Consider the following 57,671-nt stretch of genomic DNA (forward strand, 5'->3'; position numbering starts at 1 on the left):
GAAGTCGACGCCAAGACCGGCCAGAAACGTCTGTTCGCCAGCGGCCTGCGCAATCCCAATGGCCTGATCTGGAAACCGGGCAGCACCGAACTGTGGACCGTGGTCAACGAACGTGACGAAATCGGCAGCGATCTGGTGCCCGATTACCTGACCTCGGTGAAAGATGGCGCCTTCTATGGCTGGCCGTGGAGCTATTACGGCAACCACGTCGACACCCGTGTGCAGCCGCCGCGCCCCGACATGGTGGCCAAGGCCATTGCCCCAGACTATGCGCTGGGCACCCACGTCGCGCCCTTGGGCCTGACCTATTCCGACGCTCGCGGTATGCCGGAGAGCTTCGCCGACGGCGTGTTCGTCGGTGAGCACGGTTCATGGAACCGCAAACCGCAGGCTGGCTACAAAGTGGTGTTCATCGCCTTCCATAACGGTCAACCGTCTGGCATGCCGATCGATTTCCTCACCGGGTTCCTGAATGCCGATGGTGAGGCGCAAGGGCGTCCGGTTGGCGTGATCCTCGATCAGCAGGGTTCATTGCTGGTAGCTGATGATGTGGGCAACAAGGTCTGGCGGGTCAGCCGCAGCAAATAGCCGATAACGTGTAGCAGCACGGCTTGCCGGCGGTGGCGCCGTTCAAATCGCTACCACCGGCAAGCTGGGCTGCTACAAGGGGTGTGGGCAGGCGCGATCTGCATGTTGGCTGCCCAGCCGTCCTGTGGTGTACTCCGCCGGTTGCTTTTCATAGTCAAGCTCCACGCACTAATCCCAGGCGGCCCAATGAATGCTTCTTCCCGTTCCCACAGCCACGTTATCGGCATGTGGTTGATGGTTGGTGTGACGTTTATTTTTGCCAGCCACGATGCGATCTCCAAAACCCTGATTTTCGCGCTTCCAGTGATATTCGTGGCGTGGGCGCGTTATTTGATCCACACCGTGCTTGTGACGAGTGTCATCTTGCGGGAAAAACGCAAAGACGCTTTCCATAGCAGACGTCCCTGGCTGCACTTGCTCAGGGCAGTATTCCTGCTGGGCGACAGCCTGACCTTTCTGTTCGGCCTGACCCACGTGCCGCTGGCGGAATCCACCGCGCTGGTGTTTCTGGCGCCGGCCTTCGTTACGATCCTTTCGCCCTTGTTGTTCGGCATCAAGGCAGACCGTTTGCAGTGGCTGTCGGTGATCGTCGGTTTTATCGGCGTACTGGTGGTGATCAACCCGGGCGGTGATGGATTTTCGCTTTGGATGCTGTTTCCGCTGGCGTGTGCCTTCTGCTTTGCGGTCTATCAGATGCTCACGCAGCTCGCTGGCCAGTCGGACAGCCCGTCAGTGTGCAGTTTTTATGTGGGAGTTTTCAGCACCGCGTTGCTGAGCCTCGCGGTTCCGTTCTTCTGGGCTGCGCCAAATCCTTCGCAGTGGCTTCTGCTGCTGGTGCTTGGCAGCCTGGGGCTGTCGGCGCATTTTCTGATCGCGAAGTCGTATCGCTACGCCTCGTCGTCGGTGCTCGCGCCGTTGGGCTATCTGCAGATCGTCTTCGCCACCGGTTACGGCGTGGTGTTTTTCGACAGCTATCCGGCACTGTCTTCAGCATTGGGCATGGTGTTGATCTGTCTGAGCGGACTGCTGGTTTATGCAAAGCGTACCTCGGCCGTGGCGACCAACTGAACCGAGGCGCAGCCTTGGGTCTCGATCAGCGGGAGAACTTGCGCGCTCCCGCGACGCAGAGAATGACTGCAACCGTCACTGCGATCATGCCGAAGCTGACCTGCTCGTGCAGCAGGGTCGCCGCCAGCGCCAGGCCGCAAAATGGCTGCAGCAGTTGCAGCTGACCCACCGCCGCAATCCCGCCCTGAACCAAGCCGCGATACCAGAAGACGAAGCCGATCAGCATACTGAACAACGAGACGTAGCCGAGGCTGATCCACGCCGGCACGCTGATGTGCGCGATCGAAGACGGCGCGCTCAGCCAGCTCAGCGTCAACATGACCGGCAGCGACAGCACCAGCGCCCAGCAGATCACTTGCCAACCGCCCAGAGTCCTGGACAGCGTGGCGCCTTCGGCATAACCCAGGCCGCACACCAGAATCGCCAACAGCATCAGCAGATCGCCCACCGGCGAGGCAGTAAGGCCCTGGGATACGGCAAAACCGACCACCAGCGAGCTGCCCAACATCGAGAACAGCCAGAACACCGGCCTTGGCCGTTCGCCGCCACGCATGACCGCGAATGCAGCGGTCGCCAGCGGCAACAGGCCAACGAACACAATGGAGTGCGCGGACGTCACATACTGCAATGCCAACGCTGTAAGCATCGGAAACCCGACGACCACCCCCAGCGCGACGATGCACAACGGCAACAGTTGATGCCGTGCCGGGCGCGTTTGCTTGAGCAGCACCAGCATGCACAACGCAACGGCACCGGCAATCGAAGCACGGGCGACGGTCAGGAATACAGGGGCAAATTCCTGAACAGCGATGCGCGTCGCGGGCAGTGAACCGCTGAAGATCACCACGCCAATCAGGCCGTTGATCCAGCCACTGGATATCTGGTCTTTGCTGCGGGGTTGCAGGTTCGATGCGTGTTCCATGACGGCAGGCTCGCTTGAAGCGTGGTTGGGCAGAGTCCGGTCTGTCTGGCGCAGAACCCGGTCGGTTGCAGTCCGCAAATCCTAGGGCGCATAATCAGCACAATCAAAAAATTGTCATGGATACACCGCCAATGCCGCGCGCGCGTTACAAGACCATCGTCGATGCCTTCGCAAGCGACATCGCCTCGGGCGTATTGCCCCCTGGCACTCGCTTGCCCACACATCGAAAGTTGGCCGAAGAGCAGGGGCTGGCACTGGTAACCGCCTCCAGGGTCTATGCCGAGCTTCAGGCGATGGGGTTGATTAGCGGAGAGACGGGCCGGGGCACGTTCGTGCGGGAAATCGCTTTGCCGCTCAGTCATGGCGTCGATCAACAGGCTGCGGCAGCGGGTGTGCTGGACCTTAACTTCAACTATCCGGCATTGCCCGGTCAGGCCGAGTTGCTGCGAAACGGCCTGCGGCAGCTGGCGCTTTCAGGGGATCTGGAAGCGCTGTTGCGTTATCAGCCCCATGCCGGGCGAGGACATGAGCGGGCTTGTATCGCTCGTCATCTGGCAGATCGCGGACTTGAAGCAGAGGCTGACCAAGTGCTGATCGTCAGTGGCGCTCAGCATGGGCTGGCCGCAACGGTCATGGCACTGCTCAAGCCGGGGGATGTGATCGCGGTCGATGCGCTCACATACTCTGGATTCAAGGTCATTGCCGATGCTCACAGGCTGGAGCTGGTGCCTATTGTGCTGAGCGAAACCGGTCCTGACCTCGACGCTCTGGAAAAACTGTGCCGCAAGCGGCGCATCAAGGCCGTCTATGCAATGCCGACCCTGCACAACCCCATGGGCTGGGTCATGGACCTGCCATGGCGTGAGCGATTGGTACGCATTGCGCGAGATTACGGGTTGCTGCTCATCGAAGATGCGGCCTACGCCTTTCTCGCCGACACGCCACCTGTGCCACTGCGAACGCTGGCACCGGAGCTGACGGTCTATGTGTCCGGTTTCTCGAAGAACGTCGCCACCGGCCTGCGCGTCGGTTACGTGGTCGCGCCCGTGCACTGGGTGCCTTCTATCGAGCGAACGATCAGGGCTACCACCTGGAACACGCCCGGCGTCATGACGGCGCTGGTCTGCGGTTGGCTTGATGACGGCACCGTGGCACGCCTTGAAGCTGAGAAACGTCAGGACGCGATGAGACGGCAGAAATTGGCGAGGACGGTGCTGGCTGGATTGACTGTCGTCGGTCATCCGGCCTCGTATTTTCTGTGGTTACCGCTGCCGGAAGACGCGCGGGCGGATCAGATCGCTACAGCGCTGCTGTCGATGAACGTCGCTGTTTCAACCGCTGACGCCTTTGCGATTTGCAGCCCTGTGCCTCACGCGATTCGCCTTGCGCTGGGGTCGCTTGAAATAAAGGCATTACACCAGGCGTTGAACAAAGTTCAGCAAGTCATCGGCAACTTTGTCTTCTGAGTTAGTCTCGATATGCATATTAAAAAGTTGTGTTATTCACGAAACACAAAGAACTTCAACCGCTGCATACCATTCGTGAAATCGATAGCTAACATCACGGAATACGAGTTCTTTTTTTTCATTAAAGGAGCAGGATAGAGCCACACCGAATTGGCTTTAGAAGGACATCCGCGATGAGAATTTCAACCCTGCTGACTCTTGTCGCTGCATTGTCCGGTGGTATTGCCTTTTCTGCTCCTGGCTTTGCCGCTACTTCGGCCGTTACTGCCTCCACACCGTCGGCTGCCGAGGAGCAGTCTTGCCACTTGATGCCAGTCGCGGACAGCGGCGTTGCCCTCAGACATTCGCAGTCTGTGGGCGTGCTTTATAGCGAAAACACGGTCAACACCCTGCAATATCTCGAGCAATACCACTCGGTAGCGTTGAAGGGCGTGAAGAATGGCGCGCTGGATTCCAGGATTCGCGATGCGTTCGTCAACAGTTCCGATCCGAAACTGGCGATCGAATGGCTCAAGGCTTCGATTTCCAAGGAATTCGCTTCGGTGACCGTATACGACAATCTGGATGCATTGATGCAGGCGCGCCCCGACGTGGTAGTAATGCTCGATACTTACAACCAGCTCGTCACTCAGCGCAACAGCAAGGTCGAGGCACGCTTCATCGCCAAGTTCTACGACTCGAACCTGCAATACATCGGCAAGGCCGAAGGCCTGGGTGCGAAAGAACTGACCTCGGTCTGGGTGCACGATAAAGCCGCTCCTGAAATCGCCGCGCAGATCGATCAACAGCGTCAGTTGCAGATCAACGCGCTGAAGCAATTCGATGCTTCGCTTAAGGCATTGGTCACCTCGGGTGAAGTGGCGCAGGTTGCGGGGAATTGATGGGGTCGCATTGAGCGCTTTTGATTCTGGCCGCAAGCGGTAGGAACACCAGGATTGAGATGTACCGTTTTCTCAGCATTTACTGCCGGTGCCCTGCAGATCGTCAGCAAGCTGGGCGCCTACGCCTTTGGCAGGAGCCTGCCAATTACGCACCCTACCGCCGGCAAGCCGCGCTGCTTGAACTATCCTCCTCGCCACGCACCAAAACCCCAAAGGCTGCAAGCCGCAGCGGCAAACAGGTGCCTGCCCATGTCTGAACCGGAAATCCTTAACCTTTATCGCGCTTACATTGACTGTCTGAACCGTCAGGACTGGCCCGCGCTCGGTCGATTCGTCGATCAGGACGTGTATTACAACGGCCAGCGCGTCGGGCTGTCCGGCTACCGGGAAATGCTGGAGAACGATTTTCGCGCGATTCCCGATCTGCAGTTCGTCATCGATCTGCTGTTGGCCGATCCGCCGCATGTTGCCGCCCGACTGTGTTTCGACTGCACTCCCACGGGGCAACTGTTCGGACTGCCGGTCAATGGCCAACGGGTCAGTTTCACCGAGAACGTCTTCTATGAGTTCAGCGACGGGCGCATACGCAACGTGCATTCGGTGATCGACAAGGCAGCCGTCGAGGCGCAGGTGACCCATGCTTCACAGAATGACCGCTAGCCCCTGTATAAACGGACGGTTAGGATAGCCATTCGCAATCATCGGTCGGCGCGTCAGGGTTTTGCTGCCCGCCGTTCCAGGCGAGTCGCTGCCGCTATCGTTGATGCATTCAGGTGTCTGCATGTTCAAACCGTCACTTGCCAGCTGGGCCGCTACCCGTCGCAGCCGCCAGCTGATCCTGCGCCTGGTCCCGGCTCTTTGCGCATTGGCGTTATTGATCGGTTTGAGCGGAGAGCTGTTGGTACAGAACGCCCTGAATCAGGACCGCGACGTGCAGCAACGTTCGCGCACGTTCATCTCGCGCACCCTGGATCAAGTGCGCAACGAGATAGCGCGCAACATCATCAACTACGCCAAATGGGGCGAAGCCTACCGACACCTGCACATGACCGTCGACAAGGCCTGGGCGGACGATCAACGCAACGTCGGCGCGGTGCCTTACGAACTCTATGGCTATAACGGCGTGCTGGTCGTCGATGCGCAGGATCGGACGAGTTACGCGGTGATCGATGGCAAAGCGTCGATGACGCAGGCCAGCGACTGGCTCGAAGGTGATCTGGACGCATTGATCGCCGACGCACGACTGTCTACTCAGGAAAACGACGGGTTGGTGCGCGCGTTCAAAGTGGCTGGCGTGCCCGCGCTGGTGGCCGCCGCGACCATTAGCCCGGCGTCGGACCCGCTGATCGAACCGATTCCCGGCCCACTATCGGTGATGATGTTCGTCACCATTCTTGACCCCAGCAAACTCGCGCATTTGAGTGACACCTACGGCTTGCCGACGATCTCGATCTCTCAGGAGCCGAGGCCTGGCTACGATCAGATGCCGCTGCTCGGCTCTGACATTCAGCTGGCCTGGATGCCGCCAAAACCGGGCATGGATCTGTTGCGGGAGACGTTGCCGCTGTTCATCTCAGGGGTCCTGGCGCTGGCTGTGGTGCTGGCCATCCTGATGCGCTACGCCTGGACATCAGCCCGGCAGATCGATGCTCAGTTCGAGGCGCTGCATAGCAGCCAACTGGAATTGAGCGGCAGCGAGCAGCGTTTTCGCCAGCTCTCGCTGCATGACTCGTTGACTGGACTGCCGAACCGTTTGCGCTTGTATCAGTTTCTCGCCGAGCATCTGGATCAGCCGGTGACATCGCCATTGACTTTGCTGAGTCTGGATTTGGACCGTTTCAAACCGATCAACGATGCCTTGGGCCATGCCATCGGGGACCGCGTGCTGCAGGAAGTCGCCCGTCGCCTGCGCGCCCATGCACAGTCGGGCGGAATGGTCGCGCGTCTGGGCGGCGATGAATTCATTGTGGTGTTGACAGGAAAGATCGAGGAGGGCGACCTCGTCCGATTGTGCGCGCTGGTGGTGGAAGACCTGTGTCGACCGTTCGAAGTGGATGGCCAGACCGTCTTCATCGGCACCAGCATCGGTATCGCCCGGGCGCCGACCCATGCGCAGACGGCTGCCGACCTGCTGCGCATGGGCGACATCGCGCTGTATCAGGCCAAGGCGGCCGGGCGTAATACCTGGTGTTTCTATGCCGACAGCATGAAGACCCAATTGCTGGCCCGTCGGCAACTGGAGCAGGAGCTGCGTGAAGCTTTGCTCAGCGATCAGTTGCGCCTGCACTATCAACCGCGCTATGCCACCGTCGACGGCTCGCTGCGCAGTTTCGAGGCGCTGGTGCGCTGGCAGCATCCGGAGCGCGGGCTGCTGCCGCCGGACACCTTCATCACCCTGGCCGAAGACACCGGGCTCATCCAGCCACTGGGTCGGTGGGTGCTGGATACCGCTTGCCGGGAAGCCGTGACCTGGCCGGACGACATCGGTTTGTCGGTCAATCTGTCTCCCGGCCAGCTAGCCGAAAACGAAGACATCGTCGCCGTGGTGGCCGCGGCCCTGCACGATAGCGGCCTTGCGGCAAGCCGCCTGGAACTGGAAATCACCGAGCGCGTCCTGCTCGACCATGCGCACGCTGCCTTCGCGACACTCACCGCCTTGAGGGCATTGGGTGTGCGGCTGAGCCTGGATGATTTCGGCACCGGTTTCTCGTCCTTGGCGTATCTTCGCAAGTACCCGCTGGATGGCATCAAGATCGATCGCAGTTTCATTTCCCATATGACCGAGCGCGGCAACGATCAAGCCATCGTCGGCGCAATGATCGATCTGGGGCGTTCACTGGGCATGACCGTTACCGCCGAGGGCGTGGAAACCCGGGAGCAACTGGAGTGCCTGCAGCGCCATCCCTGCGATGAAGTCCAGGGGTTTCACTTCAGCAAAGCGGTTCCCGCGGACCAGTTGGGTCTGCTGTTTGCCAAGGCTTCATCACGTTCGACTGAGTGACGGTGCCCGGGTATCCGATACGCGTCGGCCGATTGAAATGTTCTTGAGGCGCCCCACGGTAACCGCATACCCTTAACCGCTCTCCATCACGCCCGGTCCGGTCATGGTCCGCAGCCTGATCTTGCGGCCATCCATGGATCACCGTCAGTGACTCACTCCAGAGGTTGTTTCATGACTAAAGCAGCGTACGTTCCTCCCAAGGTCTGGAAAGACGAAGCTGGCTCCGGCGGCCAGTTTTCCAAAATCAATCGCCCCATCGCAGGCTCGACCCATGACAAAGTCCTGCCGGTCGGCAAGCACCCGCTGCAGCTTTATTCGCTGGCGACGCCCAACGGCGTAAAAGTCACGATCATGCTCGAAGAGTTGCTGGCGCTGGGCAAGACCGACGCCGAATACGATGCCTGGCTGATTCGCATTGGGGAGGGCGATCAGTTCTCCAGCGGTTTTGTCGAGGTCAACCCTAACTCCAAGATTCCCGCGTTGCTCGATCGCAGTGTCGAGCCGCCTGTTCGCGTGTTCGAGTCCGGCTCGATCCTGCTGTATCTGGCGGAAAAATTCGGCGCCTTGCTGCCGACCGATCCTGCGGGTCGCACCGAAACCCTGAACTGGCTGTTCTGGCAGATGGGCGCGGCGCCGTATCTGGGCGGCGGCTTCGGGCATTTCTATGTTTACGCGCCGGAAAAGATCGAATACGCCATCAACCGCTTCACCATGGAAGCCAAGCGTCAGCTGGACGTGCTGGATCTTCGCCTGGCCGAAAGCCCTTATTTGGGGGGCAAGGAGTACAGCATCGCCGACATCGCCGTGTGGTCGTGGTACGGCCAACTGGTGCGCGGCACGGTGTATTCGGCTGCCGAATTCCTCGCCGCTCACGAATACGAGCACGTGCAACGCTGGGCCGAGGACATTGCCAACCGTCCTGCGGTCGTGCGTGGGTTGCGGGTCAACCGGACATGGGGCGAAGAGAGTGAACAGGTGCCGGAACGGCATTCGGCGGCGGATCTGGACTGACGCGTGCGAGCCAGCCATGACCCCTGGCAGTCCAGCTTGCCGGCGGTGAAGGCATTGAAGTCGCCACCATCGGCAAGCGGACTGCTACAGATTCAACAGCCCGCAGGGTCGCCTTTGTCGACAAGTCGGGCTGCCAGCGGTTTCAGTACGTCCAGGTCAGCGACGCAGTCAGGTTGCGTGGCGCGCCGTAGTTGGCAGTGGTCGCGCTGTTGTACAGCGACATCAGGTATTTGCGATCAGTGACGTTGTTCAGGTTGAGCGATGTGCTCCAGTGCTGGTCGATGTCGTAGCTGGTCATCAAATCCACCAGCGCATAAGCGTTTTGCCGAATGGCGCTGTCGGCGTCGTTTTCAACCGGCCCCTGCCAGGTCACACGCGCACCCACCTTGGCCTTCGGCATGCCCGGCAGGCGATACGTTGCCATGCCGCGGAAGCTGTGGGTCGGCACATATTTGCGGGCCCGATCGCCGTTGTCATCATCGATGCGCACATAGGTGTAGCCCGCCAACACGTCGAGACCGGGCATGGCCTCACCGGAGGCCTGCAGTTCTATGCCGTGGCTCTTGTAGTCTAGAGCGTTGTAGACGCTTTGGCTGCCGACCATGCCGACGTACTCGGAGACGTTTTCCTGCTTGGTCTTGAACACGGCGGCGGTCAGATTGAGGCCGTTGTCCAGGCTGCCCTTGAGACCGATTTCCTCGCTGGTGCCCTCCAGCGGGTCCAACATTCTGCCGTCCAGGCCCACTTTGTATTGCGGGCTGTAGATCTGAGTCCAGCTGCCGTACACGCTCCACTGGTCGTTGAGGTCGTACACCAGGCCGGTGTAAGGAGTGACCTTGCCGTGCTCGCGGGTGTGGTGATCGACGCCGTAATCCAAACCCTTGCCATCGGCACTGAGCATCCGCGCACCGACGATCCAGTGCAGGTCGTCCATCAGGCTGAAACGGGCCCCGGCGTACAGGCTTTTCTGCGTGTCGCTGAAATTCTGGTTATTGGTGTCGAAGGTGTAATCCAGTGACGGACGCACGATGGAGCCGGCCAATGCACCGGAGAAGCTGACGTCGTAGTAACCGTTGGCGTCAATGTCGTGCTCGTTCGCCTTTAAATGCGTGCGCCCATAGTTGGCACCCACGGTCAGTTCATGATCGCGGCCAAACAGGGTGAAGGGGCCGGACAACTGTGCCTCGCCGATCATCTGGTCAGTCTTGCTGGTGATGTGGGTGGCAAATGCCGAAGCGTCGTCGCCGGTCACGCTGGCGAGATAGAACATGTCCGTGTCCTGGTACTGGCGAATGCCGGTCAGCGACAGCTTGCTGTTCCAGCCATTGCCGAAGTCATGCTTGAGCTCGGCAAAGGTGCGCTGGGTATGCACGTTCCAGTAAGTCCACGGCTGGCCAATGTTGGCGCTGCGGCCACTGTAATGGATAGGGTTGCCATCCGAATCCGCCAGCGGCAGGTTGCCCCAACTGCTGCCATTGGAATCGCTGTCGTGCTGGGAGAATCCAACGGTCAGGGTATCGGCGTCGGAGAGGTCGAAGTCCAGCAGCCCCGCGGCCACGTTGATTTCGTGGCTGTAGCGGTCCAGGTAGGAATTGCCCTTGTCATGGGCATAGATGAATCGCCCGCGCACGTTGCCGCTGTCGGTGAGCGGACCCGCGACGTCGACGTCGACCCGGCGGTTGTCCCAGGAACCGACGCTGGTGCCGATCTTCGCCTGGAACTCCCTGGTCGGACGCTTGCGCACGAAGTTGACCGTCGCCGAGGGGTTGCCAGTGCCACTCATCAGGCCGTTGGCACCGTGCAGGACGTCGACCTGCTCGTATTCAGCCAGATCCTGGTCGCCCACCAGCAAGTCGCCAGTAAAGGGCATGCCCATGCCGTCGTATTCGAAGGTGGTGATGTCAAAACCGCGCGAAGTGAACTGGGTGCGATCGGTCTCGATCTGCTCGACCGTGACCGACGGCGCGGCACGCAGGGCCTGCTTGATGCTGTTCATCCTGAAGTCGTCGATCTGGTCGCGGGTCACGGTGGTGACCGCCTGCGGCGTTTCCTTGTCCGACAGCCCCAGCCGGGTGGTGCTGGTAGCGGTTTTGCCCTGGTAACCCTGGCTTAGTTCATCGCCTTGTACTCCGTTGCTCTGGATCTGAGTGGAGGGCAGGGTGATTTCATCAGCCGCGTGGGCGAGAGGCATGGCGCTGCAGGCGCCGGCAAGAAAGAGGCTGGCAGGGAGGCGGGCTTTCAATGTTCGTTTTCCTGGTCGGTAGCAGAAAGGTAATTGTTAATCAGAATGTAAATGAGAAATATACACAAATGGTAACGAGTATTTGACAATTTTTTCACACTTCATAACAGCTGCTTAGGCGTCTGTGGCATGCCCCCCAGTCGACCGCACAAGACTTCCGCCCGAAAAACCGGATAATGGCCGCCAATTCGTTTTTCGCTTTCGGTAATCCCATGGAAATCAAGGTCAACTTTCTCGACAATCTTCGACTTGAAGCCAGGTTCGACGACTTCACGGTGATCGCCGATCAACCTATCCGTTACAAAGGCGATGGCTCGGCGCCGGGGCCGTTCGATTACTTCCTGGCTTCGTCGGCCCTGTGTGCGGCCTACTTCGTGAAGCTGTACTGCCAGACCCGCAACATCCCCACCGAGAACATTCGCCTCTCGCAAAACAACATCGTCGACCCGGAAAATCGCTACAACCAGATCTTCAAGATCCAGGTCGAGTTGCCTGCCGATATCTCCGAAAAGGACCGCTTGGGCATCCTGCGCTCCATCGATCGCTGCACGGTGAAGAAGGTGGTGCAGGCCGGGCCAGAGTTCGTGATCGAAGAGGTCGAGAATCTGGACGCCGACGCTCAGGCGCTGCTGATGCCTGCTTCCGGTAACGAGGGTGCGAGCACTTATATCGCCGGCAAGGATCTGCCGCTGGAGCAGACCATCGCCAATATGTCGGGGATTCTGGCGCGGCTGGGCATGAAGATCGAAATCGCGTCGTGGCGCAATATCGTGCCAAACGTGTGGTCGCTGCATATCCGCGACGCCCATTCGCCGATGTGCTTCACCAACGGCAAGGGTGCGACCAAAGAGAGCGCGCTGGCCTCGGCCCTGGGCGAATTCATCGAGCGCTTGAACTGCAACTTCTTTTACAACGATCAGTTCTGGGGCGAAGACATCACCACCGCCGAGTTCGTGCATTACCCCAACGAACGCTGGTTCCAGCCCGGCGCCAACGACGCGCTGCCCAGCGAGATTCTCGACGAGTACTGCCTGAAGATTTACAACCGCGACGGCGAACTGCGCGGCTCGCATCTGTACGACACCAATTCGGGCAACACGCAGCGGGGCATCGTCTCCCTGCCGTTCGTGCGTCAGTCGGACGGCGAGACCGTGTACTTCCCGTCCAACCTGATAGAAAACCTGTACCTGAGCAACGGCATGAGCGCCGGTAACACCCTGGCCGAAGCACAGGTGCAGTGCCTGTCGGAGATTTTCGAGCGCGCGGTCAAGCGCGAAATTCTCGAGGGCGAAATGGCCCTGCCTGATGTGCCGCATGAAGTGATCGCCAAGTACCCCGGCATTCTCGCCGGGATTCAGGGGCTGGAAGAGCAGGGCTTTCCGGTGTTGGTGAAGGATGCGTCGCTGGGCGGCGAATTCCCGGTGATGTGCGTCACCCTGATGAACCCGCGCACCGGCGGCGTCTTCGCCTCGTTCGGCGCGCACCCAAGCTTTGAAGTGGCGCTTGAGCGCAGCCTTACCGAACTGCTGCAGGGCCGCAGTTTCGAAGGCCTGAACGACTTGCCGCAGCCGACTTTCGAGGGGCACGCGGTCACCGAGCCGAATAACTTCGTCGAGCATTTCATCGACTCAAGCGGCGTGGTGTCATGGCGTTTCTTCAGCGCCAAGTCTGACTACGAGTTCGTCGAATGGGACTTCTCAAGCGCAGGCGACTTCAGTGGAAAAGAAGGGGCCAACGCCGAAGAAGCCGCGACGCTGTTCGGCATTCTCGAAGACATGGGCAAGGAAGCGTACATGGCGGTCTACGAAGACCTCGGCGCGACTGCTTGCCGCATTCTGGTCCCGGACTATTCGGAGATTTATCCGATCGAGGATCTGATCTGGGATAACACCAACAAGGCGCTGCTGTTCCGCGCCGATATCCTGAATCTGCACAACCTCAGCAAAGTCGGCCTGAGGACACTGGCCCAGCGTCTGGAAGACAGCGAGCTGGATGACTATACCGACATCACCACGTTGATCGGCATCGAGTTCGATGACAACACCGCCTGGGGTCAGCTGACGATTCTGGAATTGAAGCTGCTGATCTACCTTGCCTTGCAGAAGTTCGAAAAAGCCAAGGACCTGGTGGAAGCCTTCCTGCAATACAACGACAACACCGTCGAGCGCGGCCTGTTCTACCAGGCGGTGAATGCAGTGCTGGAAATGCAGCTGGACGAAGATCTGGAGCTGGCGGACTACGAAGTCAATTTCCGCCGAATGTTTGGCAACGAGCGCATGGACGCCGCGATTGGCTCGGTGGACGGTAGCGTGCGCTTCCATGGCCTGACGCCGACCAGCATGAAGCTGGAAGGGCTGGACCGACACCTGCGCCTGATCGAAAGTTACAAGAAGCTGCATACCGCGCGGGCCAATGCAGCAGGCTTGGCGCGTTAACCGCTGATTGCGCTGCTCTCTCAAGCGTTCGGCAGACACTGAACCTGTAGCAGCCGAGATTGCGGGCGGTGGCGTCCTTGAAACCGCTACCGCCGGCAAGCCGGACTGCTACAGGGATTTCGGCGCGATTCGACGCTATCTCGAACCCGGAAAGCGCCCAGTTCAGAGCGAGCGAACGAATCGACGTGCGCTGCCGGTCGGGTTTTCGTTCTCGGCGGCCAGGGTGAACCCACAGCGGTCGAGCACTTTTGCCGATCCGACATTCTCTTGGTACACATAGGCGATCAACTGCGTCAGCCCCCAGCGCTCACGCGCCTGCTCGATAAGATGCTCGAGCGCCCGTGTCGCCAATCCCTGTCCTCCAGCATCTCGCGCGATTCGGTAGCCGACTTCTGCCGCGTTCGGCGGTGTGTGGATGTGCTTCAGGTTGGCTCTACCCACGATCCTTGCGTTGGCATCTTCGATGACGAATGGATGCCATGTGCCTGTCGAGAAACGCGAGAGATAGTCCTGGATATGATCGCTGACACCTTGCGGGGAATAGAATCCGGGTTCCCGGGCCTCGATGTGGGATTCGAACCACTCTCGATTTTCGATTTCGAAGGCCAGCAAAGTCTCGGCGTCAGCGTCTGTCAGTTCGCGAATGCGCAAGCGTTGTTCGGGATGATGCATCGGCGTAGGCATGAGCACGGTCCTTGTGATGGACCGCCGATGATGCCGTTTGCAGGCCTGCAGAGCAATCTATGCGCTGCAGCGCTCATTCGCTTCTGCATGTTGTTTGGAGTCGGTCAGATGCACCGCGGCAGTGGCAGTCCTCTAAGGTCAACTGCCACACAGCCATGACGCCTTTCAGCTTCTCAGATCGGTTTTCTTATCGCCGCAAGCGACTTTTTCTTTTTCGACGGGACGGAATTCGCCCTTCACGTTGATATCTTGGAAACGTTGGCCCAGCGCTTGTTCTATATCGCCGACAGCAGAGGTGTCATTCAGGTCTTTGACCACCAACCACAGGCGCGGAAGGTTATGAAAGTAGGCTTCGTCGATCTCTACGTCCTGGGTAAGCTGCCGGTCCGCACGCCAGAGGCATTCGCGTTGCGTTCTCTCAGGATCCTGTGGCCAGGTTTCGGAACTGGTCAGCCAGATTTCATAGAAATCCTTCAGCTCATCTCTGTCCATTTCTTCCAGTTTTTCCAGCGGAACGAATGTATTCACGGCGTCACCTGTCAAGCGAGTGGATTTCAAAGGCACGGTACATTGCCCGTGCCTGGCCTCTGTTTTTCAGCACTGCTGCAGAGGCTTACACCTATAGGGCCAGGCTTTGGCGAGGGAGTTCCGTCAACTGGGTTCGGACATCTGCACCGGCAGCGCAATGCAGACCTCAAGCCCACCGCTACGCCGATTGCGAAGGGTCAGGCTGCCACCATGTTCCAGCACGATCGCCCGCGTGGCAGGCAAGCCCAGGCCCACGCCGCCGGTGTTCTTGTTGCGTGAACCTTCAATGCGAAAGAAGGGCGCGAAGACTTTCTCCTGATATTCAACGGCGATGCCTGGGCCGCGATCGGTGACGCGCAGTTCCACGCGGCTGGCATGGGCTTTCAGACTCACTGCCGGTTCCGTTCCGTATTTGAGCGCGTTATCGATGAGGTTCACCACTGCGCGTTTGATGCCAACAGGACGTCCCACATACACGAATCGCTGAGGGCCGTTGAGCGCGACGTCGGCTCCCGCATCTTTGAAATCATCGACGATGGTATGCAGCAGTTCGGCCAGGTCGAAAGCGGTTGCCCGCTCCAGGCGCGCATCGTCGCGGAAGAAGTCCAAGGCCGAATTGACCATCGCCTGCATCTCGTCGACATCCCTGAACAGCCTGGACTGCTGCTCGGCATCTTCGATGAATTCACCGCGCAGACGCATGCGTGTCAGCGGGGCGCGCAGGTCGTGGGAAATGGCGGCGAGCATCTGCGTTCGGTCGTGGAGAAAGTGCTGGATCTGCGCCTGCATGGCGTTGAACGCCAGGATCGCCTGCCGAATTTCCTGCGGGCCGACCACCGGGATCGGGGGTGCCTTGAAGTCCACGCCAAAACGCCTGGCTCCCTGCGCAAAGCGTTCCAGCGGAGTGGCCAGATGCCGGGTCGCTACCAGGGCCACGAGCATCGTCGAGGACAGGATCAGGGCGATGATGATCAGGTTGCGCGGCAGTTCCGCCAGACCCCAACTGCGCGTAGGCACCGAAAACATCACCCACGATCGATCGCTCAGCTCGATCAACAGCGCGTAGCGACTGTCGGCCTGTTGTGGCGACCAGTCGGCGGGTTCGTAGGCCTCGATACGGGCGTCGGGCCGGTCCAGCAAGGTGCGCAACAGGGCCGAGCCGGAGCGGAAATTCGGCTCATCGATCGCTGGCACACGGGCATCCTGGTATCGCGGCAACCATTGCGTGCTGAACCCCTGGTCACTGCCGGCGATAGCGATACCGGGGCGCTGCTCGGGCGCCACCGAATCGATGATCCGGGTGATGGCGGCGGCTTTTTCCATCAGCCCTGTTTCCATCAGCGGCGGTTTGGCCCAGACCCCGCCGAGCAGGCTGAATACCCCGTTCAAGGCCAACGAGGTCAGCATCGCCGCCATAGTGGTCAGGGCGATCCAGCGAGCAACCGTGTCGCGGGGGCGCCTTGCCCGCAGCGCCCGCAACAGGTTCATCGATTGGCCACGCTGGGGGTAAAGAGGTATCCGACGTTGCGAATGGTACGGATCATCGGCGCGGCGGTGGGTTCGGATTCCAGTTTGCGTCGCAGCCGGCTGACTTGAACATCGATGCTGCGATCGAACGCGTCATGCCTCTCGCCCCGAGCCAGGTCCAGCAACTGCTGGCGAGTCAGCACCCGACGCGGATGTTCAGCGAACACCAGCAACAGTTCGAACTCGCCAGCCGACAGCGGAATCATGACTTTCTCGGGAGACCGCAGTTCGCGGCGGGTGACGTCCAGCTGCCATTCGGCGAACTCCAGAATGGGGCGCGGGGCGTCGCTGGCTGTGCTTCGGGCCTCGCCGGTACGCCTGAGCACGGCGCGCACCCGGGCCAGCAATTCTCGGGCATCGAAGGGTTTGGTCAGGTAGTCGTCGGCACCCAGTTCCAGACCGACCACGCGATCACTCGGCTCGCCCAATGCGGTAAGCATGATCACCGCGACACTGTGCTCGGCGCGCAATCGCTGGCACAGCACCAGCCCGCTGTCTCCGGGCAGCATGACGTCAAGGATGATCAGGTCCGGCGCGCGCTTTTCCAGCGCCTGCCAGAGTGAGGGGCCATCGGTCGCGATTTCGACGCTGTAACCGTGTTGCTGGAGGAACTTCTGCAGGAGGGCGAGGACTTCAAGGTCATCGTCGACCAGAATCAAATGACTCACGATGGGCTGACTCACAAAGACAGGCTGCCGGGCTGGACACAGGCGCCTATCTAAAATCATTCGGCGCTCGCCGTCATATATTTCGATCCGGCAACAAAGCGACCGGCTTGCAATGAACTGGCAATCATCGAGCAAAAAAACGCAGGCAGCATCGCCAGCAATTCTTGTCGAGATGCCCTGCATGCCCACTCTCAAACCCGCTTTGCCCTGTGTTCGACTCGCTGCTGTCGGTGCTCTGGCGTTGCTTGCCAGCGGCTGCGCGGTGCCGGTCTCTACGGCGCCAACCTCTTGCAACGCTGTCGAGTACAGCGTCCATGACCCGGCGCTGTCGATCAACCGCGCAATATTCGCCTTCAACCGCACGGTCGACGATTACGCTCTGGCTCCTGTCGCCCGAGGCTATCTGCACCTGCCTGGATTCTTTCAAACAGGCGTTCACAACTTCGTCGCCAACTTCGGCGAGCCCAAGGTCTTCATCAACGACCTGCTGCAGGGCAACGGCCGACGCTCGGTCAACACCCTGGGACGTTTCGTCATCAACACCACCGTCGGTGTCGTCGGCCTGATCGATGTCTCCGGCAAATTCGGCATCGAGCGCCACAAGGCCGATTTTGGCCAAACATTCGGGGTCTGGAATATTGCCGATGGACCTATCGTCGAGCTGCCGTTGCTCGGCACCGCCAACCTGCGCGATGCCACGGGCAAGGTATTGAGTTTTGCTGTCGACCCCTTCGGCGACAACAGCGATACCGTCGAGACCCTGAGCACCATCAATACGGTCGGCGGTATTGTCGACGGTCGCGCGCGGCTGTTGCCGCTGACCGACAAGCTGCGTCAACAACCGGATTACTACACCGCGCTGCGGGATGTGGTGGCTGCGAAGCGCGCGAGGTTTGTCGACGAGGGTAGATCAGGGGCGCTGATGGGTGAAGCGCCGGATTGTTCAGGCATTAAGTCACCGCGATCGCAAGATAACGACCTGTAGCGGTCAGTCCGGCTTGCCGGAGGTGGCCGCTGAAGATCGCTACCGCCGGCGAGCCAGATTGCTACAAAAAGGCGTTATCTCCGGATCTACGGTTTTGCTGCATCAAAGAGGTCGAGAAAATCCTGCACTGTGCTCTCAAGGTATTTGCCCGCCCGGTAGTCCGGCTTCACCGCGTCCCCGCCCGCTACGACGTCTTGCGGGCGTTCGACAAACTGGCCGACCGCTTGAAACCGGTCATCGAGCACCAGCACGAACGGGATCGAAATGCGCTCCAGCCCCAGCCGTGCCTTCAGTTCGTTCTCGGCCCGACCTTTGCTGATGATCGCTACATCGATGTTCGGCTGCCTGCGTTGCAGGTCATCCAGAACCGTGACGTTGATCTGGCAATCCGGGCACCACATCTCGGCCGCGACCAGCAAATGAAAGCGCCCCTCGACGGCGTGTACGCGTTGTAGCGTCATTGGGCTGATGGCCTCGGCGTCGGACAGTTTGTGCTGGACGCTCCGAACGACGCTGATTTCCGCAGGCAGGCCGCGGCTGACAAAGGATTCGAAATCCTCGCCGATGGTGAAGAGTTCCTGATAGGAAGTCATGGTGGTTTCTCACGTTCAAATCCGATGCTGCATTTGGGCAGCAATGACGGGAGAGGGCAAGCATCATCGGCGAGACTGTTTATGCTGCGCTGGGTGCGCTCGATCATAGGTGACCCGGGGCGGATCTGCATGATCTTCAAGCCAACCTGACTGAAATGCCGATGCCGAAGGCCATTACCTTGGTCGAACTGTTAACTTACCGCGAGGCGAGCCGTGATGAATCGCCAGAATCAGGAAGGAGCGAATAGTCGTGAAGTTTGATATTGCTGCGGTTCGTAAGGAACTGGCCCCGTCCGGGATGTTGCGGGTCGCAATCAATCTGGGCAATCCGGTTCTCGCGCAGCGCGATGAGAGCACCGGCACGCTTGGAGGAGTGTCGGTCGCATTGGCGAATGCATTGGCAAGTGAGCTTGGAGTCACTGTCGGTCTCACGCCGTACGATGCGGCGGGGAAAGTGTTCGCCGCGCTGGAAGAAGAGCTGTGGGATCTGGCGTTTCTGGCCATCGAACCGGTGCGTGCGGAAAAGATCGCTTTCTCGAATCCTTACGTATGCATTGACGGAACCTATCTGGTCAAAAATGAAAGCCCATACCAGCGTGCGGCTGAGCTTGACGACAAAGGCATTCGCATTGCGGTCGGACAGGGCGCCGCCTACGACCTGTATCTGTCGCGCACATTGAAAAGCGCCGAGCTTGTCAGAGCGGCGACGTCGGCACGTGCCGTGGACACCTTCCTGGAACTGGGTCTGGACGCCGCGGCCGGCGTTCGACAACCCCTGGAGCGGTTCGCGAAGGCGACTTCAGGCGTGCGGGTACTAAGCGACAACTTCACGGAGATACGCCAGGCGATGGCTGTCCCGAAGAGCAAAGTGGCGGCAGCGCAATACGTTGAGGATTTCATCGATCGCCAACTGCGAAACGGTTTCGTGCGCAACGCCCTGAACGACAGCGGCGTATCCGATGCGCGAGTGGCTTCGCCGGCAGCATCGTAATTCCGAAAGATCCGGATGGGTCCATCGTTCGAGACTGGAAAGATCCGCGCTGCAAATCGGTTTATGACCGCAACATCACAGAGGAGGGTCGCCCAACAGGCGTTGGGCGACCCTTGCCTCAATCTTTGTGATGGCTCGCGGCAAGGCCATACACGGGGGTGTCCAGGCCTTCGAAACGCGCCTTCAATTGCAAGGCCAGGTACAGCGAGTAGTGCCGGGACTGATGCAGGTTGCCGCCGTGAAACCACAGGTTGTCCTGTTGTGTCGGCTTCCACATATTGCGCAGCTCGCCCTCATAAGGGCCTGGATCCTTGGTGGTGCCGGACCCCAGGCCCCAGCAGCGGCCGACCTTGTCGGCGACCTCCTGGGAGATCAGCTTCGCGGCCCAACCGTTCATTGAACCGTAGCCCGTGGCGTGGACGATCAGATCTGCCGGCAGGCGGCTGCCGTCGTTGAGCACCACGGCGTCGGCCTCGATGCGCTCGACGCCCAGACCTGGCGCGCTCTTGAGCTTGATCGTGCCGTTGGCGATCAGCTCCGAGGCGCCGACATCGATGTAATACCCGGAGCCGCGACGTACATACTTCATGAACAGACCAGACTCGTCATCCCCGAAGTCGAGCATGAAGCCGGCTTCGCTCAAGCGTTCGTAAAAATCCTTGTCACGTTCTTTGATCGCTGCAAAAACCGGTTGGTGGAAGCTCGGCATGACCTTGTACGGGATCGAGGCGAATAGCATATCGGCCTTGTCCGTGGTCAATCCGGTCTCCAGCGCGTCTTCCGAGTAGAGCCCGCCGAACACCAGATCCATCAGGCTGTCGGAACGCACGATATGGGTGCTGGAGCGCTGCACCATGGTCACTTCGGCGCCGTTTTCCACCAGGTCGGCGCAGATATCGTGAGCCGAATTGTTCGCACCGATGACCACCGCGCGCTTGCCGCGCCAGGCATCGCCGCCGGGATGGCGGCTGGAATGATGCTGCTGCCCGCTGAAGGTCTCGGCCCCTGGATAACTCGGCACATTGGCTACGCCGGACATGCCGGTGGCAAGAATCAACTGGGTTGGCTGCAGTGTCATGCGCTCGCCATCACGCTGTACCTCGACCGTCCACTTCCCGGCCTGTTCGTCGAAGCTTGCGCTCACGCATTCGGTGCGCGGCCAGTAATTGAGCTCCATGACTTTGGTGTACATCTCAAGCCAGTCGCCGATCTGGTCTTTGGGCGTGAACACCGGCCAGTGATCGGGAAAGGGCAGGTAAGGCATGTGGTCATACCAGACCGGGTCGTGCAGGCACAGCGACTTGTAGCGACCGCGCCACTGATCGCCAGGGCGGTCGGCCTTGTCCACGATCAGGGTTGGCACCCCCAGTCGTTTGAGCCGCGCGGCGAGCCCCAGCCCGCCCTGGCCACCGCCGACGATCAGGCAGTAGGGTTGGGTAGTGATGCCCAGCGAAGCTTCTTCATCGCGACGACGCTCCAGCCAGTTGCGTTTGTCGGCATGACCGTGACCATGGTTGGCGCCTAGCGGGCGACGGCGGCCGCTGGGTTCTTCGTGGCCTTTGAGTTCGCGCATGGTGGTCAGCAGCGTCCAGCACAGCCCGTCCTTGAGGCGGACGTAGCCTTTGCCTCGCGCGATGTCCGTTTCCAGGCTGATCCAGCCTTCGAGTACGCCGTCGGTCAGCGTCGCTTCACCTTCCAGTTTCCACTGCTCGGGACGGGTCATATCGAGCCGTTTTTCGAGCATGTCGCGAATGGCCGGCTTGCCTTCCAGGGTCACCAGGTTCCAGCTGAAAAGCAGCAAGTCACGCCAGTAACATTCTTCGGCAAACAGTTCGAGGACACCGTCCAGATCACGTCGGACGAGGCGCTCGTTGAGGTTTTCGACCCATCCCGTCAACTGAGAAGTGGGCGTCTGGGCAGGCGTTTCGATAGCGATGTTCATGAGGGTTTCTCCCGATCTTGTTGTTTTTGTACCGCGTAGGTCAGAGCAAGGGCTGGGCCACCTTGTGGAAAGCCCCGTTGCAGAGCCTCTGCCGCGGGCAGGAACCTGTATCGCATAAGCGGATTAGTGTCACGGTTGTGGTATTGAGCCAGTGACACAGTGTCACTCGGCGCAAAAAGCCCCGGTGTCTGTCTCCTGGTCTAAGCTGCGCACGGAACAGTCTCCTAAACGTCGCGGAGAACAATAACAATGGCGCCCACTCTGATCAGCGCTCACGCGCAACAAGTATTGCAAGCCGTGCAGGGCACGCATGTCAGCCCTGGGCCGACTACCGACCTGGCCATCAGGCGCTCCTGGCAGCGTTGTCTTGATGAGCATCGGCTCGACCCCGCCAGCCGTCGTGCGCCGAATGTGGTCGAGCACCCGCGCTTGCAGGACCACCGTGCGCCGCTTGCGCACGTCATCGCCGTGGCGCACTGGCAGATGAACAGTCTGCATCAGCAGATCGGCCGTGATGGTCACGTCGTGCTGCTCACCGACGCTCGCGGGGTGGCGATCGACAGTGTCTTCAACGACGCCGAGCGGGCGGAGTTTCAGCGTGCCGGGCTGTGGCTCGGGTCGGTATGGAGCGAGGAAACCGAGGGCACCAATGGCGTCGGTACCTGCCTGGTCGAGCAGCGCCAGGTGACCATTCGTCGCGATGAACATTTTCGTGGCAAGCACGTCGGGCTGACCTGCTCGGCCAGCCCGATATTCGATTCAAGAGGGCAGTTGCTTGCCGTGCTCAACCTGTCCTCGGTGCGAGAGGAGCACAGCCTTCAGCAGCACTTTCAGGCCATGGCACTGACCAACCTGTCCGCCAGGCTGATCGAAAGCTGTTTTTTCCTGGGCGATGACACACACCGCTTCCTGTTGCGCTTCCACCCGCAGGCAGGCTTCGTGGGATTGTTGGGTGAAGGTCTGCTCAGCTTCGACGAGAATGCCCGCATTTGTTCGGTCAACCAGGCGGCGCTGGATTTACTCGGCGTCGGCCGTGAGCAACTGGTCGGGCAATCGCTGACGGAGCTGCTGGAAACACCGCTTGAACAGGTGATAAGTCAGGCCAGCCCACAGCCGAGCGTCTGTTGGCCGGTGCGGTTACTGGATGGACGCCTGTTCTACGGACAGCTGCGAGAACCATTACGTAAAGCGCCTTCGATAACGCCCACGCCTCCGAAGATCAGCGACGTGCGTGTGTGCCTGGAAGATCCCCGCCTGCAGCGTGGTTTTACTCGCGCGCTACGGGTGCTGGAAGCCGATGTTCCGGTGTTTCTGCAAGGCGAGACGGGCACTGGCAAGGAAGCTTTCGCAGCGGCGCTGCACCGCGCCAGCTCACGAGCGAATCAGCCATTCATAGCGATCAATTGCGCGGCCATTCCTGAATCACTGATCGAAAGCGAGCTGTTCGGCTACCGCGGCGGCAGCTTCACCGGCGCGCGCAAGGACGGCATGGTTGGCAAGCTGGAGCAGGCCCACGGCGGCATTCTGTTTCTCGATGAGATCGCCGATATGCCGCTGGGGTTGCAGACTCGCTTGCTGCGCGTACTGGAGGAACGTCAGGTGGTGCCATTGGGCAGCGCATCGGCACGCCCGCTGGATGTGCGCGTGATCAGTGCCAGTCACCAGGATCTACAGGCCTGCGTGGCCGAAGGTCGCTTGCGCGAGGATCTGTTTTATCGCGTCGGTGGATTCGCGGTTCGGCTTCCGCCATTGCGCGAGCGCTCTGACAAAGCCAGTCTGCTCGATCTGCTGCTGCGCAACGAAGCAAAGGGCAAAAGGATTCGGTTCGAGACCGGCGTCAGGGAGCGCCTGCTGGCGCATGCCTGGCCGGGTAATGTCCGACAGTTGCGTACCTGCCTGCGTACGCTGGTTGCGTTGGCGTGGGAGGGGCAGATCACTCTGCAAGATCTGGCGGAATTGCTGCCGCTGGAGCCTGCGGCAGCGACCGAAAGTCCACTCGGAGTGTCCGAGAAGCACACGCTGCTCAACTTGATTGAGTCCGAGCACTGGCATGTCGCCCGCGTCGCCACCCGACTTGGCATCAGCCGCAACACGCTGTACCGCAAATTGCGCCATCACGGCATTTCACGACCCGGTTGAACGCAGCGTGACGTCGTCGGGGAGTCTGCTCATTGTCGAGTCGGTTCATATTTCGGAGGCAAAGTCGCTTTTGATTCTGCCCGGAGGGCGTTGGAGCTGGAGCCGCGTTTATGAGTGCGCTTGGTGCTGCAGGCGCGGGCACCACGCTGTATCACGCGTTCTCGTTGCCTGGTCGGGTAAACGAGTAGCGATCGATGTCCTGACGCAGCTGCCAACCCTGGTTTTTCCAGTAGTGGGCAGCGGCGTCGTTGGTCTTGATCACGTCGAGATGACACTTGCCGATACCCAGCGCTTCAAGGGCGCAAAGACAGCGTTGCACCAGCGTATTGGCGATGCCCTGGCGCCGATAGTCGGGCAATACCAGCAGATGCTGCAGGTAGCCGCGGCGACCGTCGTGCCCACACATTACGCAGCCGCACAGGCCCGAGTCGGTTTCCGCGACGAAGCTCATGCCGGGATTGCGCTCAAGGTATCTGGCGGTCGATTCGCGAGAGTCGGCGTCGCGCAGGGAGATGCCGGGGGTGTTGCTCATCAATGCGAGGACCGCATCGTAATCGTCCATCGTCATGACACGGAAATTGATCATGGGCAGGCCTGTGGTAAGTCGGATGCCGCAGATTAGCAGAGCGGATCGCAATGGGTGTGACAGAGGCGTTTGCGCGTCAAGCCGGAACGGGTCACTGCGTCACCGGGAGGCTTGGGCCTGCGGGCAAACCCGGCCCGTTCATGCCGGGAGCGCGCATCCAACACCGGTCTGCTGCTACCGAAGATGCAGGAGTCCTGGGGGTGTCGCTCCAGCTTGATTATTCCCTCGTGGAACGTGGGAACGAGCAAAACTTCTGCTCGTGTACTGTCTCCTTGACGAAGTGCCGTCGCGCCTGCAATGGTCCTTATTCAGGCATTCATTGGCGATCTGATCCGTATTTTTCTCCAATACCTGGCCCTGTATTGAAACAGTCATCCATTCCACAATGGTCGCCAATCCCAGCTTCCGATGCGCCTGATCGGATGTCCATGGGAGGTATCTCGTCTGTATCGCGAACATTGAGAGGAGGCCCTTATGGCCCGGATGACGATTTTCCTGCTGGGATTTCTGGCGCTGACCATCACCATCGGCATGTTGGCAACCATCCCACCAAGCTGATAACCCGCACCAGACGTTCGAGTTTTTCCTCTTCCTGCCTTTGCCGCCACAAGCACTGCGCTTCTGGTGGCATTCGGCGTGGGCGTCTCTCAGCGATTGACTGAATAGAAAATTGAGAGCCGATGTTAAAAAAATAACATTGGATGCCGTATTAACTATTTCTAACTACCCGGTTCGCTGAGCACCCTCGGGCATAGGCCCGCCTTCCTTGTAAAAATCCTCACATTTCGTCTTGACCAAAAAACGGTCGAGGACTAGTCTCGTTTTTCAAATGTGACGCCGACTCACATTTGCTGGCAGGTCACGAGAGGGCCGCCAGGAATTCCAGACAACAATAAAAACAGGACTTCATCATGTTCCAGCTAGCCCGAAAACCCGTTCGTGCTCTATCACTGGCCCTTGCCGTTTCTGCCGCCATCCTCAGTGGCGCACCTGCCCAGGCCAAAGACCTGAAAATCGGTTTCAGTCAGGTCACCCTCCAGTCTCCTTTCTATGTCCAGTTGCGTGACGGCGCCATTGCCGCTGCGAAGAAAGGTGGCGACACGCTGATCTTTCTCGACGCCAACGGCGACATCAGCAAACAGAACAATGACATTCAGGATCTGCTGACAAAAAAGGTCGACGTATTGATCATCGACCCCGTTAACCCTGATTCCGTAGGCGCTTCCCTGGATGCCGCCAAGGCCCGCAAGGTGCCAGTCATCGCCGTGGACCGTTCCATCAATGGCGATGTTGCCACCACCATCGGTCGCGACAACGTGAAGATGGGCAAACTTTCCGGTGATGCGCTGCTGGCCGCTCTGAAAAGCCACAACGTCAATGACGGCAAGATCATCGAGATTCAAGGCGACGCTGGCGGTACCGTGATGACCCAGCGGCGCAAGGGCTTTCACAGCGCCTTCGAGGGCAGCCAGTTCAAGATTGTCGATGGCCCCTACAGCGAATACATGCGCGCCAACGCGGTGACCGCGATGCAGGATCTGCTGCAGGCTCACCCCGATGTCAAAGCAGTGTTCGCGCACAATGACGACATGGCCATGGGCGCCTTGCAGGTGCTCAAGGAGCGCGGTCGCAAGGACGTGCTGGTGGCCGGTGTCGACGGTCTGTCCGAAGCCATCGATGCAATCCAGAACGGCGATCAGTACGTCGCCACCGCCCTCAACGATCCGGGTTATCTGGGCGAGGTGGCGATCGATACCGCGCGCAAACTGGCGGCCGGACAATCGGCACCGGCGTTCGTCGATGCCGGTACCCAATTGGTGACCAAGGCCAATGCAGCCCAGGTGAACCACAGCGCGACGTTTGGCGAGTACCGACCTGCCGGGAACTGATCCCTACCTGCTCGATTCCTGATTTGCCGGGGCCGTGCGAACCGTTCCGCGTGGCTCTCATTCAACGTGCTCATCATCCAACCAAGAGGGTTTCACTGTGAAAGCTGCCGTCATGTACAAACCAGGCGATATCCGCGTCGAGGAAGTCTCCAAACCTGAAGTCAAGGCAGGGCATGCGCTGGTCCGGGTCGCTGCCTGCGGAGTCTGTGGTTCGGATATCCCGCGCATGCTGAGCAAAGGCGCACACCGCATGCCGCTGATCTGCGGTCACGAATTCGCCGGTTTCATTGAAGAGATCGGCAGCGGCGTCGAGGGCTACAGCATCGGCGAGCTGGTCACCGTGCCGCCGATGATTCCCGATATCTCCAGCGATCAGTATCAACGCGGTTTTCCGTCGCGTTCCGAAAACTATGATTATTTCGGCAGCCGCCGCGACGGCGCCTACGCTGAATACGTCAACGTGCCACTGAGCAATCTGATCAAGGTGCCGCAGGGCATGGACCCGATTGCGGCATCGCTGGTCGACCCTGCCGCCATCGCCCTGCACGCCATCTGGAAGGCCGACTTCAAGGCCGGGCAGAACGGTGCAGTGGTGGGCTGTGGGCCGATCGGATTGTTCGTCATTCAGTGGCTGCGTTTGATGGGGGCCAAGGAAATCGTCGCCATCGACATCGCCGAAGAAAAGCTGGCTATGGCCCGGGAGGCAGGCGCGACCCAAACCCTGCTCAGCGGCACATCGGATGCCGAACTGCCACGTTGCCAACTGGTGGTCGAGGCGGCGGGGCATCCAAGTTCGATCAACCAGGCGGTGCAGTTGGCCAAGGCGGGCGGGCACGTGGTGTTCATCGGCATTCCGGTGTCGGACGTGCCGATCAGTACCGCGACGTTTTCCTGGTTCCTGCGTCAGGAGATTTCCCTGCATGGCGCCTGGAACTCGTTCTCCGCGCCGTTCCCCGGCGACGAGTGGACGGCATCGATCGACAAACTGGCTTCTGGTGAACTGCAATGGAAGTTCATGATTACCCACGACTTGCCCCTGGCCGAGCTGCCGGACATGTTCCGCCGTTATGCCGAACGCAAGGAAGTGGCGGCCAAGGTGATTTTCCGCCCGTAAGCCACACTCGCTGAAAACAACAAAAAGCGTCAGCCAGACGCAGGAGGAAATCGATGACCCTATTGCTGGGGCTGGACTTCGGTACCGGTGGCGTACGGGCAGGGCTGTATGACCTGCACAGCCACAGGCTGATTCAGGTCGCCGAGGCCGCGTATGCCACGCAATACCCCGAGCTGGGATGGGCCGAGCAATTGCCCGAGCACTGGTGGTCGGCGCTGGGCGAAGCCTGTCGGCGCTTGATGGCGCAAGCGGGTCATCCGCAGGTAGCCGGGGTGTGCGTGGCTACGACAGCCTCGACCGTTGTCGCCTGCAGAGCCGATGGCGAACCCCTGCGACCGGCGCTGCTGTGGATGGATTGCCGGGCCGGTCTTGAGTCCGTGCGCACCGCCCAGGTCAATCACCCGATGATGAATGCCGGTGGTGATGCCGTGGAATGGCTGGTGCCCAAAGCGATGTGGATGGCGCACAACGAGCCTGGCCTCTATGCCGCGGCGGACCGCATCTGCGAGGCGGTGGACTGGATCAACTTCAAGCTCACCGGCCGATGGGTCGCCTCGCGGCTGAATGCCAGTTGCAAATGGAACTACGACACCCGTCGCGAGCGGTTTCCGGTCGAGCTGTATGAGCAATTGGGGGTGGCCGAACTGGCCGACAAGTTGCCGCGGGAAGTGATCGCGGTGGGCGGCAAGATTGGCCCGCTCAGCGGCGAAGCGGCCAGCCACCTTGGCCTGAGTCGCGACTCCCTGGTGGCCCAGGGCGGAATCGACGCGCACATGGCGATGCTCAGCGCCGGCACCACCGGGGCCGGGGAGCTGCTGTTCATCGGCGGCACGTCGGTGGTTCAGCTCATGCACACCCCTGAACGCATGGATGTGCCGGGGATCTGGGGGCCTTACCCTGACGCGCTGCTCGACGGGCAGTGGCTGATGGAAGGCGGCCAGGTTTCCGCCGGATCGATCCTCAACTGGTTGGCACAGAAGATGTTCGGCCTGGACGCAGCAGGCCATCAGCAACTGATCAAGCAGGCTCAACAGCTCAAACCGGGTTCCACCGGGTTGCTGGTGCTCGACTACTGGATGGGCAATCGCACGCCTTACCGCTCGCCGGACATGCGCGGCGCGATCATGGGGCTTTCACTCAATCATGACCGGCATGATCTGTATCGGGCCTCGGTGGAAGCGATTGCGCTGGGTTCGGCCAATATCTTCCATACCTGGCGCTCCCAGGGCACCGAGATCACCCGCGTCGTCGCGGCGGGCGGCTTCCAGAACAATCCGCTGTGGCTGCAGGCTACGGTGGACGCTACCGGCGTACCGTTCGAAATGGTGGCCCACGATAACCTAACCCTGATTGGCACCGCAGCCGCGGCAGCCTGTGCCTTGGGCGCGTTTGACAATCTGCAGCAGGCGGCGACCGATTTCACCACCCGCGGCAGCATCATCGAGCCGGATGCTCAGGCTCACGACTGTTATGTCGAGCTGCTCGGACGTTATCGCGAGGCTACTGAAAGCGTCGCGCCGATCAGTTGCAAGTCGGGGCTCTCCCGCAACGCCAATGCCTCCAGGGCCACCCTCGCGAGGCCGACAGCATGAGTGAATCGGGCAAGCACGAATACCAACCGGGAGAAGCCCCCGGCGCGCAGGAATCACTGGCACCGCGTCTGCCTAACGAGACCCAGCGCGAGGACCTGATGGTGCAGGTCGCCAAACTGTTCTACGACCTCGAAAAAAACCAGAGTGATATTTCCCGCGAAACCGGCCTGACTCGCTGGCAGGTCAGTCGCCTATTGCGTGAAGCTCGGGAAACCGGCGTGGTGCGCATCGAGATCGTCGCGCGCTCGACGCGTCTGCCGCATCTGGAGGCTGAACTGCAACGCCGCTATGGCCTGCGCGAGGCGCTGGTGGTGGCTGACGACAACGACGCCAGCGCGTTGAACACCGTGACCCAGGCCGCCGCTCGCTATCTGTGCAACTTGCAACCGGCGCCGGATCTGATTGGCGTGTCCTGGGGGCGGACCCTGACCAAGATGTCGCAGTGGCTGACGCCGCGCTGGAACGAAGCGCTCAATGTGGTACTGCTCAACGGCGCCATCAACACCCATTCGGTGGGCGAGCCGAGCCATAACGTCGCCGAGCGTTTCGCCCAGGCGGCCAGAGGGCGCGCCACTCTGTTGCCGGTCCCGGCGATTCTCGGCAACGCCCGCACCCGCGAGGCCCTGGAGCAGGATCCGATCATCGCCAGTGTGCTGCGCCTCGGCGAGCAGGCGTCGGTGGCCTGTTTCAGTCTGGGTGAACTGTCCAACCGCTCGGTTCTGCTGGAGTCGGGCTACGTCGACGAACCCCTGATCGAAGAACTGGCGCGTCGCGGCGCGGTGGGGGACATCATGGGTCGCTTCATTGGTGCGGACGGCAAAGTGGTCATGCCCGAACTGGACGACCGCACCTTGGGCCTGCGTCCCGAAGCATTGCACGACAAGGCCTGGTCGATAGCGGTTTGCGTCGGTCAGGCCAAGCACGCTGTGGTGCTGGCCTGTCTGCGCGCCGGCTACGCCAATGTGCTGGCCACCGACGAAGCCACCGCGAATTTCTTGCTGGAGCAGGACCATGAATGACCTGGCACTGGATATCCGTCATCTGTCCAAGCGTTTTCCGCCGAATGTCACCGCACTCACCGATGCCAGCCTGACTGTCAGGCGCGGCGAGGTGCACTGCTTGCTCGGAGCCAACGGCGCGGGCAAGAGCACGCTGCTGAAAATCGTCGCCGGCGCTCATCGCCCGGACGACGGCGAGATGTTGATTGGCGGGCGCAACGTCGAATTGAAAAATCCGCAGCAGGCCCGTGAAGCCGGCATCGCGATGATCTATCAGGAGTTGGACCTGGTCGGGCAAATGACCGTCGAAGAGAACCTGATGCTCGGTTACACCCCACACCGTTTCGGCATCGTTTCCAGAGCCCGACGCAGTGCGCGGGTGAAGGAAGCATTGGCGCGTGTGGGTGCCGGATTCAGTGCCTCGGCGCGGGTGGAAACCCTGTCGATCGCCAACCAGCAATTGGCGGCCATCGCACGCGCCCTGACCTGTGATGCGCGCGTGGTGGTGATGGACGAGCCTTCGGCGGCGCTCAATGAAACCGAGCTGAAACGGGTGTTTCAGGTGATTCGCGAAATCACTGCTGCGGGCGTCGCGGTGTTGTACGTCAGCCATCGTTTGAACGAAATCCGCGAGATTGGCGACCGCGTCACGGTGCTGCGTGCAGGGCGGACGCTGGAGACGCAAGCGTTGTCCGAGGTCGACGATCGCGCGTTGATCGCGGCAGTGGTAGGCGAGCATCGCGAACTGCTCGAACGCGCCGAGCGCAAGCCGCCACGGGATGCGCTGGCGTTGCAGGTCACCCGATTGCAAGGCGCGCAGGGTCTGGATGTGCGCGATCTGGAAGTTCGTCAGGGCGAGATCGTCGGTCTGGCCGGGCTCAATGGCGCCGGACGCAGCAGCCTGCTCAAGGGGCTGTTCGGTGCCAGCAAGGTCGATGCGCAGGTGCGTCTGTTCGGCGAACCCTATTCAGTGCGTACGGCGCGTCAGGCGATTCGTTGCGGCGTCGGCCTGGTTCCGGAAAGTCGCAAGAGTCAGGGCCTGCTACTGGACGCGGCGATCTACCGAAATGCCACGCTGGTCCACACCCGGCGCCTGACCTGGTTCTCTCATGCCCAGGCCAAGCAGCGCAGCGAGCCGGTGCTCAAGCGCCTGCAAACCAAGTTCGACAATCTGGAACAACCTGTTCGGCAGCTCTCCGGCGGCAATCAGCAGAAAGTGGTCATGGCCAAGTGGGTGATCGACGGCACGCGGCTGCTGTTGCTTGACGAGCCGAGTCGCGGGCTGGATGTCGGCGCCAAGGCTGACCTTTATGCGCTGGCGCGCTCGTTGGCCGAGGAGGGCGCGGCGGTGCTGGTGGCCAGCAGCGAACTGGACGAACTATACGTCAACTGTGACCGCATCTGGGTCATGCACGAAGGCCGGAATGTCGCGTGTTTCGACCCGCTGCACGCCAGCCGCGACCAGATTGAACAAACCATCCTGATGGGTACAAAGGCCTGAATCATGACAACTACAAGCAAAAGCCTGTCGTCTCTGGAGCGCCCTGCAATGCTCCCCGAATTTCGCCGCAATGCCGTGCTGGATTGGGTAATGCGCTACAACTTCGTGTTCATCTTTCTGTTCGCGGTGGTCGTCGCGACGTTTCTATCTGATGACTTTCTGACGTTCGGCAACGTCGCCAATCTGTTCCAGCAGGGCGCCATCGTCGGCATCGTCGCCATCGGCATGACCTTCGTGATCCTCACGGCCAACATCGATCTGTCAGTGGGCAGTTTGTGTGCCTTTGGCGGCATCCTGGTGTCGGTGATGTTGCAGCAGCAGGTCGGTGGCTGGCTGGCCGTGCCGGCAACGTTGCTGGCCGGGCTGTTGATCGGCACGTTCATGGGCAGCATCACGGTATTCGGCAAGGTGCCCAGCTTCATCGTGACCCTGGCCGGGCTGGTATCGCTACGCGGCATGACTTTCCTGGCGTCCGACGGTGCGCCCATCAACGGTCTGCCACAGAGCTTCACTCGCATAGGTTCGGCGATGATCGACATCCTGCCCAGCCAAGGCATCGCGTTTCCGGTGTTGGGCCTGATCTTTCTGTTGATTACCGCCGTTGCCTGGCTGGTGCTGCGATACACCGTGTTCGGTGAGTACGTGCTGGCGACCGGGGGTAATGTCGAGGCTGCGCGGTTGTCTGGTGTGCCGGTGCGAGCCGTGACCATTGCCGTTTTTGCGATCTGCGGCGTGCTGGCGGCATTCGGCGGCATTCTCATGACCTCACGGTTGCATGTCGGGCAGCCGACGGCGGCGCAGGGGATGGAGCTGGACGCCATCGCCGCCGTGGTGCTGGGTGGCACCAGCCTGTTCGGCGGGCGGGGCAGTGTGGTGGGCACGGCGGTGGCAGTGATGTTGCTCCAGGTGCTGCGCAACATCTTCAACCTGCTCGGGCTGGGCTCCTTCTATCAGATGGCGATCACCGGCGTGATCATCGTCCTGGCGATCCTGCTCAACCGGCTGATTGATCACTATGCCGGGCGCACTTGAGCCAATTAATGAGGGCATAGGCAAACGGCCTGGCTGACACGTGTAGAAGTCTGGCTTGCCAGCGGTAGCGATCTTGATGACGCCACGCCGGCAAGCCGGACTGCTACAGGGAGGATCTTTAGCGCAGGATTGGATCAACGCGTCGGTGCGTCCTCATCTGCACGTTGCGCCCTTTAATAAGAACCATTACTATTCGCGCCTCCCGCCCCCTACCTCCCCATTCCCATGACGCTCAAGCCGCCACGAAGCAAAGGCTTTCTTGATCATTACGAAGAGCTCGTGGGCACTTGGACCCGCCGTCTAAAGAGCCGTCATCAGGCCGAAGATCTGACCCATGACGCGTTCGTGCGGGTGCTTGAATCCTCCGGCGGGGGCAGCGTCGAGCAGCCTCGCGCCTATTTGCACCAGACCGCGCGCAATATCGCGGTCGACACCTGGCGGCGCGAAGACCGCCGCTCGGAGCTCGAATCCGAATCCATCGACCCTGCGGCCAGTCACGGGGATGATCCGGAGGCATTCATGCATGCCATTGAGCTGGCGGATTCCATCGAACGGGCCTTGGCCGAGCTGCCGCTGAACTGCCGCAAGGTGTTCATCTGGCAGAAACTCGAAGGCCTGACCCAGCAGGAAATCGCCGAACGTTTGGGCTTGAGCAAGAACATGGTGGAAAAGTATATGATTCGCACGCTTCGCCATTTGCGCGACCGGCTGGATGCCCCGCGGCAATGAAGCATCGTCAGCGGGAACAGGCCCGCCTTTCATCTGCTCAGGAAATGCCATGACGACGGACCGTAAATGTCCATGCGGCGACGAGGCGGTGCGCGACCAGGCGGCGTGGTGGTTCGCCCGCTCCCGCGACGGCGATTTGTCCGCGCACGAACGCGCCAGTTTCCAGAACTGGCTCGACGCCCACGATCAGCACGCCTATGAGTACCGCCTGTTGCAGAGCCTGTGGGGCGCCGCCGACCTGCTGCCCAAAGCACGGCTCGAAGCCCTTTGTCAGGCCGATGCGCCAACCTCTTTGCCGGTGCCGCGACCCATCGCTCGCCGAACCTTCGTGCGCTATGCCGTGGCCGCGAGCCTGGTGGCGATGGTGGTGGGGTCGGGCCTGTATTTCGGCCTGAGTCGACAACCCGATTACAGCGCCGAATTCGCCACCGTGCTGGGCGAGCGGCGTCAGGTCGCATTGCCGGATGGCTCAGTGGTGGACCTCAATGGCCGCACCCGGATCAACGTGCATTTCTTCAGCGCCAGTCGGCAGGTCGAACTGACCGAGGGCGAAGCCATGTTCAGCGTCGAGCACGACAGCTCCCGGCCCTTCGTGGTGCAGACCGGCAATGGTTCGGTAACGGTCACGGGCACCCGTTTCGATGTGCGTCGCGATCCGAGCAGAACCCTGGTGGCGGTCGAGTCCGGCACGGTCAAGGTCAAGGGGCACTCCGGTTCAGGTAGCGCGTCTTCTGGCAGTAGTTCGGACGACGATGGCAATCGGGTGACGCTCACCGCCGGGCTTGGGTCGAGCATCGACGCCAACGGCAAGGTGCTGCCTGCCTCCGCCATCAACACCGCTGCGCTCACCGCCTGGCGCGGTGGCAAGCTGGTATTTAACGACACCTCCCTGCGCGATGTGGTACTGGAAGTGTCGCGCTACCGTGAAAAACCGCTGCGGGTCGCGGAAGGCAAGGTCGCCAATCTGCGGCTGACCAGCGTGTTCAAATCCGATGACACCGACGCGCTGCTGCGGGCCTTGCCGAGCATCCTGCCGGTCGCCGTGCGCACCCTGCCGGACGGCAGTCAGGAAATATTTTCAAAATAGATTCAGGTTTTTCGCGACCCCTTCGTCTTCTTGTCCAACTGCGATTGCTTAGCATTTCGAACAATGCAGATCTGCTTGCGCATTCTGGAACCCTCAGGACAAGACCCGACGTGAAAAACAATAGACTCAACACGCTGCAACTGACCGTCAGCCGCACACTGCCTGCGTCGCAAACACCCCGCTGGCTGCCGTGGGTGCTGGCCCTGGCGGTCGCTGCCAGCGTCAGCGACAGCTACGCCGAAGATGCGCCGACTGCCATCCATATCCGGGCTCAACCCCTGAGCGCTGCGTTGAGCCAGTTGGGTCAGCAGACTTCTCTGCAATTGTTCTTCAGCCCGGACCTGGTCGCCGGCAAACTGGCGCCGGCGGTAGACGGCACGCTGTCGCCAGAGCAGGCGCTGCGCTCGCTGTTGCAGGGCAGTGGCCTGGACTACGAAATGTCCGCCGACACGGTGGTGCTCAAGCCGGCCGGGCAGAGTGCTTCGGCAACGCCCGGCAGTATGGAAATCGCGCCGATGGAAGTGAAGGTGGTCGGCGACTGGTTGGGCGATGCCGACCAGGCCGTGGTGCAGAATCACCCTGGCGCGCGCACTGTCGTGCGCCGCCAAGCCATGGTCGAGCAGGGCGCCCAGAACGTCGGCGATGTGTTACGGCGCATTCCCGGGGTGCAGGTGCAAGAGTCCAACGGCACCGGCGGCAGCGACATTTCCCTTAACGTCGGCGTGCGCGGCCTGACGTCGCGGCTGTCGCCTCGCTCCACGGTGCTGATCGACGGCGTGCCAGCTGCGTTTGCGCCTTATGGCCAGCCGCAGTTGTCCATGGCGCCGATTTCGTCGGGCAACCTGGACAGCATCGATGTGGTCCGCGGTGCCGGCTCGGTGCGTTACGGGCCGCAGAACGTTGGCGGCGTGATCAACTTCGTGACCCGCGCCATTCCGGAAAAACTCAGCGGCGATCTCAGCAGCACCATCGAAACCAGCCGTCATGGCGGTTACAAAAACCTCGACACCTTGTTTCTTGGTGGCACGGCGGACAACGGTCTGGGGGCGGCGTTGCTGTATTCCACGGTCAATGGCTCGGGCTACCGGTCCAGCAATAACGACAATGACATCGATGATGTCTTGTTCAAGACCCATTGGGCACTGACCGACGCAGACGACCTGTCGGTGAACTTCCATTATTACGACGCCAAGGCCGACATGCCGGGCGGGTTGACTCAGAGGCAGTTCGACGCCAACCCCTATCAGTCCGACCGCGACTACGACAACTTCAGCGGCCGGCGCAAGGACGTGTCGATCAAGTACAAACGGCAGATCGACGAGTCGACCCAGGCCGAAGTGCTGACCTACTACACCGACAGTTTCCGTGGCAGCAACATCGCCGCCCGGGACCAGAAAACCCTCGGCTCGTTTCCCCGCAGCTACCACACCTTTGGCATCGAGCCGCGGGTCTCCCACGTGCTGGATCTGGGACCGACCACGCAGGAAGTCAGCGTCGGCGCGCGTTACCTGAAGGAAGCGATGCACGAGCAGGCGTCGCGCCTGGGGCTGGTGAACAACACGCCGGTGGCAATTCCGGGCTCGGACGGTCACGTGTATCAGGACCGCACCGGCGGCACCGAAGCCACGGCGTTCTATATCGACGACAAGATCGACATCGGCAAGTGGACCGTTACCCCCGGCATTCGCTTCGAGCACATCAGCACCGACTGGCACGAACGCCCGGTGCTGGGCACCAATGGGGTGCGGGTGCAGGAGAAGGACCGCAGCGTCAACAATAACGAGCCGCTCCCGGCGCTGAGCGTGATGTATCACCTCTCGGATGAGTGGAAACTGTTTGCCAACTACGAGACCTCGTTCGGCAGCCTGCAATACTTCCAGGTTGCCCAGGGCGGCATCGGCAACGACACCGCCAACGGCCTGCAACCGGAGAAAGCCAAGACCTACGAGCTGGGCACCCGTTACGATAACGGCAATTGGGGCGGCGAGCTGACAGCGTTCTACATCGACTTCGACGACGAACTGCAATACATCAGCAATGACGTGGGCTGGACCAACCTCGGCGCCACCAAACACCAGGGCATCGAAGCCTCGGCGCACTACGACCTCAGCGCCCTGGACCCACGCCTGCAAGGGCTGACCGCCAACGCCGGCTTCACCTACACCCGCGCAACCTATGAAGGCGAAATCCCCGGCTTCAAGGGACGTGACCTGCCGTTCTACTCGCGCCAAGTGGCCACCCTGGGCCTGCGCTATGACGTCAACCGCTGGACCTACAACCTCGACGGCTTCGCTCAATCCAAACAGCGAGCGCCAGGCACCGGCACCAACGCCGACGGCAGCTTCAACGGCAACTACATCACCGAGCCCTCGGCGGACGGCCAATACGGCAACATTCCCGGCTACGTCACCTGGAACCTGCGCGGCGCCTACGACTTCGGTAAGCAATTGTCCAACCTCAAGCTCGGTGCCGGCGTGAAAAACCTCTTCGACCACCAATACTTCACCCGCTCCAGCGACAACAACTCGGGGATCTACCTGGGGCAGCCGCGGACGTTTTTCGTGCAGGCGAGTGTGGGTTTTTGATTCGTTGGGCGCAGACGTGATCTGACAGGAGATGGCAACCCTGTGGGAGCGAATCCACTGGTGATGGTATTCCAGACGCAGGAGATGCGACGGCCGCGGCATCGCATCGCGAATGAATTCGCTCACACAGTTGTTTGGCGTCGACCCTCAATCCACCTCAATATCCAGCCGCTTCAACCGCGAGGCCAGTGTCGTGGGCTTGATCCCCAGCAGTTGGGCCGCGCCGCCTTTGCCAAACAACTTGCCGTGGGCGGCTTTCAGGGCGGCGTGCATGTTGTTGCGTTCCAGGTCGCGCATCTGGCTTTCTGTGAGGAAGCCTTGTTCGGGCAGGGTGCTGGTGGCTGAGCTGCCGGCGGGTTTGGTTTCTTCTGGCAGGTCCAGGTTCAGATCAGCGCCAGTGGAGGTGATCAGGCCGCGTTCGATGACGTTCTGCAGCTCGCGAATGTTGCCCGGCCAGGAGTAGTTCTGCAGCCGTTCGATGTCGCTGTTGCGCAGGCGGCGGCCGGGCATGTTCAGGCGTTTGCTCACTTGCTTGAGAAAGTGCGCGGCCAGCGGTGCAATGTCCATCGGGCGGTCGCGCAGGGCAGGAGACTGGATCGGAAAGACGTTCAGGCGAAAGTACAGATCCTCGCGAAAATGCCTGGCGCCGACCTCTTGCCGCAGATCGCGATTGGTCGCGGCGATGATCCGCACATCCACTTTGCGCGTGCGCTCTTCACCCACGCGCTCGAATTGCCCCTCCTGCAATACCCGCAACAGCTTGCTTTGCAATTCCAGCGGGATTTCGCCGATCTCGTCGAGAAACAGCGTGCCGCCATCGGCCAGTTCGAAACGCCCGACGCGATCACGCACGGCACCGGTGAACGCGCCGCGAATGTGCCCGAAGAACTCACTCTCGAACAACTCGGTGGGAATCGCCGCGCAGTTGACCCGGATCAGCGGATGCGCGCTGCGGCGGCTGGCCTGATGAATGGCGCGGGCGATCAGCTCCTTGCCGGTGCCGGACTCGCCGTTGATCAACACGCTGGCGTCGGTGGGCGCAACGACGTCGATCTGCTTGATGATTTTCAGAATCGGCGCGCTCTGCCCGACGATCTCGCGGAAGTTGTGCTCGATGTGAATCTCTTCCTGCAAATAAGCGTTCTGCTCTTCCAGCCTTTGTTTGAGCAGCTTGAGCTCATCCAGCGCCGTTTGCAGCTGAGTTTCGGTGCTGCGCCGTTCGGTGATGTCGCGAAACACCACCACGGCGCCGGCGATGCGCCCGTCGGAGATTACCGGCGTGCTGGTGAATTCCACCGGAAAGCAGCTTCCGTCGCGCCGCCAGAACACCTCCTGGCGACCCTCATGCACCACGCCGTCATGCACCGCCTTGTAAATCGGGCAGTCTTCCACCGGATAGTGGCTGCCATCTTCGTGGCTGTGATGGTGAATGCGGTGGATGTTCTTGCCGATCATGTCCTTCACCTCCCAGCCGAGCATCCGTGCGCCGGCCGGGTTGACGAAAGTCGCGAGCCCCTCGCTGTCGATCGCATAGATACCATCGCCCACCGAGCTGAGCAGCAACTGGTTGTCACGCTCGGATTCCTGAAACAGGTTGAGGATATTGCGCCACTCGATCAGCCCGCCGCGCATGGTGCGTTCGGTGTGCGCCTGATCCTGCTGGTACTTCTGTTGGCTGGCTTCGCGCATGACCAGGATCAGCTGCGGGCTGCCTTTGATCTGCAGGGTGGTGGCGGAAATCTCCAGTTCGATGCGCTCGCCGGTCTTGATGTTGCAGCTCAGGTCGTCGGTCCAGCCGCGGCCTTTGTCCATCACCGCCTGGGTGAAGACGATCAGGTCCGCCAGCTGATGGCCGAACAACTTGCTCACCGGCAACGCCAGCAGCTCCTGGCGCGGATAGCCGAGCAGCTTGCAGGCCGCGATGTTGAGGTCACCGAAGTGATCAGTGAAGGGGTCGAGCAGGGCGATGGCTTCGGCGCAGTGCTCGAAGACCATGTGCCGCGAGGAATAAGCGAGGTCGGCCCAGCCGATCAGCGAGTCGGGTTCGTTCATGATTACGAAATCTCGTGATATGGCGCTACGAATATTCGTATTTCTACGGGAATGCGTGATTTCCCGAAAGCATCAGAAAGGCGCCATAAAAGCGGATCAGATAACTAATTTGCGCAAAATCAAACGCTTAAGGTCGAGGGGTAAATGCATTTATTTTCTGGCACGGCGTTCGCTCTGCTTCTGATGTCACCCGGTGCTCGATCCAGACCACCGACAACACCTGAACGAACGGAGCGACGACATGCCAAGCGTAGACATCAACCACTATCAAGACGGCGACTTCCTGGTCAATTACGAAGAGAAGGTCTTCGAGGACGTCAAAGCCGAGCCAGGGGAAAAAGTCCTGCTGACCTTCCACACCATCGCGTTCGAAGGGTCCATCGGCCTGGTCAACATGCTTCAGGCCAAACGCCTGCTGCGCAAGGGTTTCGAAACCAAGGTGTTGCTCTACGGGCCAGGCGTGCAGCTGGGTGTGCAACGGGGCTTCCCGACTCTGGGCGCCGAGGCCTTTCCGGGGCATCTGGCGGTGAACAACCAGATCAAGGCGTTCATGGCCGAAGGCGGTGAGGTCTATGCCTGCCGTTTTGCCTTGCAGGCGCTGTACGGTCAGACCGAAAAAGCCCTGATCGAAGGCATCCGCCCGATCAACCCGCTGGACGTGATGGACCTGCGTCTGCTGATGCGCCGTGAGGGCGCGATGATCATTGATACCTGGACGGCTTGAGGCCCGACAACGCCGATTGGGCCGGCTGACGCAAACCCCTTTGGGAGCGGATTTATCCGCGAAGGGCCTATACATCCGACGCATTCGTGTCGCTTGAACGCCTTTTCGCGAATGAATTCGCTCCCACAGAAATCGCGTCCGGCGACACCTCAATGAATGCCCGCAGCCAACGATCAACGCATGACCAGGACAACCCCATGACCACCATCCGCGCCGCCGCCGTTCAGTTCAGCCCCGTGCTGTACTCCCGCGAAGCCACCGTCGCCAAGCTGTGCCGCACCTTGCTCGCGCTCGGCCGGGAAGGTGTGCAATTCGCGGTTTTTCCGGAAACCGTGGTGCCGTACTACCCCTATTTCTCCTTCGTCCAGCCGCCCTTCGCGATGGGCCGGGAACACCTGCAACTGCTGGAACAATCGGTCACTGTGCCGTCGGACGTCACCCGACAAATCGGCGAGGCCTGTCGTGAAGCGGGCATCGTCGCCTCCATCGGCGTCAACGAGCGCGAAGGCGGCACGATCTATAACGCCCAGTTGCTGTTCGATGTCGACGGCACGCTGATTCAGCACCGCCGCAAGATCACCCCGACCTACCACGAGCGCATGGTTTGGGGCCAGGGCGACGGCTCCGGGCTGTGCGCGGTCGATAGCGCCGTTGGCCGCATCGGCTCGCTGGCCTGCTGGGAGCATTACAACCCGCTGGCCCGTTACGCCTTGATGGCGGACGGCGAGCAGATCCACGTGGCGATGTTCCCCGGCTCGCTGGTGGGCGACATTTTTGCCGAACAGATCGAAGTCACCATCCGCCATCACGCCCTGGAGTCCGGCTGTTTCGTGGTCAACGCCACCGCCTGGCTCGACGCCGATCAACAGGGCCAGATAATGCAGGACACCGGCTGCGGCCTGGGGCCGATTTCCGGCGGTTGCTTCACCGCCATCGTTTCGCCGGAGGGTAAGTTGCTCGGCGAACCGCTGCGTCAGGGCGAGGGCTGGGTGATCGCCGATCTCGATCTGAAACTCATCGACAAGCGCAAACGCATGATGGATTCGGTGGGGCATTACAGCCGCCCGGAGCTGCTCAGCCTGCTGATTGATCGCACTCCCACCGCCAAGGTCCACGAACGCAGCGCGCATCCGCTGATGTCTGCCCGCGAGGAGCTTACTCATGCAGACCAATGAACTGCTCGCCGAACTGCAATGCCACGGTGTGCGCTGGCCGGCTGCGCAAAACGGCCTGTCGCGCCAGGGCGGGGCGGGGCCGTCGGATCACAAGGCGTTGACGTTTGGTGATCGAACCATGATGGTGCCGATCCTCAATCAGGCCTCGCAGACCTCGCCCTATCAGGCCCAGCCCAGTGCCGACGGCAGCCTGGCGCTGATCTTTCGCGAAGGCTTGCAGGTCGGTCAGGTGAAAATGCCGGGGGTGCCGAACTTCTACAGCCGCAGTACCGCCGACGGCATTCCGTACTGGAAGATCGCCACGCTGCACAGCGCCGATGTGCTGGCCACCACCGTGTTGCAGCACTGCATCCGCTTCAACGATCGCAGCATCTCCTGCCAGTTCTGCGCCATTGGCCAGTCCCTGGCGGCCGGCAAGACCATCGCCCGCAAACGTCCGCAGCAGCTGGCTGAAGTGGCCAAGGCCGCAGTGGAACTCGATGGCGTGAAGCACATGGTCATGACCACCGGCACTCCGCAGACCCTCGATCGTGGCGCGGCGATTCTCTGTGAGTCAGCCGCCGCCGTGACCGCCGCCGTGGATTTACCGATCCAGGCCCAGTGCGAACCGCCCGACGATGACATCTGGTTCGAACGCCTGGCCGAGAGCGGCGTGGTGTCGCTGGGCATGCACCTTGAAGCGGTCACCGACGAGGTCCGCCAACGCATCATGCCGGGCAAGGCCGAAGTGCCGCTGAGCCGTTATTTCGAAGCCTTCGAGGCTGCGGTGAAAGTGTTCGGTCGTGGTCAGGTCAGCACCTACATCCTGGCCGGGTTGGGCGACAGTGAGCGGGCGATCACCGAGATGAGCGAACGCCTGAGCGCCATGGGCGTGTATCCGTTCGTGGTGCCGTTCGTGCCCATCGACGGTACTCCGCTGGCCAACCATCCCAAACCCGATAGCGCGATGATGGCCCGGCTGTATCCGCAGATCGGCGCCAGCCTGCGCCGTCACGGCTTGCACTCGGACAACATCAACGCAGGCTGCGCCAAATGTGGCGCGTGTTCGGCGCTGAAGAATCACGAATGAAGTAGCGCAAATAAGCCCCTGGCTTCACCGGAGACGGATCATGCAGAACCTGGCCTTTGCCCTCGTCGACAGCACCTTCGAACCCTTTCGTGCCGGTGAGTTGGTGGTCAAACCGGCCACGGAAAACTGGGAAAAACAGGCGTACTTCGCCTTGCGCCGCTCGGTGTTTTCCGAGGAACAGCAGCTGTTACCTCAGGACAAGGACCACCACGATTTTCAGGCCATTGCCATTGTTGCCCTGGCTGGCAGTTGCGGCATGGCCGATCAGGTAGTCGGTGCGGTGCGCATTTATCAACCGGAAAACGGCCTCTGGTTCGGCGGGCGGTTGTGCGTGGCCCAGGCCTATCGTCGGCACAGCATGATCGGAAAGGCACTGGTCAACGAAGCGGTTTCGCGGGCGAAAGAATTGGGCTGCGAGGTGTTTCGCGCCACCGTGCAGGCGCCGAACCAGGCGTATTTCCACGGCCTGCACTGGCAAACCCTGGAGCACCTCGACCTGCTCGGCCAACCCCATTGCCTGATGCAGGCGGACCTGGCGAGTTATCCGCTGATGCCGCGTCAGGTCTCTTTACGCGCCCTGAAGAAGGTGGCTCGCCATGACTGACTCCGTGGATCTGGATGGCCTGTTGCAGACCCTGCGCAATACCCCGGCGATGCGCTCCAAACAGGCGATTCAGCAGCCTGCGCGGGCCTTGGTCGACGGCCCTCAACAGCCGCAAAAACAGCTGACCCGCGCCGAGCTGTACGCGTTGCCGGGCGACGACACGGCGGCGATTGCCTGTGGCGAGCATTTTCAATTGCTGGCGATCGAGGGCATGCTGCCGGGCTTCGTCAAGGCCGCGCCGTGGTTCGCCGGTTGGTCGGCGGTAATGGCCAATGTCAGCGACATCACCGCCATGGGTGGGCGTGCGACCGCGGTGGTCAACGCCTATTGGCACCACGACGATGCCGCGGCGCAGGAAATCCTCGCTGGCATGCGCGCCGCCTGTGAAGCCTACGGCCTGATGCTGGCGGGGGGGCACACCAGTCTGGCCGCGCACAACCCCACCGCGCTGGCAGTGGCGATCACTGGTATCGCCAGCCGCTTGCTGTCGACCCTGCACGTCAAACCGGGACAGATCATCGCCATGGCGGTGGATCTGGAAGGCTATTGGCACGCTGACAGCACCTACTGGAAAGCCTTCGAAGGCGTACCCGCCGAGCGTCTGCGCAGCAAGCTTGAAGTACTGCCACGCCTGGCCGAAGCCGAGTTGCTGCACGCGGCCAAGGACATCAGCAATGCCGGGGTGTTGGGCAGTCTGTTGATGCTGCTGGAGACCACTGGCTGCGGCGGCGATATTGATCTGCGCCAGCTGCCGTGCCCGGTCGAAGGCGAGGCCGGTTTCGATTGGGCCCGCTGGCTGCAAGTGTTCCCCAGCTACGGTTTTCTCATGACCCTTGATGAGGCCGACTGGCCCAACGTACAGGCCGCGTTCGCCTTTGAAGGGTTGCGTTGCGAGCGCATCGGCCGGGTCAACGACAGCGGCGAACTCAGCGTGCAGCATGGCCTGCAACGGCGCACTTTCTGGAACCTCGGCGAGCAGCCGTTCACCGGCTTCAGCTACCCGCATCTCGACCTTTCCCCTTTGTCCGTCCACAAGGAGCACTGACATGCCCGCCGTGAATTTCCGCATCCGCTGGCCCAACGGCAAAGAAGCCGTCGGTTACTCGCCTTCCACGGTGATCTACGAGCATCTGCAGGAGGGCAAGCGCTACCCGCTTGCCGACTTTCTGCAACGCATTGAAGGGGGGCTGACCAACGCGTCCGAGCGGGTCAAGCAGGTCAAGGGGTTCTATTGCAGCTCGGCGATGGACACCCTCAGCGCACTCAAAGGCCAGGCGCATTATCAAGAGCAGGGCGAGGTGGAAGTCCTGAGCATGCGCACCGAAGGCGGCGGCCGGGTGACCGGGGCGGGGTGGAGTTCTTTTTGATTCAACACGATTCCTCTGTGGGGGCGAATTCATTCGCGAGAGGCCGGTACAGACGAGAGAGATGTGCCGGTTGTACGCCCGCATCGCGAATGAATTCGCTCCCACAGAGAGACCGCGATTCTGCCGGACACCATATGAACGTCCGTTCGTTTCTTTCCATCATTTTCTGCATCTGGAGACCCGACATGCCCAGTTCCATCACCCCCATCAAGACTCCCCACCACAGCGTTATCGTCGTCGGTGGCGGACAGGCCGGGTTGTCGGCCAGTTATTACCTGCAACAGCAGGGCGTCGATCATCTTGTGCTGGAAAAACACAGCCTGACCCACGCCTGGCGCAATCAGCGTTGGGATGCGTTCAGCCTGGTCACGCCGAACTGGCAATGCGCATTGCCGGGCTATCGCTACAGCGAAGAACACGGCGGCAGCGATCCTCACGGCTTCATGAAAAAGGATGAAATCAACGCCTACCTGGCCGGCTTCGTCAAAGCGGTCAATGCCCCGGTGCGGGAGGGTGTGACTGTCAAGCGGGTGGTGCCACGTGCGTCGGGGGGCTTCGAGGTACACACCTCCCAGGGCAACTTCACAGCCGATCAGGTGATCTGCGCCTCGGGTGGTTATCACACGCCGATCATCCCGCGTCTGGCCGAGCGCCTGCCCACGAGCATCATCCAGATTCACTCCGAGCAATACCGCAACCCCCAGGCGCTTCCCGCAGGCAACGTGCTGGTGGTCGGCTCCGGGCAGTCCGGCGCGCAGATTGCCGAAGACCTGCACCTGGCCGGGCGCAAGGTGTACCTGGCCGTGGGCGATGCTCCGCGTTGTGCGCGTTTTTATCGCGGCAAGGACGTGGTCGATTGGCTGGCCGAGATGGGCTACTACCAGATCGGCGTCGACACCCATCCGCTGCGCGAGGGCGTGCGCGACAACACCAACCACTACGTCACCGGGCGCGATGGCGGACGCGACATCGACCTGCGCAAATTCGCTGTGGAAGGTATGCAATTGTTCGGGCGTCTCGAAGGGCTGCACGGCGATACGTTGCAATTCGCCGACAATCTGAGCGCCAGCCTGGACAGCGCCGATGCGGTTTACAACCGGATCAATGGCTCCATCGACAAGTACATCGCCGAGCAGGGTATTGATGCCCCGATTGGCGAGCGCTACCAGCCGGTATGGGTGCCAGAGCAGGAGCGGCGTGAGCTGAATCTGCTGGAACAGGGTATTACCAGCATCATCTGGTGCATCGGTTTTACCCCGGATTTCACCTGGGTCGAAGCGCCGGTGTTCAACGGCCGAGGGCATCCGGGGCATGTGCGCGGGGTGACCGCGCAGGACGGGCTGTATTTCCTCGGGCTGCCCTGGCTGTACACCTGGGGTTCGGGGCGGTTCTCCGGGGTGGCGAGGGATGCACAGTATGTGGTGGAGCATATCGTCGGCGCGACGGCGGGGCACAAAGTCGCAGCCCGCTAGTGAATTCTCCTTCCTGTAGCAGGGCGGCTTGCCGGCGGTGGCGCACTATCGCCAACGCCGCAAGCCGGGCTGCTACAGGCCACGGCCTAACCAAATGATTTAGCCCGGATGCCATGCCGCTCATCAGGCAACTGCACTGATCAACCTTGACGATTAAATGTAACGAGACAATACTTCGCCCAGATTCATATAGATGACTACATAACCACAATAGCGAAGCGCCGCCATGAACCGCCTTTCCAGTGATGTTCGCCTGCCGCTTTACCAACGTTTGCGTGATCAATTGGCTGAGCAAATCGCCAATAACCGCTGGCGCCCGGGTGAGGCCATACCTACCGAAGCTGCATTGTCCAGTGAGTATTGCCTGTCCACCGGCACCGTGCGCAAAGCCATCGACATGTTGGTCAACGAGAATGTTCTTGAGCGTCAGCAGGGGCGGGGCACGTTCGTTCGGCGTCCGCAGTTCCAGTCTTCGTTGTTCCGCTTTTTCCGCTTCCAGAGTGCTTCCGGCGAACGTCAGGTGCCCGAGAGCCGCATCCTCTCAATCGAACCGGTGAACGCGCCATCCGCCGTTTCCCAGGCCTTGGGTCTGCCGCTGGATGCTCCGGTGATCCGCATGATTCGCCTGCGTCTGCTCGATGCGCAGCCAGTGCTCGCAGAGGAGATCTGGCTGCCGCAGGTGCAATTTCAGACGTTGCTGGAAACTGATCTCAGCCGACATGGCCCGTTGCTTTATCCGATCTACGAAGAGCTGTGCGGCCAGGTCGTCGCTTACGCTGAAGAAACGCTCACGGCCGAAGCGATCAACGACGTGCATGGCCGGCTGTTGCAGCTTCCGCCAGGCAGCCCAGTGGTGGTGATCGAGCGCCTGGCACGCAACTACGCAGGTCAGCCGCTGGAGTGGCGCCGCTCCCGTGGGCATGCGAGCCATTTTCGCTACAGCGTGGATATTCGATAACACATACCGGGCTTCACCACGGATCGAACTGTGGGAGCGAATCCATTCGCGAGAGACCAGGGGGGCAATACATTTGTGTCGCCTGGAAGATCTTTCGCGAATGAATTCGCCCCCACAGGAATGTCGTTCGCTACAGGGATTTGCATCAGGCCAGTCATCAAGAACGGGCTCCACAACAACTGCCGCATCACACGTATAAGGACAAAAACCATGTTCAACTGGTATCGCCACGTCACGCCCCGGGAGCGCAAAACCTTCTGGGCCTGCTTCGGCGGATGGTCGCTGGACGCCCTCGAAGTCCAGATGTTCGGTCTGGCCATTCCCGCACTGATCGCTGCCTTTGCCTTGAGCAAGGGCGACGCTGGGCTGATCAGCGGTGTGACCCTCATCACTTCGGCACTGGGTGGCTGGGTCGGCGGCACGTTGTCGGACCGTTACGGTCGCGTGCGCACCCTGCAATGGATGATTCTCTGGTTTTCCCTCTTCACCTTTCTTTCCGCATTCGTCACAGGCTTCAACACGCTGCTGATCGTCAAGGCGCTGCAAGGCTTTGGTATCGGTGGCGAGTGGGCCGCCGGCGCGGTGCTGATGGCCGAATCCATCAACCCCAAATACCGCGGCAAAGTCATGGGCACGGTGCAAAGCGCCTGGGCCGTGGGCTGGGGCGTGGCAGTGGGGGTGTTTGCGCTGATCTACTCGTTCGTGCCCGCAGATATCGCCTGGCGCGTGATGTTCCTGGTGGGTCTGCTGCCAGCGCTGCTGATCATCTGGGTGCGTCGCAACGTGGAAGAGCCGGACAGCTTCCAGCGCCTGCAGAAAGACCGGGCCATCCCGCAGAACTTCTTCAAGTCCCTGGCCGGTATTTTCCGTCCTGAACTGATTCGCGTGACCCTGCTTGGCGGGTTGCTGGGCCTGGGTGCTCATGGCGGCTACCACGCGGTGATGACCTGGCTGCCCACCTTCCTCAAAACCGAGCGCAACCTGTCGGTGCTCAACTCCGGTGGCTACCTGGCCGTGATCATCGTCGCTTTCTGGTGTGGCTGTGTGGCCAGTGGCTTTTTGATCGACCGCATCGGTCGTCGCATGAACATCGTGCTGTTCGCCCTGTGCTGTGTCATCACCGTGCAGTGCTACGTGTTCCTGCCGCTGACCAACACCGAAATGCTGTTCCTGGGTTTCCCGCTGGGCTTCTTCGCCGCCGGCATTCCAGCCAGCCTCGGCGCGCTGTTCAACGAGCTGTACCCGGCTGACGTGCGCGGGGCAGGGGTGGGCTTCTGCTACAACTTCGGCCGCGTTCTGTCTTCGGTATTCCCGTTTCTGGTGGGCCACATGAGCGAGTCGATGTCGCTGGGTTCGGCCATCGGCATCGACGCCGGCATCGCCTATGGCGTGGCCGTGATCGCCGCGCTGTGCCTGCCGGAAACCCGTGGTCGCAGTTTGGAAGCCAGCGCTGCCGCCGCCCAGGGTTCGACCTCGCGCAACGAGACCGCCAGCGCCTGATGTTCCTTCTTGCGCGGTGGCTCGGCTTTAAACGCCGGGCACCGCGCATTTCCTTCGATAGATGAGACCCATGTCCGATACCTTTCCCGCCTCGATTATTGGCATCGACGGCCACGCACACGTATTCAGCAGGGAGCTGGATCTGACATCGGCAAGACGCTATTCACCCGACTACGACGCCACTCTGACGACGTATCAACACAAGCTGCACGGCCACGGCCTGAGCCACGGCGTGCTGGTACAACCGAGCTTTCTCGGCACCGATAACAGCTATCTGCTCGATGCGCTGCGGCAAGCACCCACGCAACTGCGCGGTGTGGTAGTGGTCGATCGCGACATCAGCCGCGCAGCGCTGGACGAGATGGATCGTCTCGGCGTGGTCGGTATTCGCCTGAACCTGATGGGCAAGGCCTTGCCGGATTTTTCCGAGCCGCAGTGGAAGGTCCTGTTCGGCCATATCACCGAGCTGGGCTGGCATGTGGAACTGCATCGTCACGTCGCGGATATTCCGGCACTGGTTCGTGGGCTGCTGCCGTTCGGCTTGAAAATCGTGATCGATCATTTCGGTCGACCCGATGCGCGACTGGGGCTGGATCAGCCCGGCTTTCGCGACATGCTTGAACTGGGCCTCGGCGGTCAGTTGTGGATGAAGGTGTCGGGCATCTATCGCCTGGAGGGCAGCGAACAGGAAAATCTCGACTTCGCCCGCGCCGCGTTGGCGCTGCTGATGCAGAGTTTTGGCCCGCAGCGCCTGGTATGGGGCAGCGACTGGCCGCATACCCAGCACGAGGACCGGATCAGCTATGGCGCAGTGGTCGAGCAATTGCAGGCGTTGGGATGCTCCCCTCAGACCATGCGCTCGCTGCTGATCGAAGCGCCCCAGGTGTTGTTCGATTTTTCGCGGGTTGAGGCCTGACGCGGACGTCAGGGCATCTCGTCGCGCCGCGATCGTTGTAGGTCCGGCTTGCTGGCGCACCGGGTGTGTCAGTCACTGTCCATGTTTCTGGCACGCTGCGTCGCCAGCAAGCCGGTTCCTACAATTAATATCTGGCACGCAGCAGGGTTTGTGGCGGACCTCTGGGTTACGGCATCTTCCACGCGTCCAGTTTGTCGGCTCAGTCCGATTTCCACCCGCCACCCAACGCCACCACTAACCCCACGCTGGCCTGCAATCGGCTGGTGTCCACCCCTTGCAATCGCCTCTGCGCCTGCAGGGCGGTGGTCTGGGCAGTGACCACATCCAGGTAATTCACCGCCCCCGCTTCATAGCTGCTGGTTGCCATACGCTCGGCGCTCTGCGCGGCGTCGACGGCGGCTTGCTGGTCCTGTGACTCCTGCTGCAAATCGCGCAATTGCCCGAGGTTGTCTTCGACTTCGCGCACAGCTTTCAGCACCTGACTGTGGTATTGCGCAGCGGCTTCCTCGAACTCGGCCCTGGCCTGGCGCTCGTTGGCGCTGCGGCGTCCGCCGTCGAAGATCGGCAGGTTGACCAGCGGCCCCAGGGCCCAATATCGATTGGCGGCGGCGAGCAGATTACCGCTGCCCTGAGTCTGTCCGCCGAGCAGGCCGGTCAGGCTGAAATCCGGGTACCAGGCGGCCTTTGCCACGCCGATATTAGCGTTGGCCGCGAATACCCGACGTTCGGCCGCGGCGATGTCCGGACGCTGCTGCAGCAGGCTGCCGGGCAGGGCTTGCGGGATGGTCGGAAGCTTCAGCGGCTCGGCGTCGTGGATCAAGGCAAACTCGCTGGGCAGCACGCCCACCAGCTCGGCGATGGCGTGTTCGCTGAGGTTGCTCTGGGCTTTCACGTCATCCAGTTGCGCCTGGGCTTCGGCCAGTTGGCTCTGGGCGCGGGTCAGGTCCAGTTCCGAGGCGATCTTGCCCTCGTAGCGATCACGGGTCAGTTGCAAGGCCTGGGTGTAATCGTCCAGCGAACTTTTGAGAATCCGACTCTGCGCATCCAGGCCTCTGGCTTGCACGTATAGCGTCGCCAGCTGGCGTTGCAAGCTCAGGCGCGCCACCGCCAGGTCATCCGCCGAAGCCTGGGCCTGGGCGTCACCGGCAGCGACCTGGTTGCGAATCTTGCCCCACAGGTCCGGGTCGAAATTCAAGCTGAAACCGGCAGTGTCGCTGTTGTACAACGATGGCTGAGTATCGCCGCGCAACGGCCGGCGATCCGACTGCCGCTGTCGCAACGGCGCAATGCTGGCGTTGATTTGCGCAAACAGCCCGGCATGCAGCTGGCTGGCATAGGCCTGCGACGCGTCGTAATGGGCGAGGGCCGCGGCGAGATCGGGGTTGGCCTCGAGCAGTCGCTGCTGCAGGTCATCGAGTTGCTTGTCCTGAAACACTTGCCACCATTGCGTCTGCGACTGATCGGCCGGTTGCGCCGGGTGCCATGGACCGGCGTCCTCTTTGTAATGCTCTGGCAGCGGCACGCTTGGCGCGTGATAGGTCGGCGCCAGCGAACAACCCTGCAGTGTCAGGGCGCCGGCGATGACCAGCGCCAGGGCCAGACCTTCAAGCCTTGGGCGCATGCGCACCTCCAGCGTCGGCCAGTTGCACAGGGTCGTTCTCGCGCAGGGCATCGGGCGGGTTGTCGATCACTTTGTCCGAGGCTTGCAGCCCTTGATCGATCACCAGCCGATCGCCGAGATCCATCGCGATATGAATGTCGCGCAGATGCACGTGCCCGGCCGTGTCCATGGTCGCCACCTGCGTGCCTTTGGCACGGAAGATCAATGCGCTGGCGGGAATACTCACGCCATGGCTACCGGCTGCGATCGGCAACGTAGCATCGGCATAGTCACCGGGGAGCAGGGCGCCGCCCGGATTGTCGGCGACGAATTGTGCCAGCAGGGTGCCGGAGCGCGGATCGACCGCCGTGGAGTCGCCCATCAGGGTGGCCTTGTAGATCTGCGCGGGGTGTTCGGGCACGGTCAGTCGCACCTGCATGCCGGGCCGGATCACGCTGGCGTAGTTCTGCGGGACCGGCACGTACAGTCGCAGCCGGTGGGTGTCGGCGATGCTGAACAGCGGAGTGCCGCCACCGTCATCGGCCTTGATCAACTGGCCGATATCAGTGTTGCGTGCGGTGATGGTGCCGCTGAATGGCGCGCGGATGGTCTTGTACGCGGCGAGGTCGGTCAGGCGCTGATAGTCCGCCGCAGCGGCCTGCACATCAGCCTTTGCGGCGGTGGCGGCAGAGATTTTTTCGTCCACTTCCTGTTGCGATACCGAATGCGTGGCCAGCAGGTGTTGCCAGCGTTCGGCGGTGGTTTCGGCGATGCGTGCCTGGGCCTGCTGCTGGGCCAGGTGAGCGCGGGTCTGCGCCAATTGCTGATCCAGTTCCGGACTGTCGATATGCGCGAGTACCTGACCGGCCTGCACCTGGGTACCGATGTCGGCGGTCCAGTCTTTCAGGTAGCCGCTGACTCGGGCATTGATCGAGGCTTTGCTCCAGGCATCGAGACGTGCGGGCAATTGCAAGGTATCGCCTTGGGCGTTCTGTGACGGCGAGACCACGGTGACCACCGGCACTGACTGGCTTTCGGTCCAGGCGGCGACGGCGTGGGCATGGCGGGTGCGCGCAGCCAGACCGTTGGCGACCAGCAGCGCCGCCAGGGTCAGACCACCGACGCCGGCGAGCATCAGGCGTTTGCGCGAAGGGGCGTTTTCAGACGACATCGGGTCTTTCTCCATCAAGAGCGCTGGTGGCATGCGGGTTTAGAGAGCGGGATTGCGAATGGCGATGCACGAGGCTGAACACCACCGGGACGAACAACAGCGTGGCGGTGGTGGCCAGGATCAGCCCGCCGATGACGGCGCGGCCCAGCGGCGCGTTCTGCTCCTGGGAAACGGCCAGCGGCAGCATGCCGATGATCATTGCCAGGGCAGTCATGCACACCGGGCGGAAACGGGTGTAACCGGCTTCCAGCGCGGCGAGCAGGGCGTCACCATGTTCGGCCAGGCGTTCGCGACAGAAGCTCACCACCAGGATCGAGTTGGCGGTGGCGACCCCCGTGCACAGAATCGCCCCGGTCAGCGCCGGCACCGACAACGACGTGCCGCTGAGAAACAGCATCCAGACGATCCCGGCCAAGGCCGCGGGTAATGCCGTAATAATCACGAATGGATCGGTCCAGGACTGGAAGTTGACCACGATCAGCAGGTAGATCAGCACCACCGCGCCAAGCAGACCCAGGCTCAAACCGCTGAAGGCTTCGTGCAACGCGTCGATCTGACCATGCAAACTGACCACCGCGCCTTTGGGCCGCAGATGGGCCGTGTCGTCGATGATCTTCTGCACGTCTTTCGCCACGCCGCCCAGGTCGCGCCCTTGCACGTTGGCGTACAGATCCAGCGTCGGCTGAATGTTGTAGTGGGTGACCACGGCCGGGCTGTCGACCCGCTTGATAGTCGCCAGCCCGCCGAGAATCTGCGACTGGCCATCGCTGCCGGTGATCGGCAAGGCTTCAAGGGTTGGCAGGCTGTCCAGACGGTACTGTGGAGTGGCGGCGACCACCGCATAGGACACGCCGTTTTTCGGGTTCAGCCAGTAAGTCGGTGCCACTTGCGAGGTCCCAGCCAGCGAGGCGCCAAGGCTGGAAGTCACGTCTTTTTCGGTGATCCCCAGCTGCTTGGCGCGCAGCCGATCGACGTTCACTTGCAGCGACGGATAACCGGTGGACTGCTGGATGCGCAGATCGGCGATGCCCGGAATGTGCTGCAACCGACGTTGCAGTTCCAGGGTATAGGCGCGGTTGGCTTCACCACTGGGCCCGGAGACTTTCAGGTCCAATGGAGCGGGGGCGCCGAAATTGAGAATCTGGCTACTGATGTCCGCAGGCATGAAGGCGAACTGGCTGCCGGGAAAGCTTTGCGGCAGGGCTTCACGCAAGCGTTTGACGTAGTCGGCGGTGGGCGCATGGCCTTTCCTGAGCGTGACTTGGATATCGCCATCCTGCGGGCCGATGGTGCCGCTGCTGCTGTAGGCCATGTCGATGCCGCTGAGCGGGATGCCGATGTTGTCGATCACCGTATCCAGCTCATCGGCCGGGATGATTTCGCGAATGCGTTGCTCGATGCGGTCGAAGTCAGCGGCGCTTTCTTCGATCCGCGTGCCCAGCGGCAGACGCACATGCATCGACAGCGCGCCTGAGTCGGTGGCCGGGAAGAAGTCCTCGCCCAGACTCGGCAGCAGGGCAAAGCTGGCGAGCACACAAGCAAGAAAGCCGAGCAGGAACATCTTGCGCCGTTTCAATGCCAGTCCCAGCAAGCCGTGATACACATCGCGAATCGCCGAAAAGTGTTTCTCGAAACCTTGCTGAAAGCCCAGCGCTGCGCGCAGCAGCACGTTGCGCTGACGACCATGCCGGTCGCCTTCGTGATGATTGATGAATGCATCTTCCGGGTGATGGCCGGGGCCGGATTCCAGCACATGGGGCTTGAGCAGAAACATCGCCAGGGTCGGCACCAGGGTGCGCGACAGCAGGAACGAACTGCCCATGGCGAAGATCACCGCCAGCGCCATCGGCCGAAACAGGTAACCGGCGATGCCCTGCAACATGAACATCGGCACGAACACGATGCAGATACACAACAGCGAAACGAACGCGGGGCCTACGATCTGGCGTGCGCCGTCCATGATCGCATTCTGCACCGCCTTGCCTTGTTCCAGATGCCAGTTGATGTTCTCGATGGTCACCGTGGCGTCGTCCACCAGAATCCCCACCGCCAGCGCCAGGCCGCCGAGGGTCATGACGTTGAGTGTCTGACCGCTGAGCGAGAGCAGGGCGATGGCCGACAACACGGCCAGCGGAATCGATGCGGCGATGATCACGGTCGAACGCCAGCTGCCGAGAAACAGCAGAATCATCACGCTGGTCAGCAAGGCGGCGATGATGCCCTCCCGCGCCACGCTGCCTACCGATTCCTTGACGAACACCGAGGCATCACCCAGCAGTGAGGTCTTCAACTCCGGCGGCAGGGTTTCGTTGATTAGTGGCAGCATGTTACGGATGTCATCGACGATCGACAGGGTCGAGATATTGCCGTTCTTCAATGCCGGCATCAGCACCGCGCGACGGCCATCGACGCGTACGATGTTGGTCTGCGGCGGGGCGCCGTCACGCACATGGGCCACCTGGCCGATGGTAATCAGCGCACCGTCGACAGTCTTGATTGGCAGATCGTTGAGTTCGTCGATGGCCCGCGGGCTGTTGTTCAGCAGTACCGTGTATTCATCGGTGCCCATCTTCGCCGTGCCCACGGGAATGATCTGATTGCCTGCCGCCAGCGCATTGCCGACATCCTGCGCCGAGAGACCCTTTGCAGCCAGCGCCTGCGGGTCGAGGTCGAGGGTGATCTGGCGCTGCTTGCCACCCATCGGCGTTGGCATCGCCAGCCCCGGCACGGCGCTGAGGGGCAGACGAATGCTGTTCTGCACCAGATCGCGAATCCGCGCTTCGGACAGGGTCGGGCTGGAAAAGGCCATTTGCAGGATCGGCACCGTTGAGGCGCTGTAGTTGAGGATCAGCGGTGGCGTGATACCGGCTGGCATCTGCTTTAGCACGGTTTGGGAAACCGCGGTCACTTGGGCGTTGGCGGTACGGATATCCACTCCCGGCTGGAAGAAGATCTTGACGATCCCCATGCCTGGCAGCGACTGCGATTCGATGTGTTCGATGTCGTTGACCGTGGTGCTGAGCGAACGCTCGTAGGTGTAGATCACGCGACCGGCCATGGCGTCCGGCGACAGCCCGGCGTACTGCCAGACCACCGCGACCACCGGAATACCGATGTCGGGGAACACGTCAGTGGGCGTCTTGACCGCCGCCATGGGGCCGACAATACAGATGAAAATCGCCAACACGATGAACGTGTACGGCTTGAGCAATGCAGTCTTGACCAGCCCGAGCATGCCGGAAACCTCCCATTTCGAATCAGCGCAGTCTTGGGGCGGGTACCTAACAGGCAGCTTTCGGCCAGATGAACAAAACGTTAGTCCGGCGCACAAGGAGCTTTCATCGGGCATTCATTTGTTGTTCATGCGGGCCGCGCGCAGCCTTCTTCCATCGAAATTCACCCTGCGCTACAGGGACTTTTTCAACTGTTGAGGGTCGTGTGATGAAAGCCAAGTCGTTAATGCTGGTTCCTGTGTTGAGTCTGATTGCACTGTTGTCGGCTTGCGCGGAGCCGATGCCCAAGGCTGATCCGAGCGAGGCATGGATCGGTTTGCAGGAGGAACCTTCGGGGGTATTGATGGCAGAGGATCTGGATGGAAAGCGTTTGAATGACGGGCGTTATTTCGATGTGAAGCCCGGGACGCACAAGCTGGATGTGGATCTGATTGTCGAGCGCAATGGCGATGACGGGCAGATGAATTGTGAGGCGGGGATCAGCTTCGATCAGTTCAAGGCGGGTGAGCGTTACACATTGGTTGAGGCGAGTCTGGGTGAGGAGTACCGGGTCAAGCTCGAGGATTCTCATGGGCATCAGATTGGACGTAGCAAGGACTTTAGCTGCATGCCGGGGTGATGTGCGCGCTCGCAACATCTCGGTATGCCGCTGGACTCCTACACGGGATTCATGCGCGCTCGCAGAATTTCATTACGCCGCTGGACGTGTAGGCCCCGGTTTGCTGGCGAACCTCGCGTGTCAGCCACGGATGTGTCGTCGGACCCATCGTATTCGCCAGCAAGCCGGCTCCTACACCGGGTTCGTGCGCGCTCGCAGAATTTCATTACGCCGCTGGACGTGTAGGCCCCGGCTTGCTGGCGAACCCGGCGTGTCAGCCAGGGATGTGTCGTCGGCCCCATCGCATTCGCCAGCGAGCCGGCTCCTACACCGGGTTCGTGCGCGCTCGCAGAATTTCATTACGCCGCTGGACGTGTAGGCCCCGGCTTGCTGGCGAACCCCGCGTGTCAGCCAGGGGATGTGTCGTCGGCCCCATCGCATTCGCCAGCAAGCCGGACTGCCACTCGGGATCGGGAATGCTTCATACATAGCCTGTCGAGGGCTGGGCTTTTTCGTTTCAACCCAATGCCAGTACCTGCCGGCACTCCAGCACCAGGCTCGCACCCCCGGAAGGGCTGTTGCCGATGCGCAGTTTGAAGCCGTGCAGGTTGACGATCGCGGCCACGATGGACAGGCCCAGACCGAAGCCGCTTTGCTGATTGCCGGTTTCGCTGCGGTAGAAGCGTTTGAATACCGCCTCGCGTTCGGCGTCGGGGATGCCGGGGCCGGTGTCCTGGACTTCGATGAAGGTCGTGTCGCCTTCTGCGCGAGCAATCATCAGGACCTGGCCCCCCGCCGGAGTGAATTTGATCGAATTACTCAGCAGGTTCGACAAGGCTTCGAACAGTAATGCCCTGTCGCCCACCAGAGGCGGCAGGTTTTCCGCCACTTTCAGGTGCAGCGACACGCCACCTTCTTCTGCCAGCGGTAAATAGAAGTCATACAGCTCATGCAGTAGCGGCACGGGGTTGAGCTGCCCGAATGCCGAGCGGCGCTGATGATCCTCCAGTTCGGAAATCCGCAGCAGCCCGCGGAAACGCGCCATCAGAGTGTCGGCATCGGCGATCACCTGCGCCATCTGCTCGCCTTGGGGCGAGTCCTCCGGGGACTGCTGCTGAATGCGGTACAGCTGCGCCCGCAGACGGGTCAAGGGTGTGCGCAGGTCGTGGGCGATGTTGTCGCAGACGCCTTTGACCTCGTTCATCAGCCGCTCGATGCGGTCGAGCATGGCGTTGACGATGTCGGCCAGCATGTCCAGCTCATCGCGTCGATCGGAGACGGGCAGCCGTCGCGTCAGATCGCCGGTGACGATGGCCTCGGCACTGGCCTGGATCGCGCCGATGCGCCTGAGCGGCCGGCGACGCAGCAGGTGCCAGCCCGCAGCGCCGGGGATGATGGTCAGCGAGATCCCCCACAATAACGCGCGCAGAATCAACGTGGTCACGGCGAACAGCGAACCATTGTCGCGCACCAGAATCAGCCAGCGGTTGTCGAGCGTATGGATCGCCACCGCATCACAACTGGCGCGCGGCAGATCGGGGTCGTCGGAATCGACGCAGGTATCCAGTTCCTGGATTTCCCCGGTCAGTTTGAGCCCGTCGGGAATTTCGTGGACCGGCCCGCTGATCGGTTTCAGGTCCTCGTCGAACAGGCCGTAGGCGTCGACGGTGCGGATGTCGAACTTGTCGCTGGTGCGCAAGGCGTCGTCCAGCTGCGCGCCCTGGAAGCGCGAAAACAGCTGCTGACGCTGCATAAGCGAGTGGCGGGCGAGGTTATTCAGGTAGCTGGTGACTTCCCAGTACAACACCCCCATGAGGATGCTGCTCCAGGCCACGAAAAGGAAACTGTAAAGCGCCAGCAGACGGCTGCTGGAAGAACGCCAGCCCTTAGACGGGTTCGGCAATGACATAACCTGAGCCTCGAACGGTACGTATCAGCGGCGTCAGGGTAGGGGGATCGATTTTCTTGCGCAAGCGACCAATGTGTACATCGATGAGATTGGTTCCGGGGTCGAAGTGATAACCCCAGACTTCCTCGAAGATCATCATGCGGGTGATGATCTGCCCGCTGTTGCGCATCAGGAATTCCAGCAGTTTGTATTCGGTCGGCAACAGGTTCAACGGCTGGTTGGCGCGGCTGGCTTCGCGGGTGATCAGGTTCAGTTCCAAGTCGGCAACCTTGAGCATGGTTTCGGCCTGAGTGACCGGGTTGCTGCGCCGCAAGAGGACCTCGACCCGGGCGGCCATTTCGTCGGACGCGAAAGGCTTGGAGAGGTAATCGTCACCCCCGGCGCGCAGGCCGCGAACGCGTTCGTCGACGTCGGACAGGGCACTGATCATCAGGATCGGTGTGGCAATTCCCAGGGCGCGCATGGTGGTGACAATCGCCAGGCCGTCGACTTCGGGCAGCATGCGGTCGAGGGTGATCAGGTCGTAATCGCCGCTGACG

Annotated in this window: 46 protein-coding genes (2 of these 46 cut by a window edge); 31 read left to right on the forward strand and 15 right to left on the reverse strand. The window is 61.2% G+C overall.

What is annotated here, in order from left to right; all coding sequences use genetic code 11:
• Both ACRER8_RS03825 and ACRER8_RS03830 read left to right on the forward strand, forming a co-directional pair.
• Positions 1 to 588, forward strand: partial view of a PQQ-dependent sugar dehydrogenase gene (locus tag ACRER8_RS03825; RefSeq protein ID WP_431745023.1) — the 3' end only. 750 nt of this gene lie to the left of the window's left edge; only the last 588 of its 1,338 coding nucleotides appear in the window; its start codon lies off the left edge, out of view; it ends in the stop codon at positions 586 to 588.
• Positions 589 to 774: 186 nt separating this feature from the next.
• Positions 775 to 1,656: a DMT family transporter gene (locus tag ACRER8_RS03830; RefSeq protein WP_431745024.1), complete on the forward strand. Its 882-nt coding sequence runs from the start codon at positions 775 to 777 to the stop codon at positions 1,654 to 1,656.
• Between the two features lie 25 nt (positions 1,657 to 1,681).
• Here the strand turns inward: ACRER8_RS03830 and ACRER8_RS03835 are convergent, their stop codons facing one another.
• The gene (locus ACRER8_RS03835; protein ID WP_431745025.1) at positions 1,682 to 2,578 is read right to left on the reverse strand and encodes a DMT family transporter; all 897 of its coding nucleotides are present in this window, start codon (positions 2,576 to 2,578) and stop codon (positions 1,682 to 1,684) included.
• A 131-nt stretch (positions 2,579 to 2,709) separates the two neighbouring features.
• On the opposite strand from ACRER8_RS03835, the gene ACRER8_RS03840 reads away from it, so the two are divergent.
• The 5 genes from ACRER8_RS03840 to yghU all read left to right on the forward strand — a co-directional run bounded on the left by ACRER8_RS03840 (position 2,710) and on the right by yghU (position 8,937).
• A complete protein-coding gene (locus tag ACRER8_RS03840; protein ID WP_431745026.1) occupies positions 2,710 to 4,044 on the forward strand; it encodes a PLP-dependent aminotransferase family protein in 1,335 nt (444 codons plus the stop codon).
• A 173-nt stretch (positions 4,045 to 4,217) separates the two neighbouring features.
• Positions 4,218 to 4,925, forward strand: a complete 708-nt coding sequence (locus ACRER8_RS03845; protein ID WP_431745027.1) for an ATPase — start codon at positions 4,218 to 4,220, stop codon at positions 4,923 to 4,925.
• Between the two features lie 249 nt (positions 4,926 to 5,174).
• Positions 5,175 to 5,585 (forward strand): ester cyclase, encoded by a 411-nt coding sequence (locus ACRER8_RS03850; protein WP_431745028.1) that lies wholly within the window; start codon positions 5,175 to 5,177, stop codon positions 5,583 to 5,585.
• 121 nt (positions 5,586 to 5,706) lie between these two features.
• Complete coding sequence (locus ACRER8_RS03855; protein WP_431745029.1) at positions 5,707 to 7,926, forward strand: putative bifunctional diguanylate cyclase/phosphodiesterase; 2,220 nt, start codon at positions 5,707 to 5,709, stop codon at positions 7,924 to 7,926.
• Positions 7,927 to 8,097: 171 nt separating this feature from the next.
• A complete protein-coding gene (yghU, locus tag ACRER8_RS03860; RefSeq protein ID WP_431745030.1) occupies positions 8,098 to 8,937 on the forward strand; it encodes a glutathione-dependent disulfide-bond oxidoreductase in 840 nt (279 codons plus the stop codon).
• 142 nt (positions 8,938 to 9,079) lie between these two features.
• Here the strand turns inward: yghU and ACRER8_RS03865 are convergent, their stop codons facing one another.
• Positions 9,080 to 11,128, reverse strand: coding sequence for a TonB-dependent siderophore receptor (locus ACRER8_RS03865; protein WP_431745107.1), 2,049 nt, complete (start codon positions 11,126 to 11,128; stop codon positions 9,080 to 9,082).
• Positions 11,129 to 11,391: 263 nt separating this feature from the next.
• Here ACRER8_RS03865 and ACRER8_RS03870 point away from each other — a divergent pair, with 263 nt between their 5' ends.
• Positions 11,392 to 13,614: an OsmC domain/YcaO domain-containing protein gene (locus tag ACRER8_RS03870; protein WP_431745031.1), complete on the forward strand. Its 2,223-nt coding sequence runs from the start codon at positions 11,392 to 11,394 to the stop codon at positions 13,612 to 13,614.
• 162 nt (positions 13,615 to 13,776) lie between these two features.
• On the opposite strand, the gene ACRER8_RS03875 is transcribed toward ACRER8_RS03870, so the two are convergent.
• The 4 genes from ACRER8_RS03875 to ACRER8_RS03890 all read right to left on the reverse strand — a co-directional run bounded on the left by ACRER8_RS03875 (position 13,777) and on the right by ACRER8_RS03890 (position 17,021).
• Positions 13,777 to 14,298 carry a GNAT family N-acetyltransferase gene (locus tag ACRER8_RS03875; RefSeq protein ID WP_431745032.1) on the reverse strand — a complete coding sequence of 174 codons (522 nt, stop codon included), beginning with the start codon at positions 14,296 to 14,298 and terminating at the stop codon, positions 13,777 to 13,779.
• 165 nt (positions 14,299 to 14,463) lie between these two features.
• Positions 14,464 to 14,826, reverse strand: coding sequence for a hypothetical protein (locus ACRER8_RS03880; protein WP_431745033.1), 363 nt, complete (start codon positions 14,824 to 14,826; stop codon positions 14,464 to 14,466).
• 123 nt (positions 14,827 to 14,949) lie between these two features.
• The gene (locus tag ACRER8_RS03885) at positions 14,950 to 16,314 is read right to left on the reverse strand and encodes an ATP-binding protein (protein ID WP_431745034.1); all 1,365 of its coding nucleotides are present in this window, start codon (positions 16,312 to 16,314) and stop codon (positions 14,950 to 14,952) included.
• Positions 16,311 to 17,021 carry a response regulator gene (locus ACRER8_RS03890; protein WP_431745035.1) on the reverse strand — a complete coding sequence of 237 codons (711 nt, stop codon included), beginning with the start codon at positions 17,019 to 17,021 and terminating at the stop codon, positions 16,311 to 16,313. Before ACRER8_RS03890 ends, ACRER8_RS03885 begins: the two co-directional genes overlap by 4 nt.
• A 181-nt stretch (positions 17,022 to 17,202) precedes the next feature.
• Here ACRER8_RS03890 and ACRER8_RS03895 point away from each other — a divergent pair, with 181 nt between their 5' ends.
• Positions 17,203 to 18,006, forward strand: coding sequence for an MlaA family lipoprotein (locus ACRER8_RS03895; protein ID WP_431745036.1), 804 nt, complete (start codon positions 17,203 to 17,205; stop codon positions 18,004 to 18,006).
• Between the two features lie 86 nt (positions 18,007 to 18,092).
• On the opposite strand, the gene ACRER8_RS03900 is transcribed toward ACRER8_RS03895, so the two are convergent.
• Positions 18,093 to 18,599, reverse strand: a complete 507-nt coding sequence (locus ACRER8_RS03900; RefSeq protein ID WP_431745037.1) for a thioredoxin family protein — start codon at positions 18,597 to 18,599, stop codon at positions 18,093 to 18,095.
• Positions 18,600 to 18,897: 298 nt separating this feature from the next.
• On the opposite strand from ACRER8_RS03900, the gene ACRER8_RS03905 reads away from it, so the two are divergent.
• A complete protein-coding gene (locus tag ACRER8_RS03905; RefSeq protein WP_431745108.1) occupies positions 18,898 to 19,590 on the forward strand; it encodes a transporter substrate-binding domain-containing protein in 693 nt (230 codons plus the stop codon).
• A 118-nt stretch (positions 19,591 to 19,708) separates the two neighbouring features.
• On the opposite strand, the gene ACRER8_RS03910 is transcribed toward ACRER8_RS03905, so the two are convergent.
• On the reverse strand, positions 19,709 to 21,532 hold the full coding sequence (locus ACRER8_RS03910; protein WP_431745038.1) for an NAD(P)-binding domain-containing protein: 1,824 nt from the start codon (positions 21,530 to 21,532) through the stop codon (positions 19,709 to 19,711).
• A 249-nt stretch (positions 21,533 to 21,781) separates the two neighbouring features.
• On the opposite strand from ACRER8_RS03910, the gene ACRER8_RS03915 reads away from it, so the two are divergent.
• Positions 21,782 to 23,671, forward strand: a complete 1,890-nt coding sequence (locus ACRER8_RS03915) for a sigma-54-dependent Fis family transcriptional regulator (protein ID WP_431745039.1) — start codon at positions 21,782 to 21,784, stop codon at positions 23,669 to 23,671.
• 151 nt (positions 23,672 to 23,822) lie between these two features.
• Here the strand turns inward: ACRER8_RS03915 and ACRER8_RS03920 are convergent, their stop codons facing one another.
• Positions 23,823 to 24,257, reverse strand: a complete 435-nt coding sequence (locus ACRER8_RS03920) for a GNAT family N-acetyltransferase (RefSeq protein ID WP_431745040.1) — start codon at positions 24,255 to 24,257, stop codon at positions 23,823 to 23,825.
• Between the two features lie 911 nt (positions 24,258 to 25,168).
• On the opposite strand from ACRER8_RS03920, the gene ACRER8_RS03925 reads away from it, so the two are divergent.
• The 9 genes from ACRER8_RS03925 (at position 25,169) to ACRER8_RS03965 (ending at position 36,784) form a co-directional block, all read left to right on the forward strand.
• The gene (locus ACRER8_RS03925) at positions 25,169 to 26,146 is read left to right on the forward strand and encodes a substrate-binding domain-containing protein (RefSeq protein ID WP_431745041.1); all 978 of its coding nucleotides are present in this window, start codon (positions 25,169 to 25,171) and stop codon (positions 26,144 to 26,146) included.
• Positions 26,147 to 26,243: 97 nt separating this feature from the next.
• Positions 26,244 to 27,260, forward strand: a complete 1,017-nt coding sequence (locus ACRER8_RS03930; RefSeq protein ID WP_431745042.1) for a galactitol-1-phosphate 5-dehydrogenase — start codon at positions 26,244 to 26,246, stop codon at positions 27,258 to 27,260.
• A gap of 53 nt (positions 27,261 to 27,313) precedes the next feature.
• The gene (locus ACRER8_RS03935; protein ID WP_431745043.1) at positions 27,314 to 28,852 is read left to right on the forward strand and encodes an FGGY-family carbohydrate kinase; all 1,539 of its coding nucleotides are present in this window, start codon (positions 27,314 to 27,316) and stop codon (positions 28,850 to 28,852) included.
• Positions 28,849 to 29,871 (forward strand): sugar-binding transcriptional regulator, encoded by a 1,023-nt coding sequence (locus tag ACRER8_RS03940; protein WP_431745044.1) that lies wholly within the window; start codon positions 28,849 to 28,851, stop codon positions 29,869 to 29,871. The genes ACRER8_RS03935 and ACRER8_RS03940 overlap by 4 nt, the downstream gene beginning before the upstream one ends.
• On the forward strand, positions 29,864 to 31,351 hold the full coding sequence (locus ACRER8_RS03945) for a sugar ABC transporter ATP-binding protein (RefSeq protein ID WP_431745045.1): 1,488 nt from the start codon (positions 29,864 to 29,866) through the stop codon (positions 31,349 to 31,351). Before ACRER8_RS03940 ends, ACRER8_RS03945 begins: the two co-directional genes overlap by 8 nt.
• Positions 31,352 to 31,354: 3 nt before the next feature.
• Entirely contained in the window at positions 31,355 to 32,383 is a 1,029-nt protein-coding gene (locus tag ACRER8_RS03950; RefSeq protein ID WP_431745046.1) for an ABC transporter permease, read from the forward strand.
• Positions 32,384 to 32,608: 225 nt separating this feature from the next.
• Positions 32,609 to 33,112, forward strand: coding sequence for a sigma-70 family RNA polymerase sigma factor (locus ACRER8_RS03955; protein WP_431745047.1), 504 nt, complete (start codon positions 32,609 to 32,611; stop codon positions 33,110 to 33,112).
• 49 nt (positions 33,113 to 33,161) lie between these two features.
• Entirely contained in the window at positions 33,162 to 34,199 is a 1,038-nt protein-coding gene (locus ACRER8_RS03960) for a FecR family protein (protein WP_431745048.1), read from the forward strand.
• A gap of 158 nt (positions 34,200 to 34,357) precedes the next feature.
• The gene (locus tag ACRER8_RS03965; RefSeq protein ID WP_431745109.1) at positions 34,358 to 36,784 is read left to right on the forward strand and encodes a TonB-dependent siderophore receptor; all 2,427 of its coding nucleotides are present in this window, start codon (positions 34,358 to 34,360) and stop codon (positions 36,782 to 36,784) included.
• 147 nt (positions 36,785 to 36,931) lie between these two features.
• Here ACRER8_RS03965 and ACRER8_RS03970 read toward each other — a convergent pair whose 3' ends face one another.
• Positions 36,932 to 38,836 (reverse strand): sigma 54-interacting transcriptional regulator, encoded by a 1,905-nt coding sequence (locus ACRER8_RS03970; protein WP_431745049.1) that lies wholly within the window; start codon positions 38,834 to 38,836, stop codon positions 36,932 to 36,934.
• Positions 38,837 to 39,077: 241 nt separating this feature from the next.
• On the opposite strand from ACRER8_RS03970, the gene ACRER8_RS03975 reads away from it, so the two are divergent.
• The 10 genes from ACRER8_RS03975 to ACRER8_RS04020 all read left to right on the forward strand — a co-directional run bounded on the left by ACRER8_RS03975 (position 39,078) and on the right by ACRER8_RS04020 (position 48,621).
• Positions 39,078 to 39,560, forward strand: coding sequence for an MSMEG_0572/Sll0783 family nitrogen starvation response protein (locus ACRER8_RS03975; RefSeq protein ID WP_431745050.1), 483 nt, complete (start codon positions 39,078 to 39,080; stop codon positions 39,558 to 39,560).
• Between the two features lie 197 nt (positions 39,561 to 39,757).
• Complete coding sequence (locus ACRER8_RS03980) at positions 39,758 to 40,735, forward strand: Nit6803 family nitrilase (protein WP_431745051.1); 978 nt, start codon at positions 39,758 to 39,760, stop codon at positions 40,733 to 40,735.
• Positions 40,722 to 41,804, forward strand: coding sequence for an MSMEG_0568 family radical SAM protein (locus ACRER8_RS03985; protein ID WP_431745052.1), 1,083 nt, complete (start codon positions 40,722 to 40,724; stop codon positions 41,802 to 41,804). Before ACRER8_RS03980 ends, ACRER8_RS03985 begins: the two co-directional genes overlap by 14 nt.
• A 40-nt stretch (positions 41,805 to 41,844) precedes the next feature.
• A complete protein-coding gene (locus tag ACRER8_RS03990; RefSeq protein WP_431745053.1) occupies positions 41,845 to 42,408 on the forward strand; it encodes an MSMEG_0567/Sll0786 family nitrogen starvation N-acetyltransferase in 564 nt (187 codons plus the stop codon).
• Complete coding sequence (locus ACRER8_RS03995; protein ID WP_431745054.1) at positions 42,401 to 43,453, forward strand: sll0787 family AIR synthase-like protein; 1,053 nt, start codon at positions 42,401 to 42,403, stop codon at positions 43,451 to 43,453. The genes ACRER8_RS03990 and ACRER8_RS03995 overlap by 8 nt, the downstream gene beginning before the upstream one ends.
• Position 43,454: 1 nt before the next feature.
• Positions 43,455 to 43,775: an MSMEG_0570 family nitrogen starvation response protein gene (locus ACRER8_RS04000; protein ID WP_431745055.1), complete on the forward strand. Its 321-nt coding sequence runs from the start codon at positions 43,455 to 43,457 to the stop codon at positions 43,773 to 43,775.
• A gap of 185 nt (positions 43,776 to 43,960) precedes the next feature.
• Positions 43,961 to 45,247, forward strand: a complete 1,287-nt coding sequence (locus tag ACRER8_RS04005; protein ID WP_431745056.1) for an MSMEG_0569 family flavin-dependent oxidoreductase — start codon at positions 43,961 to 43,963, stop codon at positions 45,245 to 45,247.
• Positions 45,248 to 45,473: 226 nt separating this feature from the next.
• Positions 45,474 to 46,205 (forward strand): GntR family transcriptional regulator, encoded by a 732-nt coding sequence (locus tag ACRER8_RS04010; protein WP_431745057.1) that lies wholly within the window; start codon positions 45,474 to 45,476, stop codon positions 46,203 to 46,205.
• 210 nt (positions 46,206 to 46,415) lie between these two features.
• Complete coding sequence (locus ACRER8_RS04015) at positions 46,416 to 47,705, forward strand: MFS transporter (RefSeq protein ID WP_431745058.1); 1,290 nt, start codon at positions 46,416 to 46,418, stop codon at positions 47,703 to 47,705.
• A 70-nt stretch (positions 47,706 to 47,775) separates the two neighbouring features.
• Positions 47,776 to 48,621: an amidohydrolase family protein gene (locus tag ACRER8_RS04020; protein ID WP_431745059.1), complete on the forward strand. Its 846-nt coding sequence runs from the start codon at positions 47,776 to 47,778 to the stop codon at positions 48,619 to 48,621.
• Between the two features lie 199 nt (positions 48,622 to 48,820).
• On the opposite strand, the gene ACRER8_RS04025 is transcribed toward ACRER8_RS04020, so the two are convergent.
• The 3 genes from ACRER8_RS04025 to ACRER8_RS04035 are packed head-to-tail and all read right to left on the reverse strand — an operon-like array spanning position 48,821 to position 54,627.
• Positions 48,821 to 50,242 carry an efflux transporter outer membrane subunit gene (locus ACRER8_RS04025; RefSeq protein WP_431745060.1) on the reverse strand — a complete coding sequence of 474 codons (1,422 nt, stop codon included), beginning with the start codon at positions 50,240 to 50,242 and terminating at the stop codon, positions 48,821 to 48,823.
• The gene (locus ACRER8_RS04030) at positions 50,226 to 51,392 is read right to left on the reverse strand and encodes an efflux RND transporter periplasmic adaptor subunit (protein WP_431745061.1); all 1,167 of its coding nucleotides are present in this window, start codon (positions 51,390 to 51,392) and stop codon (positions 50,226 to 50,228) included. The genes ACRER8_RS04025 and ACRER8_RS04030 overlap by 17 nt, the downstream gene beginning before the upstream one ends.
• The gene (locus ACRER8_RS04035) at positions 51,382 to 54,627 is read right to left on the reverse strand and encodes an efflux RND transporter permease subunit (RefSeq protein ID WP_431745062.1); all 3,246 of its coding nucleotides are present in this window, start codon (positions 54,625 to 54,627) and stop codon (positions 51,382 to 51,384) included. Before ACRER8_RS04035 ends, ACRER8_RS04030 begins: the two co-directional genes overlap by 11 nt.
• A gap of 206 nt (positions 54,628 to 54,833) precedes the next feature.
• On the opposite strand from ACRER8_RS04035, the gene ACRER8_RS04040 reads away from it, so the two are divergent.
• Positions 54,834 to 55,244, forward strand: a complete 411-nt coding sequence (locus ACRER8_RS04040) for a hypothetical protein (RefSeq protein WP_431745063.1) — start codon at positions 54,834 to 54,836, stop codon at positions 55,242 to 55,244.
• Positions 55,245 to 55,740: 496 nt separating this feature from the next.
• Here the strand turns inward: ACRER8_RS04040 and ACRER8_RS04045 are convergent, their stop codons facing one another.
• Together ACRER8_RS04045 and ACRER8_RS04050 are read right to left on the reverse strand one after the other, a co-directional pair.
• Positions 55,741 to 57,132 (reverse strand): sensor histidine kinase, encoded by a 1,392-nt coding sequence (locus ACRER8_RS04045; RefSeq protein WP_431745064.1) that lies wholly within the window; start codon positions 57,130 to 57,132, stop codon positions 55,741 to 55,743.
• Positions 57,110 to 57,671, reverse strand: the 3' portion of a protein-coding gene (locus tag ACRER8_RS04050) for a response regulator transcription factor (RefSeq protein ID WP_431745065.1). The gene runs 122 nt beyond the window's last position; 562 of the gene's 684 nt are visible here — the last part of the coding sequence; the start codon falls outside the window, past its right edge; the stop codon is at positions 57,110 to 57,112. The genes ACRER8_RS04045 and ACRER8_RS04050 overlap by 23 nt, the downstream gene beginning before the upstream one ends.

The sequence above is a fragment of the Pseudomonas sp. genome (assembly GCF_050739935.1).
Classification (GTDB): Bacteria; Pseudomonadota; Gammaproteobacteria; order Pseudomonadales; family Pseudomonadaceae; genus Aquipseudomonas.

Excerpts from the sequence above, each read along its gene's own strand:
- ACRER8_RS04045 (WP_431745064.1), bottom strand. The coding sequence starts at position 57,132 with ATGTCATTGCCGAACCCGTCTAAGGGCTGGCGTTCTTCCAGCAGCCGT.
- ACRER8_RS03915 (WP_431745039.1), top strand. The coding sequence starts at position 21,782 with ATGGCGCCCACTCTGATCAGCGCTCACGCGCAACAAGTATTGCAAGCC.
- ACRER8_RS03975 (WP_431745050.1), top strand. The coding sequence starts at position 39,078 with ATGCCAAGCGTAGACATCAACCACTATCAAGACGGCGACTTCCTGGTC.
- ACRER8_RS03870 (WP_431745031.1), top strand. The coding sequence starts at position 11,392 with ATGGAAATCAAGGTCAACTTTCTCGACAATCTTCGACTTGAAGCCAGG.
- ACRER8_RS04015 (WP_431745058.1), top strand. The coding sequence starts at position 46,416 with ATGTTCAACTGGTATCGCCACGTCACGCCCCGGGAGCGCAAAACCTTC.
- ACRER8_RS03920 (WP_431745040.1), bottom strand. The coding sequence starts at position 24,257 with ATGATCAATTTCCGTGTCATGACGATGGACGATTACGATGCGGTCCTC.
- ACRER8_RS03840 (WP_431745026.1), top strand. The coding sequence starts at position 2,710 with ATGCCGCGCGCGCGTTACAAGACCATCGTCGATGCCTTCGCAAGCGAC.
- ACRER8_RS03835 (WP_431745025.1), bottom strand. The coding sequence starts at position 2,578 with ATGGAACACGCATCGAACCTGCAACCCCGCAGCAAAGACCAGATATCC.
- ACRER8_RS03855 (WP_431745029.1), top strand. The coding sequence starts at position 5,707 with ATGTTCAAACCGTCACTTGCCAGCTGGGCCGCTACCCGTCGCAGCCGC.
- ACRER8_RS04020 (WP_431745059.1), top strand. The coding sequence starts at position 47,776 with ATGTCCGATACCTTTCCCGCCTCGATTATTGGCATCGACGGCCACGCA.
- ACRER8_RS03850 (WP_431745028.1), top strand. The coding sequence starts at position 5,175 with ATGTCTGAACCGGAAATCCTTAACCTTTATCGCGCTTACATTGACTGT.
- ACRER8_RS03905 (WP_431745108.1), top strand. The coding sequence starts at position 18,898 with ATGTTGCGGGTCGCAATCAATCTGGGCAATCCGGTTCTCGCGCAGCGC.
- ACRER8_RS03875 (WP_431745032.1), bottom strand. The coding sequence starts at position 14,298 with ATGCCTACGCCGATGCATCATCCCGAACAACGCTTGCGCATTCGCGAA.
- ACRER8_RS03830 (WP_431745024.1), top strand. The coding sequence starts at position 775 with ATGAATGCTTCTTCCCGTTCCCACAGCCACGTTATCGGCATGTGGTTG.
- ACRER8_RS03895 (WP_431745036.1), top strand. The coding sequence starts at position 17,203 with ATGCCCACTCTCAAACCCGCTTTGCCCTGTGTTCGACTCGCTGCTGTC.
- ACRER8_RS03900 (WP_431745037.1), bottom strand. The coding sequence starts at position 18,599 with ATGACTTCCTATCAGGAACTCTTCACCATCGGCGAGGATTTCGAATCC.
- ACRER8_RS03970 (WP_431745049.1), bottom strand. The coding sequence starts at position 38,836 with ATGAACGAACCCGACTCGCTGATCGGCTGGGCCGACCTCGCTTATTCC.
- ACRER8_RS04025 (WP_431745060.1), bottom strand. The coding sequence starts at position 50,242 with ATGCGCCCAAGGCTTGAAGGTCTGGCCCTGGCGCTGGTCATCGCCGGC.
- ACRER8_RS03865 (WP_431745107.1), bottom strand. The coding sequence starts at position 11,128 with ATGCCTCTCGCCCACGCGGCTGATGAAATCACCCTGCCCTCCACTCAG.
- ACRER8_RS04005 (WP_431745056.1), top strand. The coding sequence starts at position 43,961 with ATGCCCAGTTCCATCACCCCCATCAAGACTCCCCACCACAGCGTTATC.
- ACRER8_RS03985 (WP_431745052.1), top strand. The coding sequence starts at position 40,722 with ATGCAGACCAATGAACTGCTCGCCGAACTGCAATGCCACGGTGTGCGC.
- ACRER8_RS03910 (WP_431745038.1), bottom strand. The coding sequence starts at position 21,532 with ATGAACATCGCTATCGAAACGCCTGCCCAGACGCCCACTTCTCAGTTG.
- ACRER8_RS04035 (WP_431745062.1), bottom strand. The coding sequence starts at position 54,627 with ATGCTCGGGCTGGTCAAGACTGCATTGCTCAAGCCGTACACGTTCATC.
- ACRER8_RS03960 (WP_431745048.1), top strand. The coding sequence starts at position 33,162 with ATGACGACGGACCGTAAATGTCCATGCGGCGACGAGGCGGTGCGCGAC.
- ACRER8_RS04030 (WP_431745061.1), bottom strand. The coding sequence starts at position 51,392 with ATGTCGTCTGAAAACGCCCCTTCGCGCAAACGCCTGATGCTCGCCGGC.
- ACRER8_RS03990 (WP_431745053.1), top strand. The coding sequence starts at position 41,845 with ATGCAGAACCTGGCCTTTGCCCTCGTCGACAGCACCTTCGAACCCTTT.
- ACRER8_RS03980 (WP_431745051.1), top strand. The coding sequence starts at position 39,758 with ATGACCACCATCCGCGCCGCCGCCGTTCAGTTCAGCCCCGTGCTGTAC.
- ACRER8_RS04040 (WP_431745063.1), top strand. The coding sequence starts at position 54,834 with ATGAAAGCCAAGTCGTTAATGCTGGTTCCTGTGTTGAGTCTGATTGCA.
- yghU (WP_431745030.1), top strand. The coding sequence starts at position 8,098 with ATGACTAAAGCAGCGTACGTTCCTCCCAAGGTCTGGAAAGACGAAGCT.
- ACRER8_RS04000 (WP_431745055.1), top strand. The coding sequence starts at position 43,455 with ATGCCCGCCGTGAATTTCCGCATCCGCTGGCCCAACGGCAAAGAAGCC.
- ACRER8_RS03935 (WP_431745043.1), top strand. The coding sequence starts at position 27,314 with ATGACCCTATTGCTGGGGCTGGACTTCGGTACCGGTGGCGTACGGGCA.
- ACRER8_RS04010 (WP_431745057.1), top strand. The coding sequence starts at position 45,474 with ATGAACCGCCTTTCCAGTGATGTTCGCCTGCCGCTTTACCAACGTTTG.
- ACRER8_RS03950 (WP_431745046.1), top strand. The coding sequence starts at position 31,355 with ATGACAACTACAAGCAAAAGCCTGTCGTCTCTGGAGCGCCCTGCAATG.
- ACRER8_RS03940 (WP_431745044.1), top strand. The coding sequence starts at position 28,849 with ATGAGTGAATCGGGCAAGCACGAATACCAACCGGGAGAAGCCCCCGGC.
- ACRER8_RS03925 (WP_431745041.1), top strand. The coding sequence starts at position 25,169 with ATGTTCCAGCTAGCCCGAAAACCCGTTCGTGCTCTATCACTGGCCCTT.
- ACRER8_RS03945 (WP_431745045.1), top strand. The coding sequence starts at position 29,864 with ATGAATGACCTGGCACTGGATATCCGTCATCTGTCCAAGCGTTTTCCG.
- ACRER8_RS03885 (WP_431745034.1), bottom strand. The coding sequence starts at position 16,314 with ATGAACCTGTTGCGGGCGCTGCGGGCAAGGCGCCCCCGCGACACGGTT.
- ACRER8_RS03955 (WP_431745047.1), top strand. The coding sequence starts at position 32,609 with ATGACGCTCAAGCCGCCACGAAGCAAAGGCTTTCTTGATCATTACGAA.
- ACRER8_RS03995 (WP_431745054.1), top strand. The coding sequence starts at position 42,401 with ATGACTGACTCCGTGGATCTGGATGGCCTGTTGCAGACCCTGCGCAAT.
- ACRER8_RS03845 (WP_431745027.1), top strand. The coding sequence starts at position 4,218 with ATGAGAATTTCAACCCTGCTGACTCTTGTCGCTGCATTGTCCGGTGGT.